General features: G+C 71.5%; 45 protein-coding genes, 1 tRNA gene, 2 pseudogenes and 1 riboswitch (1 of these 49 running past the window's edge). Of the genes and pseudogenes, 21 read left to right on the top strand and 27 right to left on the bottom strand.

Annotation, left to right across the window (positions count from 1 at the left end; all coding sequences use genetic code 11):
• Positions 1–92 precede the first annotated feature (92 nt).
• The 14 genes from ACFRFC_RS08480 to ACFRFC_RS08545 form a co-directional block, all read right to left on the bottom strand.
• The gene (locus ACFRFC_RS08480; RefSeq protein WP_382689588.1) at positions 93–1,385 is read right to left on the bottom strand and encodes a class I SAM-dependent methyltransferase; all 1,293 of its coding nucleotides are present in this window, start codon (positions 1,383–1,385) and stop codon (positions 93–95) included.
• Between the two features lie 266 nt (positions 1,386–1,651).
• On the bottom strand, positions 1,652–3,031 hold the full coding sequence (locus ACFRFC_RS08485; protein WP_382689590.1) for an NAD(P)/FAD-dependent oxidoreductase: 1,380 nt from the start codon (positions 3,029–3,031) through the stop codon (positions 1,652–1,654).
• 489 nt (positions 3,032–3,520) lie between these two features.
• Positions 3,521–4,507, bottom strand: coding sequence for an exopolyphosphatase (locus ACFRFC_RS08490; protein WP_382689592.1), 987 nt, complete (start codon positions 4,505–4,507; stop codon positions 3,521–3,523).
• A 95-nt stretch (positions 4,508–4,602) separates the two neighbouring features.
• Positions 4,603–5,127 carry a DUF501 domain-containing protein gene (locus tag ACFRFC_RS08495; RefSeq protein WP_382689594.1) on the bottom strand — a complete coding sequence of 175 codons (525 nt, stop codon included), beginning with the start codon at positions 5,125–5,127 and terminating at the stop codon, positions 4,603–4,605.
• 21 nt (positions 5,128–5,148) lie between these two features.
• Positions 5,149–5,634: a septum formation initiator family protein gene (locus tag ACFRFC_RS08500; RefSeq protein WP_382689596.1), complete on the bottom strand. Its 486-nt coding sequence runs from the start codon at positions 5,632–5,634 to the stop codon at positions 5,149–5,151.
• Between the two features lie 96 nt (positions 5,635–5,730).
• Complete coding sequence (gene eno, locus ACFRFC_RS08505) at positions 5,731–7,017, bottom strand: phosphopyruvate hydratase (protein WP_382689598.1); 1,287 nt, start codon at positions 7,015–7,017, stop codon at positions 5,731–5,733.
• A 647-nt stretch (positions 7,018–7,664) separates the two neighbouring features.
• Positions 7,665–8,396 (bottom strand): transglycosylase family protein, encoded by a 732-nt coding sequence (locus ACFRFC_RS08510; RefSeq protein WP_382689600.1) that lies wholly within the window; start codon positions 8,394–8,396, stop codon positions 7,665–7,667.
• 3 nt (positions 8,397–8,399) lie between these two features.
• A riboswitch (cyclic di-AMP (ydaO/yuaA leader) is annotated at positions 8,400–8,596 on the bottom strand.
• A 259-nt stretch (positions 8,597–8,855) separates the two neighbouring features.
• Positions 8,856–10,199 (bottom strand): transglycosylase family protein, encoded by a 1,344-nt coding sequence (locus ACFRFC_RS08515; RefSeq protein ID WP_382689602.1) that lies wholly within the window; start codon positions 10,197–10,199, stop codon positions 8,856–8,858.
• A 1,100-nt stretch (positions 10,200–11,299) separates the two neighbouring features.
• Entirely contained in the window at positions 11,300–12,580 is a 1,281-nt protein-coding gene (locus ACFRFC_RS08520; RefSeq protein ID WP_382689860.1) for a cytochrome P450, read from the bottom strand.
• 41 nt (positions 12,581–12,621) lie between these two features.
• Complete coding sequence (locus ACFRFC_RS08525; protein WP_382689603.1) at positions 12,622–13,731, bottom strand: MazG family protein; 1,110 nt, start codon at positions 13,729–13,731, stop codon at positions 12,622–12,624.
• 111 nt (positions 13,732–13,842) lie between these two features.
• Entirely contained in the window at positions 13,843–14,487 is a 645-nt protein-coding gene (locus tag ACFRFC_RS08530; RefSeq protein WP_382689605.1) for a SurA N-terminal domain-containing protein, read from the bottom strand.
• 403 nt (positions 14,488–14,890) lie between these two features.
• On the bottom strand, positions 14,891–16,378 hold the full coding sequence (locus ACFRFC_RS08535) for a serine/threonine-protein kinase (RefSeq protein ID WP_382689862.1): 1,488 nt from the start codon (positions 16,376–16,378) through the stop codon (positions 14,891–14,893).
• 38 nt (positions 16,379–16,416) lie between these two features.
• Entirely contained in the window at positions 16,417–17,058 is a 642-nt protein-coding gene (locus ACFRFC_RS08540; RefSeq protein WP_382689607.1) for a hypothetical protein, read from the bottom strand.
• A gap of 337 nt (positions 17,059–17,395) precedes the next feature.
• Positions 17,396–19,927, bottom strand: coding sequence for an N-6 DNA methylase (locus ACFRFC_RS08545; RefSeq protein WP_382689608.1), 2,532 nt, complete (start codon positions 19,925–19,927; stop codon positions 17,396–17,398).
• Between the two features lie 225 nt (positions 19,928–20,152).
• Between ACFRFC_RS08545 and ACFRFC_RS08550 the strand changes: the two genes are divergently transcribed.
• The 7 genes from ACFRFC_RS08550 to ACFRFC_RS08580 all read left to right on the top strand — a co-directional run bounded on the left by ACFRFC_RS08550 (position 20,153) and on the right by ACFRFC_RS08580 (position 24,912).
• Positions 20,153–20,839, top strand: a complete 687-nt coding sequence (locus ACFRFC_RS08550) for a hypothetical protein (RefSeq protein WP_382689610.1) — start codon at positions 20,153–20,155, stop codon at positions 20,837–20,839.
• 447 nt (positions 20,840–21,286) lie between these two features.
• Entirely contained in the window at positions 21,287–21,475 is a 189-nt protein-coding gene (locus ACFRFC_RS08555) for a hypothetical protein (protein WP_382689612.1), read from the top strand.
• Positions 21,476–21,744: 269 nt separating this feature from the next.
• A complete protein-coding gene (locus tag ACFRFC_RS08560) occupies positions 21,745–22,002 on the top strand; it encodes a hypothetical protein (RefSeq protein ID WP_382689614.1) in 258 nt (85 codons plus the stop codon).
• Between the two features lie 52 nt (positions 22,003–22,054).
• Positions 22,055–22,753, top strand: coding sequence for a VanZ family protein (locus ACFRFC_RS08565; RefSeq protein ID WP_382689616.1), 699 nt, complete (start codon positions 22,055–22,057; stop codon positions 22,751–22,753).
• A 48-nt stretch (positions 22,754–22,801) separates the two neighbouring features.
• Positions 22,802–23,518 carry a response regulator transcription factor gene (locus ACFRFC_RS08570; protein WP_382689618.1) on the top strand — a complete coding sequence of 239 codons (717 nt, stop codon included), beginning with the start codon at positions 22,802–22,804 and terminating at the stop codon, positions 23,516–23,518.
• Positions 23,511–24,590, top strand: a complete 1,080-nt coding sequence (locus tag ACFRFC_RS08575; protein WP_382689620.1) for a sensor histidine kinase — start codon at positions 23,511–23,513, stop codon at positions 24,588–24,590. Before ACFRFC_RS08570 ends, ACFRFC_RS08575 begins: the two co-directional genes overlap by 8 nt.
• A 142-nt stretch (positions 24,591–24,732) precedes the next feature.
• Positions 24,733–24,912, top strand: a complete 180-nt coding sequence (locus ACFRFC_RS08580) for an antitoxin (RefSeq protein ID WP_382689622.1) — start codon at positions 24,733–24,735, stop codon at positions 24,910–24,912.
• 295 nt (positions 24,913–25,207) lie between these two features.
• Here ACFRFC_RS08580 and mfd read toward each other — a convergent pair whose 3' ends face one another.
• The 3 genes from mfd to ACFRFC_RS08595 all read right to left on the bottom strand — a co-directional run bounded on the left by mfd (position 25,208) and on the right by ACFRFC_RS08595 (position 32,620).
• On the bottom strand, positions 25,208–28,765 hold the full coding sequence (gene mfd, locus ACFRFC_RS08585) for a transcription-repair coupling factor (protein WP_382689624.1): 3,558 nt from the start codon (positions 28,763–28,765) through the stop codon (positions 25,208–25,210).
• A 487-nt stretch (positions 28,766–29,252) separates the two neighbouring features.
• Positions 29,253–31,835 carry an ABC transporter permease gene (locus ACFRFC_RS08590; RefSeq protein ID WP_382689626.1) on the bottom strand — a complete coding sequence of 861 codons (2,583 nt, stop codon included), beginning with the start codon at positions 31,833–31,835 and terminating at the stop codon, positions 29,253–29,255.
• Positions 31,832–32,620: an ABC transporter ATP-binding protein gene (locus ACFRFC_RS08595; protein ID WP_382689628.1), complete on the bottom strand. Its 789-nt coding sequence runs from the start codon at positions 32,618–32,620 to the stop codon at positions 31,832–31,834. The genes ACFRFC_RS08590 and ACFRFC_RS08595 overlap by 4 nt, the downstream gene beginning before the upstream one ends.
• Positions 32,621–33,123: 503 nt before the next feature.
• On the opposite strand from ACFRFC_RS08595, the gene ACFRFC_RS08600 reads away from it, so the two are divergent.
• The gene (locus tag ACFRFC_RS08600) at positions 33,124–33,321 is read left to right on the top strand and encodes a hypothetical protein (protein ID WP_382689630.1); all 198 of its coding nucleotides are present in this window, start codon (positions 33,124–33,126) and stop codon (positions 33,319–33,321) included.
• Positions 33,322–33,478: 157 nt separating this feature from the next.
• Here ACFRFC_RS08600 and ACFRFC_RS08605 read toward each other — a convergent pair whose 3' ends face one another.
• From ACFRFC_RS08605 to ACFRFC_RS08615, 3 genes are all read right to left on the bottom strand, one after another.
• Positions 33,479–34,369, bottom strand: a complete 891-nt coding sequence (locus ACFRFC_RS08605; RefSeq protein ID WP_382689632.1) for a DivIVA domain-containing protein — start codon at positions 34,367–34,369, stop codon at positions 33,479–33,481.
• A gap of 419 nt (positions 34,370–34,788) precedes the next feature.
• The gene (locus tag ACFRFC_RS08610) at positions 34,789–37,356 is read right to left on the bottom strand and encodes an SUKH-4 family immunity protein (RefSeq protein ID WP_382689634.1); all 2,568 of its coding nucleotides are present in this window, start codon (positions 37,354–37,356) and stop codon (positions 34,789–34,791) included.
• Between the two features lie 43 nt (positions 37,357–37,399).
• Positions 37,400–38,440: an SMI1/KNR4 family protein gene (locus tag ACFRFC_RS08615; RefSeq protein WP_382689636.1), complete on the bottom strand. Its 1,041-nt coding sequence runs from the start codon at positions 38,438–38,440 to the stop codon at positions 37,400–37,402.
• 450 nt (positions 38,441–38,890) lie between these two features.
• Between ACFRFC_RS08615 and ACFRFC_RS08620 the strand changes: the two genes are divergently transcribed.
• Both ACFRFC_RS08620 and ACFRFC_RS08625 read left to right on the top strand, forming a co-directional pair.
• Complete coding sequence (locus ACFRFC_RS08620) at positions 38,891–39,409, top strand: YwqJ-related putative deaminase (RefSeq protein WP_382689638.1); 519 nt, start codon at positions 38,891–38,893, stop codon at positions 39,407–39,409.
• 101 nt (positions 39,410–39,510) lie between these two features.
• Positions 39,511–40,005, top strand: coding sequence for an SUKH-3 domain-containing protein (locus ACFRFC_RS08625; protein WP_382689640.1), 495 nt, complete (start codon positions 39,511–39,513; stop codon positions 40,003–40,005).
• A gap of 34 nt (positions 40,006–40,039) precedes the next feature.
• Here ACFRFC_RS08625 and ACFRFC_RS08630 read toward each other — a convergent pair whose 3' ends face one another.
• Complete coding sequence (locus tag ACFRFC_RS08630) at positions 40,040–41,404, bottom strand: sensor histidine kinase (protein ID WP_382689642.1); 1,365 nt, start codon at positions 41,402–41,404, stop codon at positions 40,040–40,042.
• A gap of 169 nt (positions 41,405–41,573) precedes the next feature.
• On the opposite strand from ACFRFC_RS08630, the gene ACFRFC_RS08635 reads away from it, so the two are divergent.
• The 6 genes from ACFRFC_RS08635 to ACFRFC_RS08660 all read left to right on the top strand — a co-directional run bounded on the left by ACFRFC_RS08635 (position 41,574) and on the right by ACFRFC_RS08660 (position 46,408).
• Positions 41,574–41,646 (top strand) — tRNA-Gln (locus tag ACFRFC_RS08635).
• Between the two features lie 110 nt (positions 41,647–41,756).
• Positions 41,757–43,205 carry a bifunctional UDP-N-acetylglucosamine diphosphorylase/glucosamine-1-phosphate N-acetyltransferase GlmU gene (glmU, locus tag ACFRFC_RS08640; RefSeq protein ID WP_382689644.1) on the top strand — a complete coding sequence of 483 codons (1,449 nt, stop codon included), beginning with the start codon at positions 41,757–41,759 and terminating at the stop codon, positions 43,203–43,205.
• A 135-nt stretch (positions 43,206–43,340) separates the two neighbouring features.
• Positions 43,341–44,315: a ribose-phosphate diphosphokinase gene (locus ACFRFC_RS08645; protein ID WP_382689646.1), complete on the top strand. Its 975-nt coding sequence runs from the start codon at positions 43,341–43,343 to the stop codon at positions 44,313–44,315.
• A 248-nt stretch (positions 44,316–44,563) separates the two neighbouring features.
• Positions 44,564–45,157, top strand: a complete 594-nt coding sequence (locus ACFRFC_RS08650) for a 50S ribosomal protein L25/general stress protein Ctc (protein WP_382689648.1) — start codon at positions 44,564–44,566, stop codon at positions 45,155–45,157.
• Positions 45,158–45,262: 105 nt separating this feature from the next.
• On the top strand, positions 45,263–45,865 hold the full coding sequence (gene pth, locus ACFRFC_RS08655; protein ID WP_382689650.1) for an aminoacyl-tRNA hydrolase: 603 nt from the start codon (positions 45,263–45,265) through the stop codon (positions 45,863–45,865).
• Between the two features lie 54 nt (positions 45,866–45,919).
• A complete protein-coding gene (locus ACFRFC_RS08660; RefSeq protein ID WP_382689652.1) occupies positions 45,920–46,408 on the top strand; it encodes a hypothetical protein in 489 nt (162 codons plus the stop codon).
• Positions 46,409–46,434: 26 nt separating this feature from the next.
• Here the strand turns inward: ACFRFC_RS08660 and ppc are convergent, their stop codons facing one another.
• On the bottom strand, positions 46,435–49,167 hold the full coding sequence (ppc, locus tag ACFRFC_RS08665) for a phosphoenolpyruvate carboxylase (RefSeq protein ID WP_382689654.1): 2,733 nt from the start codon (positions 49,165–49,167) through the stop codon (positions 46,435–46,437).
• Between the two features lie 321 nt (positions 49,168–49,488).
• Here ppc and ACFRFC_RS08670 point away from each other — a divergent pair, with 321 nt between their 5' ends.
• The 3 genes and pseudogenes from ACFRFC_RS08670 to ACFRFC_RS08680 form a co-directional block, all read left to right on the top strand.
• Positions 49,489–50,505: an acyl-CoA desaturase gene (locus ACFRFC_RS08670; protein WP_382689656.1), complete on the top strand. Its 1,017-nt coding sequence runs from the start codon at positions 49,489–49,491 to the stop codon at positions 50,503–50,505.
• Entirely contained in the window at positions 50,502–51,176 is a 675-nt protein-coding gene (locus tag ACFRFC_RS08675) for a TetR family transcriptional regulator (protein WP_382689658.1), read from the top strand. Before ACFRFC_RS08670 ends, ACFRFC_RS08675 begins: the two co-directional genes overlap by 4 nt.
• Before the next feature lie 48 nt (positions 51,177–51,224).
• Positions 51,225–51,332, top strand: a pseudogene (locus tag ACFRFC_RS08680) (type II toxin-antitoxin system prevent-host-death family antitoxin); the annotation flags it as partial.
• 70 nt (positions 51,333–51,402) lie between these two features.
• Here the strand turns inward: ACFRFC_RS08680 and ACFRFC_RS08685 are convergent.
• Positions 51,403–52,203, bottom strand: coding sequence for a trans-aconitate 2-methyltransferase (locus ACFRFC_RS08685; RefSeq protein ID WP_382689660.1), 801 nt, complete (start codon positions 52,201–52,203; stop codon positions 51,403–51,405).
• A gap of 200 nt (positions 52,204–52,403) precedes the next feature.
• Here ACFRFC_RS08685 and tamR point away from each other — a divergent pair, with 200 nt between their 5' ends.
• Positions 52,404–52,901, top strand: a complete 498-nt coding sequence (gene tamR, locus ACFRFC_RS08690) for a MarR family transcriptional regulator TamR (RefSeq protein WP_382689662.1) — start codon at positions 52,404–52,406, stop codon at positions 52,899–52,901.
• Here the strand turns inward: tamR and ACFRFC_RS08695 are convergent.
• Positions 52,860–53,627 carry a LuxR C-terminal-related transcriptional regulator gene (locus ACFRFC_RS08695; RefSeq protein WP_382689664.1) on the bottom strand — a complete coding sequence of 256 codons (768 nt, stop codon included), beginning with the start codon at positions 53,625–53,627 and terminating at the stop codon, positions 52,860–52,862. The two genes, tamR and ACFRFC_RS08695, sit on opposite strands and share 42 nt — an antisense overlap.
• A 245-nt stretch (positions 53,628–53,872) precedes the next feature.
• On the opposite strand from ACFRFC_RS08695, the gene ACFRFC_RS08700 reads away from it, so the two are divergent.
• Positions 53,873–54,313, top strand: coding sequence for a GNAT family N-acetyltransferase (locus ACFRFC_RS08700; RefSeq protein WP_382689666.1), 441 nt, complete (start codon positions 53,873–53,875; stop codon positions 54,311–54,313).
• Positions 54,314–54,484: 171 nt separating this feature from the next.
• Here the strand turns inward: ACFRFC_RS08700 and galK are convergent, their stop codons facing one another.
• The 3 genes and pseudogenes from galK to galT form a co-directional block, all read right to left on the bottom strand.
• Entirely contained in the window at positions 54,485–55,690 is a 1,206-nt protein-coding gene (gene galK / locus ACFRFC_RS08705) for a galactokinase (RefSeq protein WP_382689668.1), read from the bottom strand.
• Between the two features lie 69 nt (positions 55,691–55,759).
• A pseudogene (gene galE / locus ACFRFC_RS08710) lies at positions 55,760–56,725 on the bottom strand (UDP-glucose 4-epimerase GalE); the annotation flags it as partial.
• A protein-coding gene (galT, locus tag ACFRFC_RS08715) for a galactose-1-phosphate uridylyltransferase (protein WP_382689670.1) crosses the window boundary here: on the bottom strand, positions 56,722–57,671 show its 3' portion. 112 nt of this gene lie beyond the right edge of the window; the window shows 950 of its 1,062 coding nt (coding positions 113–1,062); its start codon lies beyond the right edge, outside the window; it ends in the stop codon at positions 56,722–56,724. The pseudogene galE and the gene galT, both read right to left, overlap by 4 nt.

Consider the following 57,671-nt stretch of genomic DNA (forward strand, 5'->3'; position numbering starts at 1 on the left):
CCCCGCCGCATAGCGACGGGGCGAAGCAACCAGGCCCGAATTAACCAACAGCATCCCGGTCAGGAGGCGGGGCCCTTTCGTACCGGCCGTCGTCAGCCGTTCCACACCCGGGGGCGCAGCGGCAGGCCCGCGATGCCCGGGGTCGGGGTGCGGACCGCGAGGACCTGGTTGACGCCGATCCGGTTGCGCTCGAAGGCGAGTGCGGAGGCGGCCATGTACAGGCGCCAGACCCGGGCGCGGCCGGGGCTGGTCAGGCGGATGGCATGGTCCCAGCCGGCCTCCAGGTTGGTGACCCAGCGGCGCAGGGTGAGCGCGTAGTGCTCGCGCAGCGACTCGACGTCGCGCACCTCGAAGCCGGCCCGCTCCAGCTGGGTGACGGTCGTGCCGACCGGGGCCAGTTCGCCGTCCGGGAAGACATAGGCGTCGATGAACTGGTCCACGTGGTAGTCGGACTCCTCGTACTGCGGGCGGCGGGCGATCTGGTGGTTGAGCAGCCGCCCGCCGGGGCGCAGCAGCTCGTACAGGTCGCGCGCGTACTCCCGGTAGCGCTCGGCACCCACATGCTCGGCCATGCCGATGGAGGAGATCGCGTCGTACGGGCCGTCCTGGACGTCGCGGTAGTCCTGGACGCGGATCTCCACCTTGTCGGTGAGGCCCTCGTCGGCGACGCGCTTGCGGGCGTAGGCGGCCTGCTCCTGGGAGAGGGTGACGCCGACCGCTTCCACCCCGTGCTCGCGGGCCGCGTGCAGCACCAGCGAGCCCCAGCCGCAGCCGACGTCCAGGAGCCGCTGACCGGGCTTCAGATCGAGCTTCTGGCAGATGAGTTCGAGCTTGTCGCGCTGGGCGTCCTCCAGCGTGCCGCCGTCCTCCCAGTAGGCGCAGGAGTACACCATCGACGGGCCGAGGACGATCTCGTAGAAGTCGTTGCCCACGTCGTAGTGGTGGCTGATGGCCTGCCGGTCGGAGCGTTTGGTGTGCAGATGGCGGCGTGGTCTGCGGATCTCCTCGCCGGGTGGCGGCGGTGGCAGCGCGGGTCCGCCGAGGCGCAGCAGGCCGCGCACTCCCGAGCGGAACTGGGGGTCGCGCAGGGCCTGGGCGAGCGTACGGGCGTCGTCGCCGCGCTGCCAGATCAGGCCGGACATCAGGTCCAGCGCCTGGTACAGATCGCCTTCGATCGTCAGTTCCCCGGCGACCCAGGCGCGGGCCAGGCCCACCTCCCCCGGTTTCCACAGCAGCCGGCGCAGCGCCCGGCGGTCGCGGACGACCAGTATCGGGGCCCCCGGCGGTCCCGCCTCCGAGCCGTCCCAGGCGCGGATCCGCACCGGGAGCGGTGCTGCGAGCACCTGTTCGAGCAGTCCCTTCAGCCGCGGGGCGGCGTGGGCCATGGGGCACCTCCGTGATGAGTGATCCCGGATGACTCTTCCTCACGTAAACACCTCAGGGGCGCTCGTGCAGTCCCCAACGCGCGTTACGAGTGTGCAAAATGCATATACGGCTCACAGGCACGCACGCCGAAGGGGCCGTCCGCACCACGGATGGCGGACGGCCCCTCGGGGACGTGCGGGGGGTGACCGGCGTGACCCACATCAAGCCGGTCGAGCCGGTCGAGCCGGTCGAGCCGATCGAGCCGGATCAAGAACGGTCGGCCGGGTCAGGAAGCCTTGGCCGTTTCCTCGGTCTTGGTGACCGGGGCGGGGGCGGGCTTGGCGGCCTCGTAGAACTCCTCGCGCGGGTTCTCCATGGCGCCGAGGGAGACCACCTCGCGCTTGAGGAACATGCCGAGGGTCCAGTCGGCGAAGACCCGGATCTTGCGGTTCCAGGTCGGCATGGCCAGACCGTGGTAGCCGCGGTGCATGTACCAGGCGAGACGGCCCTTGAGCTTGATCTTCATCTTGCCCATGACGATCATCGCGACGCCCTTGTGCAGGCCGAGGCCCGCGACCGCGCCCTTGTTGGCGTGGCTGTACTCCTTCTGCGGGAAGCCCCGCATGCCGGAGATCACGTTGTCGCCGAGCACCCTGGCCTGGCGCAGCGCGTGCTGGGCGTTGGGCGGGGTCCAGGCGTTCTCCACCCCGGCCTTGCGGGCGGCGAGGTCGGGGACCTGGGCGTTGTCACCGGCCGCCCAGATGTAGTCGGTGCCCTGCACCTGGAGGGTGGGGGCGGTGTCCACATGGCCGCGCGGGCCGAGCGGCAGGCCGAAGCGGGCGAGCGCCGGGTTGGGCTTGACGCCGGCCGTCCACACGATCGTGCCGGCGTCGACCTCCAGGCCGTTCTTGAGCACCACATGGCCGTCGACGCAGGAGTCGAGGGAGGTGGAGAGGTAGATCTCCACGCCCCGGCTCTCCAGGTGCTCCTTGCCGTACGCGCCGAGCTTCGGCCCGACCTCGGGAAGGATCTTGTCGGCGGCGTCGACGAGGATGAAGCGCATGTCCTCGCGGGACACGCTGGTGTAGTACTTGGCCGCGTCCCGGGCCATGTCCTCGACCTCGCCGATGGTCTCCGCGCCCGCGAAACCGCCCCCGACGAAGACGAAGGTGAGCGCCTTGCGGCGGATCTCCTCGTCCGTGGTGGAGTCGGCCTTGTCCAGCTGCTCCAGGACGTGGTTGCGCAGGCCGATGGCCTCCTCGATGCCCTTCATGCCGATGCCCTGCTCGGCGAGGCCGGGGATCGGGAAGGTGCGGGAGACCGCGCCGAGCGCGATCACGAGGTAGTCGAAGGGCAGCTCGTAGGACTCGCCGACCAGCGGGGCGATGGTGGCGACCTTGCGGTCCTGGTCGATGGTGGTGACCCGGCCGGTGAGCACCTCCGCCTTCGGCAGCACGCGTCGCAGCGGCACGACGACATGGCGCGGGGAGATGTTGCCGGCGGCGGTTTCCGGGAGGAAGGGCTGGTACGTCATGTACGACCGGGGGTCGACGACCGTGACGGTCGCCTCGGCGTAGCGCATCTTCTTCAGGATGCGCCGAGCCGCGTACAGGCCGACGTACCCACCGCCTACTACGAGGATCCTGGGACGCTCCGTGGTGCTCATGCCATTGAGTATCCACCGGGCCCAGGGGGGTACCTCGTGCGCCCCTTCACAAGCTTCCCCGCCCTCTCTGCTACACTGCGCGGCCCGCGTGATCCACATCATGGCGCGGAAAGGGAACCGCGGCGCTGCCCGGCCCGTTGTCAATGCCGCGTGAGCTGCCGGTCCGCCCCTTCGGAATCCGTTGGACCACCCCCCTGCGCCGGGCCCGGAAACCCACCGGAAACACTCCTCGGAGCACCCTCGCACCCCAGGTGAGGCCCCGGAAAGGCGCATCAGGGCCGGTTGGTCCCCCGACAGGACCGATTTCCTTGTGAAGAACTTCACGAAGTTTCCCGGCGGGGTGTCGCCCGGCCCCCCGAAAACGCCCTGGAACTGCGCTCATACGGTCGGCGGGGCTGCTCAGGAGAGACTTCGGGGGTGGTTTTCCGGGGGCCGGTTTGGCGGGCTGGTCCCTGCGGGCCGGCTCTGGGGGCTGGTCCTGCCGGCCTGTCAGGTGAGGGACCAGGCGATGCCGTCGAGGATGTCGTGCTCGCTCACCACGACCTCCTCCGCGCCGGTTCGGTCCATGATCGAAAGCAGTACGAGCGCCCCCGCGGCGATGACGTCGACCCGCCCCGGATGCATCGACGGTACGGCGGCCCGCTCGGCGTGGGTGGAGCGCAGCAGCCAGTCGGTGATCTCGCGGACCCTGGCGTGGGAGACGCGGGAGTGGTGGATGGCCACGGAGTCGTAGGCGGGCAGATCCTGGGCGATGGCCGAGACCGTCGTCACCGATCCGGCCAGGCCGACCAGGGTCCGGGCCTCGCGCAGCGGCACGGTCCGCTCGGCGAGGTCGAGGGCGGCCTCGATGTCGGCCCGCATGGCGGCGATCTGCGCCTCGGTCGGCGGGTCGGTCACCTCGCCGTCGACCACGAGATGCCGTTCCGTCATCCGGACACAGCCGACGTCGACCGAGCGGGCGGCACGGACACGGTCCTCGCCGACGACGAACTCGGTGGAGCCGCCGCCGATGTCCACGACGAGGAAGGGACGGGCGAGCCCGTCATCGGCGGCGGTCGGGTCATTGGTGGTGCCGGCCGGCTCTTGGGTGGTGCCGGTCAGTTCCTTGGTGGCGCCGGTGAAGGAGAACTCCGCCTCCTGCTCGCCGGAGATCACCTCCGGCTCCACACCGAGGATGTCCAGCACCCCGCGCACGAAGTCGTCCCGGTTCTCGGCGTCGCGGGACGCGGAGGTGGCGACGAACCGGACGCGTTCGGCGCCGTGCTCCTTGATGACGGCGGCGTAGGCGCGGCAGGCCGCGAAGGTCCGCTCCAGCGCCTCGGGCGCCAGCCGCCCGGTGCGGTCGACGCCCTGTCCGAGCCGCACGATCGTCATACGGCGGTCCAGGTCCGTCAGTTCACCGGTCGCGGGGTCGGCGTCGGCGACGAGCAGACGGATGGAGTTCGTACCGCAGTCGATGGCGGCGACGCGGGTCATGGCACTTCCTCGGATCGTGGGTCGGGATCGGGATCGGGGCCGGAGGTGGAGGCGGAGGCGGAGGCTGCGGCGGCCTTCGCCTCGGGGGCGTCCGGTCAGCCGGAGCCGTCGGGTGTCACGCAGGTCCCCTTGCGCCACCACTGGGGCAGCATCTGAAGGGCCTCGTCGCCGAGCGGGTTCACGCCGGGCCCGGCGGCCAGGCTGTGGGCCACCAGGACGTGCAGGCACTTCACCCGGTCCGGCATGCCGCCCGCGCTGGGGAACCCGGTCAGCTCCTCGATCTCGTCCCGGCGCCGGAGGTAGTCCTCATGGGCGGCGCGGTACGCGGCGGCCAGCTCCGGGTCGCTCTCCAGGCGGGCCGTCATGTCCTTCATGACCCCGCCCGCCTCCAGCGTGCCGATGGCGGAGGCGGCCTTGGGGCAGGTCAGGTAGTACAGGGTCGGGAAGGGCGTGCCGTCGGGCAGCCGGGGCGCGGTCTCCACGACATCGGGCTGCCCGCACGGGCACCGGTGCGCGATGGCGCGCAGTCCACGGGGCGGGCGGCCGAGCTGCTGCTCGAAGGCGGCCACGTCGGCGGCGGTGGGCTCGGTGCGCGGGGTGGGCGGCGGGGGCGTCTGCATGGCTGCTTTCTGTCGTTCAGGTCACTCGGGCCGGGGGCTCGCGGCGTCGGACTTGTCGACGCCCTCCCAGACATTGGTGTACCAGGGCCGGTCGGCGGCCCCGGTGTCCGCGCGGGACTGCTGGACGGCGTCCGGGTCGATCACGATGTACCCGGTCTCCCCCGGCATCACATAATGCAGCCGCTCGCGGATCTGCTGCTCGGCGTAGGCGTCGTCCTGCCAACGCGCTTTCTCGTCGCGCAGTTCCTCGACCCGCTCCTGGGCCTGCTCCTGCTGCCGCTCCAGGTCGGCGATCTCGGCGCGCTGGGCGACGTACTGCCTTATCGGGTAGGCGAGGGCGACGACCAGGGAGCACAGGACCAGGGCGAGCAGGGCCGCGCGGCCGGTCAGCCGGGAGCGGCGGGCCTGGCGGCGGGTCTGCGAGCGGTAGACCCGCTCGGCGGTCTGCTCGCCGAGCAGCCGCAGCCTGGTGGCCGTGGAGAACCGGTCCCGCTCCTTCAGGGCCATGTCCCCGCCTCCCGTTCACACGTGCGTACGTCCCCGCACACGGTACGGGACCGGGTACGGGGACGTACGTACGACGCTTCCTCGTGCTGCTCGGGTTCAGCCCTTGAAGCGGGGGAAGGCGCTGCGGCCGGCGTAGACGGCGGCGTCGTCGAGGATCTCCTCGATGCGCAGCAGCTGGTTGTACTTGGCGACGCGGTCCGAGCGGGCCGGGGCGCCGGTCTTGATCTGGCCGCAGTTCACCGCGACGGCGAGGTCGGCGATGGTGACGTCCTCGGTCTCGCCGGAGCGGTGGGACATCATGCACTTGAAGCCGTTGCGCTGGGCCAGCTCGACGGCGTCCAGGGTCTCGGTCAGCGAGCCGATCTGGTTGACCTTGACCAGCAGTGCGTTCGCGGAGCCCTCCTCGATGCCGCGGGCCAGGCGCTCCGGGTTGGTGACGAAGAGGTCGTCGCCGACGATCTGGACCTGCTCGCCCAGCTTCTCGGTGATGACGTTCCAGCCGGCCCAGTCGTCCTCGTACAGCGGGTCCTCGATGGAGACGAGCGGGTACGCGGAGACCAGCTCCTCGTAGTACTCGGTCATCTCGGCGGCCGAGCGGGACTTGCCCTCGAACTCGTACTTGCCGTCCTTGTAGAACTCGGAGGCGGCGACGTCGAGCGCGAGCGCGATCTGCTCGCCGGGGATGTAGCCGGCCTGCTTGATGGCTTCGAGGATGAGGTCGAGCGCGGCGCGGTTGGACTCCAGGTTCGGGGCGAAGCCGCCCTCGTCGCCGAGGCCGGTGGACAGGCCCTTGGTCTTCAGCACCTTCTTGAGGGTGTGGTAGACCTCGGCGCCCCAGCGCAGGGCCTCGGAGAAGGACTCCGCGCCGATCGGGGCGATCATGAACTCCTGGATGTCCACGTTGGAGTCGGCGTGCGAGCCGCCGTTCAGGATGTTCATCATCGGCACCGGCAGCAGGTGCGCGTTCGGACCGCCCAGGTAGCGGAACAGGGGCAGGTCGGACGCCTCGGAGGCGGCGTGCGCGACGGCCAGGGAGACGCCGAGGATGGCGTTGGCGCCCAGCGAGCCCTTGTTGTCGGTGGCGTCCAGGTCGAACATCGCCTGGTCGATCAGGCGCTGCTCGGTGGCGTCGTAGCCGACCAGCTCCGGGCCGATCTGCTCGATGACGGCGAGGACCGCCTTCTCGACGCCCTTGCCCTGGTAGCGGTTGGGGTCACCGTCGCGCAGCTCGATGGCTTCGAAGGCACCCGTGGAGGCGCCGGACGGTACGGCGGCACGACCCGTGCTGCCGTCGTCGAGGCCGACCTCGACCTCGACCGTGGGGTTGCCTCGGGAGTCCAGGATTTCCCGGGCTACGACGACGTCGATGGACGGCACGAGCATCTCCTTCGTGGATGTGACGCGGTGGGGCGGGACCGCCGTGCGGCGAGGCCGCGGGCGGCTCCGCGAGACGAGCCTAGCCGTCCCGGGGGGATCGGCCATCCGGTCTCCCACCCCTCGGACGGAACCGATCGTAAAATGTTTCCGAACGAAACAAAGAGGGGGTGGTGTGGCGGGGGGTGAAGGGGTGGTGTGGCGGGGGGGCGGGGGGGGTGAAGGGGTGGCTGGAGTGGGGCGTCGGGGTGGGCCGGGAGTGGGGGTGGGCCCTGGTGCGGAGAGCGGGGCCGCACCTCCCTGGTCCAGAGCGCGGGGTCGCGGTCCCTGTGCGCTCTGTGCGCTCTGTGCTCCCTGGGTGCTCTGCGCTCCCTGTGCCCCCCTGTGCTCCGTGTGCGGAGAGTGGGACCGCCCCCGTGTCCGGGCGGGGGCGCGGCATGGGAAAGCCCCGCCTCGGCGCGTACGGGGGAATCACGCGCCGGGGCGGGGCGCCCGTGGGGACGGGGGGACCCGCACGGGGCCTCAATGAGGGGTTTCTCCGGGGGGAGACCCCTCAGGGTGAGGACGTATCTCCAGGGTGGAGGGCCCGCCTGTGGTGAGGCTGAGCATCAGCCATGAACCAGCCATGGCCTGAAGTCACCTCGGCGGGCCATGGGTCACTTCAGGTGCAGCTGCTGGCCCGGGTAGATCAGGTCGGCGTCGTCGACGATGTCGCCGTTCAGCTCGAACAGCTTCTGCCAGCCGCCCGCGACCTCGTGCTCGGCGGCGATGGCGCTGAGGGTGTCGCCGGTGACGACCTCGTACTCGCCGTCGCCCTTCTCCACCTGGTCACCGGCCGGCGTGGTGACGGTCTCCTGCGTCGCGGCCGGGCGCTCCTGCGAGCGGGTGGTGCTGGGCTGCTCGGTGGTGCGGTCGCTGCCGCTGCTCTCGCTGCCGCTGTTGTCGCCGCTGCCGGTGCTCGGCTGCTCGGCGGGGGCCGGGGCGGGGTCGGTGGAGGCCGAGCCGCCGTCGTACGAGGCGCTGGACAGGCCCACGCCGCAGCTCGGCCAGGCACCCTTGCCCTGGCCCGCGAGAACCTTCTCGGCGATCTCGATCTGCTGCGACTTGGTGGCCTGGTCGGCGGTGGCCGCGTACTGCGTGCCGCCGAACCCGGCCCAGGTCGAGGCGGAGAACTGGAGGCCGCCGTAGTAGCCATTGCCGGTGTTGATGGACCAGTTGCCGCCGGACTCGCACTGGGCGACGGCGTCCCACTCGGACGCGGTGGCGGCGGAGGCGTTGCTCGCCACCACCAACGGGGCGGCGACGGCCGCGCCGGTGACACCGGCGAGCGCGATGACACGGGTGGCCTTGGACGGACGGCGGTGCTTGCCCTTGCCGGAGAACAGCATGAGAGATCCCCTCACCGACGCCTACGAGGTGAGCTGTCGGGTTCGGGCCGGTTGAGTTGCCCGGCCATGTCCCGTACGGGGCTTTCATCCCGTACGTCATGGCTTCACCCCAAGCCGGTCCCGTCCCGTCGAGTCGCCTCAACTTCTGGTGCCGGCACTTACCTTGGGTCCCCCGCTCCTGCCTACGGCGCTTGACGCGACGACTGTTCCCGGCGGCCGTCGGCAGGATTCGGCGTGACGGCCATCGGAGCCCGCTGCTGCGAGCGGTCCTGACCGTAGTCACGCGATTCCCGGAATTTCAAAGACGATCAGGGCTTCTGAGACTCATCCCACACTTTCGCCAAACCTGGACATTCAGCGCGAAGTATGACGTGAACTCCCGTCACTTCTGGCTCACTTCTTGCCCACTTCTGACCTGAATCGTGGCTGATTCCGATCGCTTCACACCCTGCCCGCGTCTCAGTCCTCGACCGGCTCGGCGCCGATGTCGAGCGTCTGACCGGGGACGATGTAGTTCGGGTCGCTGCCGAGCGCCGTTTCGTTCTGCTGGAAGATCTGGCGCCATCCACCGTCGACCCAAAGGGAGTCGGCGATGGAAGTGAGGGTGTCGCCGGGACGCACGGTGTAGGAGCGGACGAGCGCGTCCTGCGCGCCGTCGTCACCGCGCGCGGCGTGACGTCCGGAGGAAGAGGAAGTTCCGGAGGTATCGGGGGTACCGGATGAATCCGGGGAATCCGAGGAATCCGGGGCATTCAGGGGGGCGGGGGTGTTCAGGGGGGCGGAGGCGTCCGGGGAGGCCGAGGAGGTTGACGGGTCACCCGCGCGTCCCGTCGGCGCCTTCACATCACTCTCGTCGGCGCTGCTGCCGCGATGCCGGCCGCTACCGGGGAGGGGATCGGCCTCGGGCAGGGCGCCGGTGTCCACGAGATACGAAGAGCCGAGGCTCTGCTGGAAGTTGTCCGATTCGCCACCGGTGGGCCCGGAGGGGGACTCACTGGGCGGTTCGACGGGAGAATTCGAGGGAAGCGAACCGCCGGAGGCGTCGCCCGCGCCGCCGGACGCGCCCGGCGTACCCGTGTCGCCCGACGGGGCGGACGAGGGGTCGGAGGGGTCAGCGGGGCCGGTGAGGTCGGTGGGGCTGCCAGTGGCGCCGCCGGTGGGGCTGTCGGCTTGACCGTCGGCTTGACTGTCGGTGGGGCTCCCGGTGGGCGAGGAGCCCGGCTCGCCGGAGTTCCCGGGGGCGGTGGGGTCGTCGGTGCTCCCGGACGAATCCGACCCAGTGGACGAATCACCCGAACCATCGGACGACTTGGATGAGTCGGTCAATCCGCCCGTACCGCCGGAAGCGTCGTCGGAGCCGCTCGCGCTCTCCGAGGCGTCCGGCGTCGGGTCGCCCGCCACGCCCGTGTCGACCCCGGCCGGCGCCGCGTCCTGCGCGAGACCGTACAGCGGCCCGCAGACGGGCCAGACGCCGACTCCCTGGTCGGCCAGGATCCGCTCGGCCACCGCGATCTGCTGCGAACGGCTCGCCCGGTCCGGACTCGACGCGTAGTCCAGCCCGCCGTACGCCTCCCATTCGTCCTGGGTCAGCTGAAGGCCGCCGTAGTGTCCGCCGCCGTCGTCCGCGCTCCACGCGCCGCCGCTCTCGCACTCGGCGACCTTGTCCCACGTGGTGCCGCTGGCCGCGCTCGCGCCACCGGCGGTGAGGAGGGGGATGGCGATGGCCGACCCGGTCACTCCGGCCGCGACGAGAAGAGCCGGAGCCTGACGGGGGCGACGGTGACGACCGTTCCCGGAGAGCATGCGGGGACCTTTCGCGAGACAGCGGTGACCCGCGCGGCGCGTGGTGCTCGGCGCCGCGCTGATGGGTGAACGTAGCGGCACCGGTTGACTTGTCACAAGTTAATGCCGTGCAGATCACATGAAGATCACAAAGGTGAATGCCCGTCACCTTTTGAGTAACCGTCTCCGCCTGGGCGGGGGCTGTGGGGTGACTGTCTGTTGGGGGTGGGGTGGGGAGGGGTGAGGAGAGGGCAGCGCGAGGGGAGGGGGAGGAGGGGAATGGGGTGGTTGAGGTGGCCTGGGGGGTGGGCCGGGTTGGCTGGGGTCGCTGGAGCAGTTGGAGTGGGCAGGGCGGGGCGGCCGGGTTGCTGGGGCGGTGGGGGCGTGTCCAGGTGGCCGGGGGCGCCCCCGGGGACCCCGGAACAGTCAGGGCACGCTCACGTGACCGGCGGGGCCAGGCCCCGGGCGGTCGGGGTGGCCGGCCGAAGCCGCCCGGATGACCCGGGTGACTGGGACGGCCGACACCCGCTCGATCCGCCGAATCCGCCAACCCACCGGATCTACCGGACCCTCCGGATCTACCGGACTCGCCGGACCTGCCAGACCTGCCGGACCTGCCAGACCTGCCGGACCTGCCAGACCTGCCGGAAGCGCCAAACTCGCCGGTCCCACAGGACCCGCAAGACGCAGCGAACCCGTCAGGGTGGCCGGGTGACCGGGTGGCCATGTAGCCGGGTTGGCCGGGAGGCCGGACCGGCGGGTCCCACCGGGCGGGCTGGTCGCACTGGAATCACCAGACCCGCCGGAGTCACAAGCCTCACTGGTCCCACCGGACCCGCCAGGCTGGCCAGGCAGCCGGGTTGGCCAGCTGACCGGGTGGGCCGGACTGGCCGGTCCCACCAGGCCGGCTGGTCCCACCGGAATCACCAGACTCACCGGAGTCACAAGGCTCACCGAACCCGCCAGACTCAGCGGACCCACCGGGCTGGCCGGGCCGGCCGGGCTCGCCGGACCGCCGGACTGGCCAGGTGGCCGGGCCCACCGAGCTGGCCAATCCCACCGGGCCAGCCGGACCCACCGGTCCCGCCGCACTGGCCGCACTGGCCGCACCGGCCCGACCATCAACCGCGCGGCGTGAACTCCACCGGCAGTGTCCGTAGGCCCCGCATGATGAGCCCGCCCCGCCAGCGCAGTTCGGCTGGGTCGCCTGCTAGGTGGAGGTCCGGGAGGCGGGTGAACAGGGTGGACAGTGCCGTCTGTCCCTCCAGCCGGGCGAGCGGGGCGCCGAGGCAGTAGTGGATACCGTGCCCGTACCCCAGGTGCTGGTTGTCCCGGCGGGCGAGGTCGAGGGTGTCCGGGTCGGCGAACCGCTCCGGGTCCCGGTCCGCCGCCGCGAGCACCACCAGCACCGGATCGCCGGGCGCGATGCTCTGCCCGCCGATGCTCAACGGCTCGGTGGCGAACCGCCAGGTGGCCATCTCGACCGGCCCGTCGTACCGCAGCAGCTCCTCGACCCCGGTTTCGAGCAGCCCGGTGTCCCCTCTCTCCAGGGCGTGCTGGAACCGGCCGCGCTGATCGTGATCGGTCAGCAGGGCATAGGTGCCGTTGCCGATCAGATTGACCGTGGTCTCGAAGCCGGCGAACAGCAGGATGAACGCCATCGCCGCCGCCTCGTTCTCCGTCAGGTGCTCCCCCTGGTCGGAGGCGCGGATCAGGCCGGAGATGAGGTCCTCACCGGGTGTCGCGGTGTCGGGGAGGGCCTCGCGCTTGCGGTGGATGAGGTCGGCGAGGTAGCCCCGCATCTTCTTCACCGACCGCGCGACCCCGCCGCGCGGGCCCCCGCCGTGCCGGATCATCATGCCCGCCCAGTCCCGGAAGTCGTCCTGGTCCTCGCGCGGGACGCCGAGCAGGTCGCAGATGGCGTAGATGGGCAGCGGGAAGGCGAAGTCATGGATCAGATCTGCGGCTCCTTTCTCCGCGAAGCGGTCGATCAGGTCGTCGGTCAGCTCCTGCACTCTCGGCGCGAACTCGGCCACCCTGCGCGGGGTGAACGCCTTCGACACCAGCCGCCGCAGCCGGGTGTGGTCGGGCGGGTCGATATTGAGCAGATGGGTCATCAACTCGGCCTTGCGCTCACCGGGGATTCCGGTCTTCCCCTTGGCGTGTGCCGGCTCGTCGTGATGCGCCGGGTTCTTCGACAGCCGTGGATCGGCCAGCGCCTGGCGGGCGTCGGCGTACCGCGTGACCAGCCAGGCCGACACACCGCTGGGCAACTCGGTGCGGTGCACGGGCGCGTGCTCTCTCAGCCACGCGTAGGCGGGGTAGGGGTCGGTGGCGAAGGACCAGGTGAAGAGGTCGGGCGCGGAGGAATCGGAGGCGCCGGGGGCCGGGGCGCCGCCCATGGGGCAGCCCTGGGGTGAGGTCGGTCGGTCGTGCTGGTCGGTCACTGTTCGACGGTATCCCGCCCCTCCTTGTCTCTGATCGCGTCCCGGTAGACCCGCGCCGCCGCCCGCAGGGCCGCCTCCGGGTCGACGCCGTCGGCCTCGGCACGGGCGGCCAGCGCCAGCAGCTCGTAGCCGATGCCCTCGCCCTGGGGCAGCGGGACGTCCAGACCGGCCGTGCGGGCACGGGAGACCAGCTTGGCCGCGAGGGCGAGGCCGGGCTGGTGCAGCGGGACGCCCTCCGTCACCGATGTACGCAGCTTCTCCTGCGCCTTGGTGCGCAGCCAGTGCTCCTTGACCTCCTCGGGGGTCGTCGCCGTCGCGTCGCCGAAGACATGCGGGTGACGGTGGATGAGCTTGGCGACGATGCCGGCGGCCACGTCGTCGATGGAAAAGGGGGCGCCGCCCGAGACCTCCGGGTCGACGCCGACGGTCTCCCCGTCGTCTGTCACGATCTCCCCGACCTCTCCGGCGGTCTCCTCGTCTTCCGTGGTGGCCTCCCCTCTTATGTGGTCCGCCACCGCCCCCTCCTCCGCGATCCGGGCGTGGAAGACCACTTGGAGGAGGACATCGCCCAGTTCTTCGCGCAGTTCGTCCCGGTCGCCGTCCTCGATGGCCTCCACCAGTTCGTACGCCTCCTCCACGGCGTACTTGGCCAAGCCTTCGTGGGTCTGCCGCGAGGACCAGGGGCATTGCCTGCGGATGCGGTCCATGACCTGGACGAGGTCGAGCAGCCGGGCGCCCGGGAGGTCGTAGGAGGCGGGCAGCAGCTCCAGCTCGGGCATCCGCACCCGGCCGGAACCGGCGAGGCGGGCCAGTCCGTCCGTCAGCGCGGGCTCGCCCTCGCCCGTGGCGACGACGACCACCGTCCGGCCGCCACCACAGGCGCCGACCAGGTCCTCGGCGGTCGGCGCGGACTCGGCGATCCGTATCCCCGCGTCCCGGAGATAGGGGAGCTGCGGGTGCGCCCCGTCCGCGCACAGCACCGAGTCGGCGGCGTGCAGCGCCTGCCAGGCGGGCCAGGACAGCAGGCCGGGCGCGACACGGTGGCTGGTGGTGAGCAGGACGATACGGCCGGGGTCGGGAGTGCCTTCGGGGCTGATTGCGTTCACGATCCGAACGTAACGCACACCGCGGACACCACCGGAAAAGTTATCCACAGCCTGACGGGATCGTCTGATTATCCGCCCGCACGGGCCGTCTCACAGCCTCCGACGGATCCGCTACGCCGGCTGCTCCCCCGCCGCCGTGACCTCGCGTACCCACGGTGTCTCCGCGTCCACCCGGCCGACCGTCTCCACGTCCCACGAGCCGTAGCGCGGGTTGAGGTCGACGCCGAGGTTCTTGGACGCCTCGGACAGGGCCGCCCAGAACGCGGGCTGGCTGGTGTCGGTGCCGAGCCGGGCGGCGAGCTTCTGGGCCTCGATCTGGACCCGCAGGTTGGCGTCGAGCCGCTCGGGCGCCACGCCGTACTGCTGGAGCCAGGCCGCCTCCAGCGCCTGGGCACCGCCCGCCTGGGCCTCCAGCTCCCCGCGGAAGGTCTGGACCTCATTGCGGGTCACGGTGACACCGGCGTCCTTGGCGGCACGGTTCAGCACCTGGTCCAGGACCATGCCGTGCAGGGTGTCCCGGGTGAGGCTGCCGGTCTCGGCGATGGTCTGCGCGTACTGCGCCTCGTCGGTCACCGCGGCCCGCTGCGCGTCGCGTACCTCACCGACCCGGCTCTCCAGTTGCGACACGGTGATCCGCTGATCGCCCACGACGGCTGCCGCACCCGGGTGCGCATCGTTTCCGCACGCGGTGAGAAGCGGGGCCGCGGCGGCGAACACGGCGGACAGGACGAGCGCGGTGCGACGACGGCGGTGCAAGGGAACCTCCCGAGGAGATTGTGCGGCGGTGCACAAAGTCTTGCGGTGATCGATGGTAGGCAGCGAGCAAGCTCTGGCCAACCCATTCGACCAACGATTCACCACGACTTCGGGCACCGCCGCGCTCCACGGCCCCCGCCCGCCCCCGGCCACCAACACACCCGGCCGCCGCGCACAGCGCCCGCGCATCGTCCCGGCAGCGCCCTATAGGCGCATTTTTCCACCGCGCGCCCGCGCGGGCGACGGCGTGTCGGCCACCCTCGGAACCACAGGCCGACAGGCCGACACACCTACGGACCGACTCGCCGACACGCCGACAGACGGGCAGGCCGACAGGCCGGGAGACCGGGAGACCGACCAGATCGACCAGATCGACCAGATCGACACGTCGGGTCGACCAGGCTCAGCCCCGTACCTGCCCCAGCCACTGCAACGTCCGCCGTACCTCCAGCGCCAGCGGATGCGCGAGGCCGCCCAGCCGCTCCACGTCGTGCAGGAGCCGCATCAGCGTCTCGTGGGCGGCGCTGCGGTCGCCGAGGGCGAGCAGCAGGTGCCCGATCCGCCGCCGTACCTCGTGGGCGAGGCCGGGGTCGCCGGAGACGTACTGGTTCTCGTAGTACGGCAGCAGCGCGCGGTAGGCCGCGAGGGCCGCCGCCGGTTCGCCGAGCTGTTCCAGGCACTGGGCGGCGTCGTAGCGGAACCGCAGGGCCTGCGGGTCGGCCTGGCCGGCCTCGGCGGCCCGTTCGTCGGCGAGGCGGCGCAGTTCGGGCAGGGCGCGCCGGTACTGGCCGTCGTCCATGAGCGTGGCGGCGTACTGCTTGCGCAGGGTGCGGACCACCGGGGAGTGCTCGCCGTGCTGCTCGGCGGCGGTGGGCAGGATCGCGCCGAGGATGTCGACGGCCTGGGTGATGCGGCCCTCGCCGAGCAGCCGCTTGACCTCGTCGACGGCCTTGGCGACGTCCGGCTTCTCGTCGGGCGGCGGGGTGGCGGGGGCGGGCTGGGGCGCGGGCGTGCGCGCGCGGTCCGGCCAGGGGGCGTGCGGGCGCAGAAAGGGCCGCAAGGGGTCGAGGGGCGCCCCGGTGGGCATCCCGCGCGCGGGCAGCAGCAGCGCCAGGTCCTCGTACACCTCCTGGGCGGAACCCGGACGGTGCTGCGGGTCCTTCGAGAGCAGGCGCAGGACGAGGGTCTCCAGTGCCTCGGGGACCTCGGGGCGGATGCGGCGCACGGGCAGCGGGGGCTCGTACAGGTGCCGGTGCAGGACGCCCAGCGCGGTGGAGCCCGCGAACGGTACGTCGCCGCTGAGCAGTTCGTGCATCAGCACCCCGAGCGCGTACAGGTCGGTGTACGGGCCGACCGCGCCGCCCATGGCCTGCTCGGGTGCCATGTAGGCGGGCGAGCCGATGGGGGAGCCGGTGTGGGTGAGGCGGGTGGTGTCGCTGTCCATGACGGACGCCACGCCGAGGTCGAGGACGGTGACGGTGCCGTCCTGCTTGACCATCACGTTGCGGGGCTTGAGGTCGCGGTGGACGATCGGCACGGCGTGCACGGCGCTCAGGACGGCGCACAGCTGCGCGGCGACCGCCACCGCCCACTGCCAGGGGTACGGGTCGTGCTCGGCGAGGTGGTCGGAGAGGTCGGCGCCGTCCACGTACTGCATGACGAGGAAGAGTTCCTCGCCCTCGCTGCCCGCGTCGTGGACGGTGACCAGGCCGGGGTGGTCGACCTGGGCGGTCACCCGGCACTCGCGCACGAAGCGGCGGCGCAGTTCGTCGGCCTCCTGCCCGGCGACCTTGTCGGGGCGCAGCAGCTTCACCGCGACCCGCCGGTCCAGGCGCCGGTCGTAGGCGGTCCAGACCTGGCCCATGCCGCCCTGTCCGATCAGTGTGGCCAGTTCGTACCGGTCGGCGACGACCCGTCCTGCCGTCACGGTCACCTGCCGCCCTCGGGCCGGCCGTCCTGGTTGCGCAGGTAGTCGCTCAGCTCGTCCAGCTCCGCGCGCACCTCGTCGATCCGCGCGGGTCGCTGGGGCGGCGGCGTCGGTGTCGCCGGGCGGGCCGTCGGGGGCGGTGTGTGCGGGGCGTGCGGCGCGGGCGTGCCGTGCGGGGCGCTCGGGGGGGCCGGGGTGTGCGGCGGGCGCTGGACGGGCGGCATCTGGGAGACCGTGGTCGCGGTGTACGGGGGCTGCGGCTGCGGCTGCGGGTAGCCGTACGCGGGCGCCGGGGCGGGCGCGGGCGGGTACGGGCCGTAGCGGAGCCGGCGGTCGTGGTAGTGGCGGATCTCGGCGGTGAGGTAGTACACGACGACGGCGGCGACGGTGACCAGCAGCAGGGTGAGGCCGGTGTAGCCGATGGCCGTGTCGATCTCGTCGCCCGGGTCTTTGCCGATCAGCACCATGGCGAGGACGTCAATGGCCACGACGGCCACGAACAGCGCCCAGTCCAGGGCCTTGCGCGTGACGAGCGCCAGGCGCAGCATCATCGACGCGGTCAGGAAGCCGAGGCTACAGACCGAGATCACCACGAACAGCACCCGGAGGAACACCAGCACCCCTGTGGAAGGTGGCCGCTTCACCGGCTGCGTATAGCCGTGGCCATGCATGGCTGCTCCTGAAACCTGGGACGGGAAACCTGGACGGGCGCGCGCGGCCGGCCCCGTGCGCTGCCGGTCGTGCGATGGTCACTTCGAGCGTATAGGCCGACACGGACAACCGGTCCCGGGTTGTACCGAACCGTTGTCGACCTGATCACTCCCCGCGTCCCGCACGTCGCAGCGGCGCCGCCGCTTCGGCTGCTACGACGCCGGACACGGCGCTCCGGTTGCCGTTCTCCCGCCGTTCTCCCGCCGCTGTCGCCGCCCTTGGCGGTGCCGCCCGTGCCGGTGCCTCGCGCGCGGGCGGGTGCCGCGCGGTTCAGTCGGGGGCCACCGTGCCGTCGGTCAGGCCGTCGTACATCCCGCGTACGAGTTGCTCCCCGGTGCGGTTCGCGCGCCGGAGCGCCCGTTCGAACTCGTCCAGGGCGCGGAAGCGCGCGCCGTAGCGGCGTTGTTCGTTCAGGGCGAGGCGGGGCAGTTGCAGGCGGCGCACGTCGAGCCGGGTGGCGGTGGAGGCGTAGCTGCTGGCCTGGCGGTTGTTGGCGGTGCCGCGCAGGAAGCCGGCGAGGAACCACGCGTCGAGCGCGGCGGGGTCGGGGCGCAGCAGGACGAGATTGCGGCCCAGGGCGGCGCCCCCGGTCGCGTCGTCGATCACGCGCGCCATGGCGCCGCCGCCGAGCACCGGTACGACGACGTCGCCGGGCTCGGTGAGCACGGTCTCCTCGTCGCCCTCCGGCAGGGCGCCGGTGGGGGCGGCGCCGGACAGGACGTCGTGGTCGGTCAGGACCGGCACGCGCGCGGGGGTGCCGTCGGTGGCCGGAGCGCCCTGCACGCGCGCGTAGGCGGTGTTCGTGCTGGAGCGCATCACGAGCGCGCCCCCGCGGGCGAGTTCGCCGATGGTGGTGAGGGGCCAGCGCGCGGTGTGGGCGGGGGTGACCGGAGGGGGCGTGAGGTCGGCGGTGAGGCGCAGGGTCTCGCCCAGGCGCTCCCTGACCGCGGCGAGCGCCTCCGCGCCGTCGGCCGCCGCCGGGGGCGGGAGGTGGCGGGCGGGGGCGAGGTCCACGTCGTCGTCGAGGAGGTCGATGACCGGCATCGAACGTGCCAGCCCCGGCCGCTCCCGTAGCGTGCCCGCGCGGTCGAACGCGCTCCACGCCTCGGCCACCGCGTCCCTGACGGCCCGCCAGTCGGGCCCACCGCGGCCCTCCCCGGCGTACCGCCCGGTGTCGACCAGCAGCACCTCCGGCGCCGCGGGCGCGTGGCCGGGCCGGCGCAGCACCCACAGGTGGAGCGGGATGCTGTGCGGCGGGGCCGCCCCGACGGGCAGCGCGATCACGGCGCGCAGGGCGCCGCGCCGCAGCAGGTCGGCGCGGATCCGGCGGCCGGAGCGGCGGGAGGCGGTGGCGGGCGGCATCAGCAGGACGGCGGTGCCGCCCTCCTTGAGCCGGGCCAGCGCGTGCTGCACCCATGCCAGCTCGGACTCGGTGCGCGCCGGGAAGCCGTACTCCCAGCGGGGGTCGTACGCCAGTTCGTCATGGCCCCAGTTGCGCTCGTTGAACGGCGGATGGCACAGCACGGCGTCGGCGCGCAGCCCGGGGTGGGCGTCGGCGCGCAGGGTGTCACCGACGGCGGCGCGTACGGCGGCGCCCGAGTGCAGCGCGAGCCTCAGCGCGGTGAACGCCGCCAGCTCCGGCGCACCGTCCTGGAGGTGGAACTCCTGGTCGGGGCGCGGGTCGACGGCCCTGGGCAGGGCGCCGGTGCCGCAGGCGGGGTCGAGGACGATCCGGGCGGGTCCGGCGAGACGAGCCATGAGGTCGGCCAGTTCGGCGGGCGTGAGGGTGTATTGGCGCGGGTTGGCGTCCAGATGCCGGCCGAGCAGGAACTCGAAGGTCTGCCGGGCGCCCATCTCGGCGGCGAGTTCGGCGGCGCCGCGGAGGAGGGGGGCGGAGGGGAGGAGTTCGGGGCCGGTGGGGGTGTGAACAGCCGGGGCGGTGTTCACAGCGGGGGGTGAGTTCACTGTGGAGGGTGAGTTCACGGCGGCCTGGGTGTGTACGGGGGCCGGGGTGTTCACGGCGGCCGGGGTGTTCACGGCGGCCGGGGTGTTCACAGGGACCCGGGCGTGTACGGGTGCCGAGTTGTGAACGGGGGCCGAGCTGTTCACAGCCGTGGGGGTGTTGACGGGATTCGGGCCGTTGACGGGATTCGGGCCGTTCACGGCGGCGGGGGTATCGCTCGCGGCGGGGCGGTCACCGGCGGCGGAGCTGTTGACCGCCCGAGGCCCGTTCACACCCCACGGCGGGTTCACACTCGCCGCCCGGCCGGCCCCGGCCCCACCTACGCCACTTCCACCACTTCCACCACTCCCGCCACTTCCACCACTCCCGCCACCAACACCACCCACGCCGCCCCTCCCGCTCGCCCCGCTTACCCCACTCGCCCCGCCCCGCCGCCGCCCGGCGCCGCCGAACCGGGCGACGATCACCGGCTCCAGTTCCCCCGGCAGCATGGCCGCGAGCCGCTCGTCCGAGCCGGCGGAGACGTCCAGCCACACCGTCGGCCGGTCCTGGATCAGCAGCAGTACGCACCCGGCGTGGATCAGCGCGGCCGCCGGGCCCTCGGGGTGTCCGGCGAGCTGTTGCCAGACGCGTTCGCGGAGCGGGACCTCGGCGAGCTTGCCCTGGTGGCGCAGCCAGCGTTCGACCTCGGCGAGGGCGAAGGAAGGGCTGGTCTCGGTGCCGCCGACGGGTTTGGGGAAGTCGGCGTGGCGACGGCGCCAGTTGCTGACGGCGGCACGTCCCACGCCCGCGAGCCGTGCGATCCCCGCGGCGGTCACCTCTGTCGCGTTGTCCTGCACTCGCCCCGCTCCCCCCTCGTCCTATGTGTGACCCCGAGCATACGACGTATGCACGATCCACCCATTCACGGGCAGTACGCAAGATCCGGGAGTTCACGGCCGTGTACAGACTTGAATCCGTGAATCGTGTTGACTCGGTTCACAGTCGATGTTCTTATTGACCCAGCGAACGAGCGACTGCCCGACGGGGGCGGTCAACGCTTTGGGGAGGGAACTGCCATGGGCATGAAGGGCAAGATCGCGCTGGGCGCAGTCGTGGGGATCGTCGTCATCGGCGCGGTGTCGGTGAGCGGTGGGGGCGACGACGGTTCCAGCGGCGACAGCGGCTCTTCGGCGTCGGCGGAGGGCGCGTCCGGCGACCAGAAGGAGTCGGGCTCGGGGGACGCGGCCGAGGAGACCGAGGAGAAGGAGTCGGCGTTCGGCGGGGACGGCGAGTATCAGATCGGCACGGATGTGACGGCCGGCACCTATCGGACCAGCGGCAATACCGACGCGATGTGTTATTGGGAGCGCGCCAAGGACGCCAAGGGCGAGATCGAGTCGATCCTGGCGAACGACAATGTCACGGGCACGAGTTACGTCACCATCCCGGCGTCCGACAAGATCTTCAAGTCCAGCGGCTGCTCGGACTGGGAGGCCGTCGACCCGGACGCCGAGGGCGGTACGCCGGCGACGGAGATGGCCGGTGACGGGGGGATGTTCAAGGTCGGTGTCGACATCGCGCCCGGGACCTACACGTCGTCCGGGAACACCGACGACATGTGCTACTGGGAGCGCAACAAGGACGCCGAGCACGGCCTGGAGTCGATCATCGCGAACAACAACGTCAGCGGTTCGGCGGTCGTGACGATCACCGCGTCCGACGCCTACTTCAAGACGTCCGGCTGCCAGGACTGGAAGAAGACGGCCTGACCCCGGGCCGACGGGCCGACCCGACCCGGCCCGATCCGGGCCTGTGCGGGCCTGTGCGGGGCGTGAACCACTCAGACACGCCCCGCGCCCCGAGCCGCACCGAGCGCCCACCGCACACCGCACACCGCACACCGCACACCGCACACCCGCGAGCCAAGCGCCCTGCCGCGCACCCCGAACAAGCGGCCCGCCACACCCCCACGCCAAGCGCCCCGCCGCGCACCCCATCTCACCGGGCACGGTTGACCGTACCTCCGAGGATTCCCCCTGCGTCGTACGACACTTGCCGGCGGCTGCACCGAGCCGAGCAACGTCAAGGCCGGCGGCGGGCACTGCCGCATCCGCTTCCAGTGCGCAGGATGCGACTTCCACCGACCCGATCCCTCCTACCGAGCGCGATCGGCTCCGCAACCGGGTCAGGCCGTCTCTCGGCGTCGAATTGGAAGCGTGAAACAGCACGAGCTGATCGAGCGGGTACAGCAGATCGAGCAGCGGAACACCGCGCTGGAGCAAGCGTTGTCAGAGGCCAGGGATCCGATCGCCGCCCTGGAGGGCCAACGGCGTGAGGCGGAGGACGACCTCACCGCGGCACGAGCCGGTCTCCGCCGCGCCATGCGGGCTGTCCCGGCCCCGTAGCCCGTGCCGCACGGCCACACCCATGCTCAGCCCTACCGGGCGTCACGCCGGCCTCTCCGGCCAGCACGTTCGAAGACGGCGAAGGCCGGGGCAACGCGACTGGTCGTGCCGCCTCGTCGTACCCGGATCGCGGCTGGGGATTCCGTGTATCGCGGGCGTATCGAAAATCGCATACGCCGACGCAACAACCTTGCGTCTTCAGTGGAGGCATGAACCACAGCGCAGCACAGTCAACGCCCAGATTTGTTCGCCGGGAAAGGCCCGTGATCATGGATTCGGATTCGGATTCGGTACAGGGCGTCGGCCGCCGGCGGCTCTTCAGATGGGGCGGGCTGGCTGCCGCCGGCGTGGCGGCGGGCGTGCCGCTGGTGGGCGCCGGTGTCGGCGCCAACTGGAGCGTCTACCCGTACACCGGCTGGGTCGCCGTCACCCTCATCAACCGCGACTCCGACAGCCTGGTGGACATCATCGAGCGGCAGACGCAGGCCGTCACCGGCGTTGCGCCCTCCGGCGGGGCGGGCGGCTGAGGTGGGGAACCTGAACCACAGCCCGTCCCCGTCAGCACCGCTCCGCCGGATCGTGCTTGCCGGCCTGGCGATCCTCGGCCTGTCGGGCGTGCTGTTCGCCGTGGGGCGGCCGCTCATGATGGCCGCTCCGGTCTGCATGGCCGGGCGGTGGCACGGCTGCTTCGACACGTTCAACGGTGTGCTGCTCATGATGCTGGTCGGGCTGCCGTTGGCCGCTCTGGTGGTGCGGGCTCTGGCGAGCCTGCGGCGCGCCGGCGGTGTCACGTCGGCGTGGCGGATGTCACTGGCCGAGGTGGGCATGGTCTACGGGACGGTGCCGATGCTGTGGCTGACCCTGCAACCGGGCCCGGGGGCCGGCGTCGTCCCCGGCCGGGTGAGTGCGATCCCGTTGCGGGACCTGGTCACGATGGGGCCGGTCGGGATCGGCGGCAACCTGCTGATCTTCGCGGCGCTGGGGTTCTTCGCTCCGATGCGGTTCGCGGCGCTGGCGTCCGTGCGGCGGATCCTGGTGCTCGGGGCGAGCTGCTCGGTCCTGGTCGAGACAGCACAGTACGTCCTGCGGCTGGACAGGGTGTCGTCGGTGGATGACGTACTGGTCAACGCCGCCGGCGCAGTGCTGTTCGGGCTGGCGTCGCGCCGCTGGTGGCGCGCTGCGGCGCAGGTGCCGTCGGAGCGGCCTCGCCCCGCGCCGGGCACCGACAGGGAGCGTGGCGTGTCCGGTGAGCACCACCCGTCGGCGCCGATTCCGTGATGACCATAGGCTTCACGCATGCGTACTGGATGACCATAGGCTTCACGCATGCGCGTACTGATCGTGGAGGACGAGCCCTACCTGGCCGAGGCGGTCCGTGACGGTCTGCGGCTGGAGGCGATTGCCGCCGACATCGCCGGCGACGGCAACTCCGCCCTGGAATCGCTCAGCCTCAACTCGTACGACATCGCGGTCCTCGACCGGGACATCCCCGGACCCTGCGGCGACGAGGTCGCCCGGCGCATCGTCGCTTCCGGCAGCGGCATCCCGATCCTCATGCTCACCGCTGCCGACCGGATCGACGACAAGGCGTCCGGTTTCGAGCTCGGCGCCGACGACTATCTCACCAAGCCGTTCGAGCTGCGGGAACTCGTCCTGCGGCTGAGGGCGCTCGACCGCAGACGCGGGCATGCCCGGCCTCCGGTGCGCGAGATCGCGGGCCTGCGGCTCGACCCGTTCCGGCGGGAGGTCTTCCGCGACGAACGCTACGTCGCGCTCACCCGCAAGCAGTTCGCGGTGCTGGAAGTCCTCGTCTCCGCCGAGGGCGGGGTCGTCAGGGCCGAGGAGCTGCTGGAACGGGCCTGGGACGAGTACGCCAATCCCTTCACCAACGCCGTGCGCATCACCGTCTCCGCGCTGCGCAAACGGCTCGGCGCACCCTGGATCATCGCCACGGTGCCCGGCGTCGGCTACCGGATCGACACCGGTATGAAGACCGTGGCCCCGGACCGGGACGTCGCCGCCCCCGGCAGTCCGTATGCATAGACCCCCGGGGCTCAGCACCCGACTGAAACTCACCCTCAGCTACGCCGGATTCGTTCTGCTCGCCGGCGTTCTCCTGCTGGCCGTGGTGTGGGGGTTCCTCCTGCGCTACGTACCGGACAGCGATGTGGGTCTTCTCTGGGTCGCACCCAACCGCTACGTCCTCCTGCAAGTCTTCGGCCCCGCCGCAGCCGCGGCGATGGTCTTCCTGCTCGTGTTCGGGCTGGTCGGGGGATGGCTCCTGGCCGGCCGGATGCTCGCACCACTCACTCAGATCAAGGATGCGGTCCGGACAGCCGAGAACGGATCGCTGTCCCACCGGATCGGCATGAAGGGCCGCCGGGACGAATTCCGTGAACTCTCCGACGCGGTCGACTCGATGTTCGAACAACTCGAATCCCACGTCGCCGAGCAGCAGCGATTCGCCGCGAACGCCTCCCACGAACTGCGCACCCCGCTGGCGATCTCGCGGACGCTCCTCGACGTCGCCCGCAAGGATCCGACGCGGGAACGGGACGACCTCATCGAACGGCTGCACGCGGTCAACCAGCGGGCGACCGGCCTCACCGAGGCCCTCCTGCTGCTCAGCCGCGGCGACCGCGGAAACTTCACCCGCGAGAGCGTCGATCTGTCCCTCCTCGCCGAAGAAGCCGCCGAAACGCTGCTTCCCCTCGCCGAACAGCGCCGGATCACGCTGGATGTCACCGGCGGACCGGCTCAGACCAGCGGCTCCGCGGAGCTCCTGTTGCGGACGGTGACGAACCTCGTCCAGAACGCCATCGTCCACAACCTCCCCGCCGATGGCACCGTAACGATCCACACCGAGGCCCACGGCGACACGAGCGTGCTGCGAGTCGAGAACACGGGTCGCCGGCTCCCACCGGAACTGGTACCGATCCTCATCGAACCCTTCCAGCGTGGAACAGAACGCGTACGCACCGACGAACACGCCGGCGCCGGCCTCGGCCTGGCCATCGTGCACAGCATCGTCCGTGCCCACGAAGGGACCCTCGACCTCGTCCCCAGCCCCGCCGGCGGCCTCCTCGCCACGGTCCGGCTTCCCGGCACGCCGTAGGCAGCGTTCCCCGAGCGGGCCGCGAGAACGCCCACCGCGAACCGCAACGCCCGAGAGGTTCAGACCACACCACACCTAACCGCGCAAATTGCGCAACTCGGGCGTATCGTCGGACTTGAGTCACCTCCGGAAGGAGCTCTGGATGGGCATCTTCGACAGGTTCAGGAGCCACGGTCAGGACAAGGCCAAGCCCATGTCCGACGCGGCCGAACAGAAGGCCAACGAGAAGACGGGCAACAAGTACGAGAGCCAGGTCGACGACGCGCAGCACAAGGCTGAGGGCGCGCTCGGCGTGGACCGCGAAAGGCCCGAGCAGCCGTAGGCCGGAGACCCCACGGAGGACACCCCGAACCACCCGGAAATATCCTGAATCACCGAAAAACGCCAAGAACACGCCAAGAACACGCCGAGAACACGCCGAGAACTACCTAGAACCGAAGCCGTCCGCGGCACCTCACCTCCCGCGGGCGGCTTCACCCGTACCGAGCCCGGCGGTCACCCGTACCGGACCCGGCCGTCACCCGTACCGGACACGACCGTCACCCGCACCGGACCCGACCCCACCCCCACCGGACCCGGCGGTCACACATACCGGCCCCAGCCAGGACGGCTCGCGCCTACGACCCCAGCACCGACGCCAAGAACTCCCCCACCCACCCCAGCAGATCCCGCCCGACCAGCGGCTTCCCGCCCACCTTCGTGGTCTTAGGCCGGGGCACCAGCACCTGGTGCGCGGCGGGCTTGATGACGCTGCCGGGGTACAGCCGCTTCAGGCGCAGTTCCTGCGACTCGCGCAGCTCGACGGGCGCGAAGCGGATGTTGGTGCCCTGGAGGACCACCTCGCCCACCCCGCACGCGCGCGCCAGCATCCGCAGGCCGGCCACCAGGAGCAGGTTCTCGACGGGCTCGGGCAGCTTGCCGTAGCGGTCGGTGAGTTCCTCGCGGACCGCCCTGATGTCGTCCTCGGTGTTGGCGGAGGCGATCGACCGGTACGCCTGGAGCCGCAGCCGCTCGCCGGGCGCGTAGTCGTGCGGGACGTGCGCGTCGACCGGCAGCTCGATCTTGACCTCCAGCGGCGGGGGCTCCTCGATCGCGCCGGTCTCCAGCTGCCGCCGGTAGTCCGCGACGGCCTCGCCGACCATCCGCACGTACAGGTCGAAGCCGACGCCCGCGATATGGCCGGACTGCTCGCCGCCCAGGAGGTTGCCGGCGCCGCGGATCTCCAGGTCCTTCATGGCGACGTACATGCCCGCGCCCATCTCGGTGTGCTGGGCGATGGTCGCGAGCCGTTCGTGCGCGGTCTCGGTCAGCGGCTTCTCCGGCGGGTACAGGAAGTACGCGTACCCGCGCTCCCGGCCGCGCCCGACGCGCCCGCGCAGCTGGTGCAGCTGGGAGAGGCCGAAGGTGTCGCCGCGCTCCACGATGAGGGTGTTGGCGTTGGAGATGTCGATGCCGGACTCCACGATCGTGGTCGACACCAGTACGTCGAACTTCTTCTCCCAGAAGTCGACCACGACCTGTTCCAGCGCGGACTCCGACATCTGCCCGTGCGCGGTGGCGATCCGCGCCTCGGGGACGATCTCGCGCAGCCGGGCCGCCGCGCGGTCGATGGACTCGACCCGGTTGTGGATGTAGAAGACCTGGCCCTCGCGCAGCAGCTCGCGGCGGATCGCGGCGCCGATCTGCCTCTCCTCGTACGGGCCGACGAAGGTGAGCACCGGGTGGCGCTCCTCGGGCGGGGTGGTGATGGTCGACATCTCGCGGATGCCGGTGACCGCCATCTCCAGGGTGCGCGGGATGGGGGTCGCGGACATCGTCAGTACGTCGACATTGGCGCGCAGCTTCTTCAGCTGCTCCTTGTGCTCGACACCGAAGCGCTGCTCCTCGTCGACGATGACCAGGCCGAGGTCCTTGAACTTGGTCTCGGCGGAGAACAGCCGGTGGGTGCCGATGACGATGTCCACCGAGCCCTCGCGCAGCCCCTCCAGGGCCGCCTTGGCGTCGGTGTCGCTCTGGAACCGGGACAGCGCCCGCACATTCACCGGGAACTGCGCGTACCGCTCGCTGAACGTCCCGAAGTGCTGCTGCACCAGCAGCGTCGTCGGCACCAGCACCGCGACCTGCTTGCCGTCCTGTACGGCCTTGAAGGCGGCCCGCACCGCGATCTCGGTCTTGCCGTATCCGACGTCGCCGCAGATCAGGCGGTCCATGGGGACCGACTTCTCCATGTCCTCCTTGACCTCGGCGATGGTGGTGAGCTGGTCGGGCGTCTCCGCGTAGGGGAAGGCGTCCTCCAGCTCGCGCTGCCACGGCGTGTCGGGCCCGAAAACATGGCCGGGGGCGGCCATGCGCGCGCTGTAGAGCTTGATCAGGTCGGCGGCGATCTCCTTGACGGCCTTCTTGGCGCGGGCCTTGGTCTTGGTCCAGTCGGCGCCGCCGAGCCGGTGCAGGGTGGGCGCCTCGCCACCGACGTACTTGGTGATCTGCTCCAGCTGGTCGGTGGGGATGTACAGACGGTCGCCGGGCTGGCCGCGCTTGGCGGGCGCGTACTCCACGACCAGGTACTCGCGGGTGGCGCCCTGCACCGTGCGCTGCACCATCTCGATGTATCGGCCCACGCCGTGCTGCTCGTGGACGATGTAGTCGCCCGCCTCCAGGGTGAGCGGGTCGATGGTCTTCCTGCGCCGCGCGGGCATGCGCGCGCCGTCGCGTCCGGCGGCCTTCTGGCCGGACAGGTCGGTCTCGGTGAGCACGGCGAGCTTGAGCGCCGGGTCCACGAAGCCGTAGTCGATCGAGCCGCAGGCCACCTGCACCAGGGACGGGCTCAGTTCGCCCAGGTCGGTGTCCAGCCGGGCGGCGATGCCCTCGCCGCCGAGCACCTCGACCGTACGGGCGGCGGGGCCGTGGGCCTCGGTGACGTACACCGTGCGCCAGCCGTCGGCGAGCCAGCCCTTGGTGTCGGCGAGCGCCCGCGCGGTGTCGCCCCGGTAGGTCTCGGGCGCGTGCATGCCGAGCTTGAGGGTGTCGCCGGCGGCGTCGCTCTCGTAGGCCGCCGTCAGTTCCTCGTCGGCGGCGAACGGCGACACCGTCCACCACAGCATCTCCAGCTCCCGCGCGCGTGCCCGTACGTCCGCGATGGGCCACAGGGAGGCCGCGCCGACGTCGATGGGCGCCTCGCCGCCGCCCGCGGTGGCCGCCCAGGACGCCAGGAGGAACTCCTGTGACGTCGCCACCAGATCCGCCGCACGCGTGCGCACCCGCTCCGGGTCGCATACGACGGCCATCGCGCCCTCGGGCAGCACGTCCAGCAGCAGTTCCATGTCGTCGACCAGGACCGGGGCGAGGGACTCCATGCCCTCGACCGCGATGCCCTCGGCGATCTTGCCGAGCAGCTCGCCCAGCTCCGGGTGGGCCTCGGCGAGCGCACGCGCGCGTGCCCGCACGTCGTCGGTGAGCAGCAGCTCACGGCAGGGCGGCGCCCACACGCCGTGCTCGGCGACCTCCAGGGAGCGCTGGTCGGCGACCTTGAAGTAGCGGATCTCCTCGACGTCGTCGCCCCAGAACTCGATGCGCAGAGGGTGTTCCTCGGTGGGCGGGAAGACGTCCAGGATGCCGCCGCGCACGGCGAACTCGCCCCGCTTCTCGACCAGCTCCACGCGCGTGTAGGCGGCGCCCGCGAGGGCCTCCACGATCTGGTTGAGGTCCGCCGTCTGCCCGGTGCGCAACGCCACCGGTTCCAGGTCGCCCAGGCCCTTGACCTGCGGCTGGAGCACGGACCGTACGGGCGCCACGACCACCGAGACCGGGCCCGTCTCCGGGTCGTCGGCGCGCGGGTGGGCGAGCCGCCGCAGCACGGCGAGGCGGCGGCCCATGGTGTCGCTGCGGGGGCTGAGGCGCTCGTGCGGCAGCGTCTCCCAGGAGGGGTACTCCACGACGCCGTCCGGCGGCAGCAGCGAGCGCAGGGCCGCCGCCAGGTCCTCCGCCTCACGCCCGGTGGCCGTGACCGCGAGCACGGTACGGGTGGACTCGCGGGCCAGCGCCGCCACCGCGAAGGGGCGCGCGGCGGGCGGGCCGACCAGGTCGATGTGCATGCGGTTGCCGTCGGCAGCCGCCTTGATCGCTTCCGCGAGGGCGGCGTCCTTGACGACGGCGTCGAGCAGACCGTGCAGGCTCATGGAGGGGCTTTCCTTGTCCGGGGGTGGGTCGGGTCGGGTCGGGGCGGGCCGGGTCGGGCCGGGAGGGGAGGGGGCTGGGGGCGGGATCGGCGCTGAGGCCGACACCTGACCTCGGGACACCGAAACTCGGGACACCGAAATTTCGGGGGCGGGCAACACGAAGGGCCCGACACGCGTCACGGGCCGGGGTGTGTCCAGCCTACGACGCCCCACCGACAGTCGCCGGAGCGGTGAGAAACCACCCCGGCGCGCACGCCCCCGGCCCGCGCCCGTGCCCGCGCTCCGCGCCCCCTCCCCGCCAGGCGGCGAACCGGTCCCCCCAGGCGGCGAACCGGCCCACACCGGCCCTCACCGGCCCCCGGAAACGCCGACGGCCCCGGCAGACGCGTAGTGCGCCCGCCGGGGCCGTCGTCCCCCGCAACCCCCGTATGCGGTGGTCGTGGACCCTCCCGGACCGTCCCAGCCCCCATCCCCCATCCCCCAGGGATCAGTCCGTCGCGATCGCGTTCAGGACGTTCATACGTCCCGCCCGGAAGGCCGGTATGAGCGCGGCGAACAGTCCGACGAAGGCGGATCCGATGAAGACGCCGATGATCGTCGGCCAGGGGATCTCCAGGACCTTCAGCCCCTCCAGGGCGAGCAGTTGCTGGGCGGTCGCGCCCCAGCCCATGCCGAGGCCCAGGCCGAGCAGCGCGCCGAACAGGGCGATCACCACCGACTCCAGGCGGATCATCCGCCGCATCTGCCTGCGGGACAGGCCGATCGCCCGCATCAGGCCGATCTCGCGGGTGCGCTCCACCACCGACAGGGCGAGGGTGTTCACGACCCCGAGGACGGCGACGATGATCGCGAGGGCGAGCAGGCCGTAGATCATGTTCAGCATCTGGCCGACCTGGTCCTGGATGGCTTCCTTGTAGTCGCTCTGGTCCCGGACCGTGTACTGCGGATAGTCGTCCAGGGAGGTCTCCAGCGCCTTGTACACCGCCGCAGCCTGGCCGTCCTCCGCCGCCGAGGCGAAGAGGATCGAGTCCAGCGGCATCTTGTCGGCGGGAATGTACGTGGCCATCGTGTCGATGGACGTGTACATCGCGCCCGCGTCGATGACCGCTTCGCTGCTGGTGATGGCGCGGACGGTCAGCTGGGCCGTGGAGCCGTCCTTGAAGTCGACGCCGATCGTGGAGCCGAGGCTGATGCCGTGGTCCTTGGCGAACTGCTCGTGGACGGACATGGAGTCCGGCTGGTAGGCGTCGGCGAGGTCGCCCTGGACGGTCTCGACCCGGAGGTCGGTGGCGTACGTCGGGTCGGCGGCCGTGATCGCGGTGCTCTTGAGCGTCTCGCCGTCGGGGGTGCTGAAGTCGGCCTGCGTCCACTTGTACTCGGTGACATGGCCCACGCCCTCGGTGTCCCGTACCGTCTGCACGGCCTGCGGGGTGATGAGCTGGCCGCTGTCGCTCTGGATGATGAAGTCCGTGCCGACGCTCTGGTCGAGTTCCTCGGTGGCCGAGGCGACCATCGAGGAGCCGACGACCGACAGACAGGCGACCAGGGCGAGGCCGATCATCAGGGCCGCGCCGGTGGCGCCGGTGCGGCGCGGGTTGCGCAGGGCGTTGCGCTCGGCGAGGCGGCCGACGGGGCCGAAGGCCCGTAGCAGGACCGCACTGAGGACCCGGACCACGGCGCCCGCGAGCAGCGGGCCGATGGCGACGAAGCCGATCAGGGACAGCAGTACGCCGCCGCCGAGCCACAGGGCGCCCTCGCTCGCCTTGTCGGCGCCCGCCGCGAGGTAGAGGCCGAAGACGCCGCCGCCGGTGAGCAGCGCTCCGATGGCGGCGCGGATCCGGCCGGCCCGGGCGTCGGGCGGGGCTCCGGCGTCGCGCAGGGCGGCCATGGGCGAGACCTTGCCCGCGCGGCGGGCCGGGAGGTAGGCGGCCAGGACGGTGACGACGATGCCGAGGACCATGCCGACCACGGGGGTCGTCCAGGCCACGGTCAGGTCGTCGGTGGACAGGTTCATGCCCGCGGCGCCCATGAGCTTCATCAGGCCGACCGCCAGGCCGACCCCGCCGAGCACGCCGAGCACCGAGCCGACCAGGCCCAGCAGCAGCGCCTCGACCAGCACGGACCGGTTGACCTGCTTGCGGGAGGAGCCGATGGCCCGCATCAGGCCGATCTCCCGGGTGCGCTGGGCGACCAGCATGGAGAAGGTGTTGATGATCAGGAAGACGCCGACGAGGAAGGCGATCCCGGCGAAGCCGAGCATGGCGTACTTGATGACGCCCATGAACTCCTCGACGTCCGCCGCGCCCGCGTCCGCGACCTCCTTGGCGGTCTGCACCTTGTAGCCGCCGTCGAGCGCCGCGGTGACGTTCTTCTTGACCTGGGCGTCGGTGAAGCCGGGTGCCGCGGTGACATGGACGCTGGTGAAGACGTCGCTCTCGCCGGTCAGGATCCGCTGGGCGGTCGGGACATCGAGGTAGAAGACCGCGGCGCCGGGGTTGGTGACCGTGAAGTCGGCGATGCCGGAGATCTTCGCCCGGTGGGTGCCCAGGGCGGTGATGATCCCGATCTGGTCACCGAGCTCGAGGTCGTGCTTGTCGGCGGTGTCGCTGTCGACCATGACCTGGTCGGCGCCCTGGGGCGCGGCACCGGAGGTGATCTCCATGGTGCGGGCGTCGTTGCTGTTCCAGCTGCCCACGATGGTCGGGGCGCCGCCGGACGCCGAGAGGCTGTCCTTGTCGGCGTCGATCACGGTCACGGAGGTCGAGGCGACGGCCCCCTCCACCGACTGGACGCCCTCGGCGTCCTTCGCCCGGTCGGCCACGGACGCCGGCATCACCGGCGGCCTGCCGTTGTCGGCGGTGGTCTCGCCGGTGTCGGAGGCTTCCTCGGTGCTGATGGTGACATCGGCGGAGGTGGCCTGGAAGAGCTTGTCGAACGTCGTGTTCATGGTGTCCGTGAACACCAGCGTGCCGCAGACGAAGGCGACCGACAGCAGCACCGCCACCGCCGACAGGGCCATGCGCCCCTTGTGCGCGAGGAAGTTGCGCCGGGAGGTCTTCCACACGGTCATGACGTGCGCCCCCGCGCGTCGAAGTCCTTCATGCGGTCCAGGACCTGATCGGCGGTCGGGTTGTACATCTCGTCGACGATCCGGCCGTCGGCGAGGTACAGCACCCGGTCCGAGTAGGACGCGGCGACCGGGTCGTGGGTGACGATCACGATGGTCTGGCCGAGATCGTCCACCGAGCGGCGCAGAAAGCCCAGTACCTCGGCGCCCGCGCGGGAATCAAGATTGCCAGTGGGCTCGTCGCCGAAGATGATCTCGGGCCGGGCGGCGAGGGCGCGGGCCACGGCGACGCGCTGCTGCTGGCCGCCGGAGAGCTGGGTCGGCCGGTGCTTGAGCCGCCCGGCGAGCCCGACGGTCTCCACGACCTGCTCCAGCCAGGCACGGTCCGGCTTGCGGCCGGCGATGTCCATGGGCAGCGTGATGTTCTCTATCGCGTTCAGCGTCGGCAGCAGGTTGAACGCCTGGAAGATGAAGCCGATCCGGTCGCGGCGCAGCTGGGTGAGCTTCTTGTCCTTCAGACCGGTGATCTCGGTGTCATCGAGATAGATCTTCCCGCTGGAGACGGTGTCGAGACCGGCGAGGCAGTGCATCAGGGTCGACTTGCCCGAGCCCGAGGGGCCCATGATCGCGGTGAACTGACCGCGGGCGATGTCCACGTCCACATGGTCGAGCGCGACGACCCGGGTCTCCCCGGCCCCGTACGCCTTGACGACCTGCCGCGCCCGCGCGGCAACGGCCGTACGCCCTCCAGTGCCCCCGTGCCTGGGAATGGTTACATCCGATGTCACGGTATTTCTCCTATGTCGGTCGGTGCTGGATCGTGCGGCGACCAGGTCGCGGACAACGTGGTGGGTCTGGCGCGGACAACGTGGTGGGTCGAGCGGTCGTACGCCCAGGTGGTGCCGCCGTACGCGGTGCGGCCCCGCCTCGACGAGTCTCCCGTCCGGGAGGGGTCCCGCACCCTGGTGCCCAGCGCAGTCTTTTACTGAGGAAAACCCCACCCCCGAAGGTGCGGTGAACCGTCTCCTCAGCGCCCCCCATCGGCGTAAAGCCAGGTTAAGGAAGCCCCGCCGGGCCTCTCGTCCTCCGCGGGTACGAACCCTCCCCCACCCCTGCGACCGAGGTACCCCTAGGGGCAGTCCACCGCCGGGTGGAGTCCTTCTCAGGGTCGGCTCCACCGTTCGATGCGGTGAGCCTCCACCCTCCTGCGACGTGAGGGTCAAGCCCTCCGCCGCGCGAAGGCCGGGCCTCCCGCCCCGGCGGCCGGCGATGGGAAGCTGTCGCACGGCAGATGCCTGCAAGGGGAAACCAGTTGGGGACGGGCGCCACCACCACGGAGGCGACCCGCCGGGCCGTCGCCGACGCGGTCTACCTGGGCGCGGCCTGCGCCGCCACCCTCGCCATGCTGATCGTCCTCACCCTGGCCCCGAGACGCTTTCCCGTCCTCCCGGAGAACGCGCCTCCTATGGAGGGGGCTTCGAGCGACTGACCGGCGTGTCGGAGTGCCGAAAAATCGGCATCCGGGCGTGTCGCCATCTCGGCGTGTCGGTATCTCGGCGTGTCGGCGCACCGAGAGTCAGGCCCCAGGGCCCACGTCAGCCCAGACCCCCAGCCCCCAGCCCCCCAGCCCCCCAGCCCGCCCCGGCTCACTCCGCCGGAGCCCGACCCCCCGTCAACGCGGCCAGGCTGCTGCGGACGTTGTCCATCTGCGCGCGTACGTCGTCCCAGCGCTCCCCGTGTTCACACAGCACCCGTTCCGTCTCGCGGGCGATGCCGTCCTCCCGCAGACGGGCGTCGGCGAGAAGTTCGGCGGCGCGGGCGCGGGCCTCCTCCTGGAGGCGCCCGGCGGACTCCTGCGCCCCGGCGAACGCCTCCTCGGCGGCGGCGAGAGCGGCCTCCGCGCGGGCGGCCCGCTCGGCGTGTTCGGCGTCCAGGGCGGCGCCCGACCCCACGACCTCGCTCTCGGCGGCGGCCCAGCGCTCGGCGTGCTCCTTGTGCTGCTCGGCGAGCATGCCGGTGGTGCGCTGCCGCACCTCGCGCAGCGCGGACAGGGCCTCGCCACGCCCCTCCTTGATGTCCCGCCGGGCGCCGACACGCAGGTCGTCGGCCTCCGCGCGGGCGGCGAGCAGCAACTGGCGGGCGCGTTCCTCGACCTCCGCGCGGAGCGTGTCCGCCTCCTCCTGCGCCTCCCGGCGCACCCCGAGGGCGTACGACTCGGCCTCGGCGACCCGCTCCTGCCCCGCCCGCCGCACACCGTCCCGTACGGCGTCCGCCTCTTCCTGCGCCAGCCGCAGGACCCGCTGCGCGCGCTCGCCCAGGCACTCGTACGTCTGCGGCGGCAGCCCGGCGACCCGCTCGCGCAGCTGCCCGGCCTCCGCCTCCATGTTCTTGGCGAGGACGGTGAGACGCGCGGCGCGTTCCCAGGCGGCGTCACGGTCCTGGGAGAGGGCCTCGGTGAACGCGTCGACCTGATCGGGGCGGTAGCCGCGCCCCCGGACGGTCACGAACCCCTGTGGCGACACCCATGTGCCGTTCATCTGGAACCCCTCTCCGCCGGACCGGACATAGACATGCATGAAGTTCGATTTGCCGCATATCTTGGTAGACCGGACGGAGGTGTTCATAACGCGACACTCCGCAGCCGGGTTACGGAGACTTCAACAAGCCGTCCCGTACGCCCATATGCCGGTACATCGGCACCCCGATTCACCCGGCACGCACGCGGGCCCCGGACGCACGCACGCAAAAGGGCCGCCCCCGCCACAACGGCCGGGAACGGCCCACCACGCGCGCGTGCGCCCGCTCATCAAGTCGCAGCCGCAGCCGGACTCGCAGTCAGAGTCGGACTCGCAGTCAGAGTCGGACTCGGAGTCGGAGTCGGAGTCGATCAAGTCAGCGGCGCTGCGCCCCACCCTTCACAGGACAGCGACAGCGCCACCCCGTACCGGACAACACCTCACAACAACCCGTCCCACATCTGCTCCAGCAGCACCGACCACCAGCTCTCCGGCGAACCGAGCGCCGCCGGATCGAGCGCGGCCAACTGGGCCTGGAAATCGACGGTCCACCGCCCCGCCTGCTCCTGGTTCAGCCCGAACCGCAGCCGCCACATCCGCCCGAGCAGCGCCAGACACCGTACGAACTCCGGCAGCCCGGTGTTCACGAACTGTGGCGGCACCGCAGCCCCGCCCGGACCCGGCTCCACCGGCACGGCCACGATGTTCGCCGTGCCGTACTGCACACAGATCGCCTTGCCGAAGTCGCTGCCCATGACGAGATACGAACCGGCGTCCGCCGCCGGCCGCACCCCGCGCTCCTGCGCCAGCTCCGCCAGCGTCGGCACCGGCCGCCCCGGCTGGGCCTGCGCCCAGAAGAACGGGCCCATGTCCACCGGCAGTCCGGCCACCACCAGCGTGTGCGCCACGACCGGCGGCACCCCCTGCCGGGACACCGCGGCCTGCTCGAACCGGAACACCCCCGGCCCGAACGCCCCCGCCAGCTCCTGCGCCACCGCCTCCGGCGGGACCGGCGGCGCGGGCGGCACCGGCGGCAGCGGCGCCCGTACCGGCCCCGGGCGCGCGGGACCGTCGGCGACCTGGTGCAACTCACCCTGATGCGCCAGCAGTTGCCGCATCCCCTGCTGCCGGCTCGGGTGATCCGTGCCGTACGGGGCGATGCTCGTGATCCGCGCCTGCGGCCACTGCTCCCGGATCATCCGCGCGCAGTAGGCGCCCGGCAGCTCACAGGACTCCAGCTCGGTGTGGAGTTCGAGCACCTGGTCCGGCGGTACGTTCATCGCGCGCAGCTCGTGGAAGATCTGCCACTCCGGATGCGGAGTGCCCGGCGCGGAACGCCGGATCACCTGCTGCTCCGAACCGTCCTGCGCCCGGTACCGCAACACGGCCTGATAGCCGGGCCCGACCGTCGGCTGCCCCTGCTGCGGATATCCGTACGCGGGCGGCTGCCCCGGCATCTGCATCGGCGGCGGCATCGGCACCTGCTGCCCGGGCACCGGCTGGGGAGCCCCCGGCCGCACACCAGGAGCGCCGGGCGCCCCGGGCGCCTGCGGCGGCGGAGGAACGCCGGGACCGCGCACCGGGGGCCCGGACAGGACGGTCTCCTCGTAGTGCACGGCACCTTGCGAGGCACCCGGAGCGCCAGGGGCTCCCGGAGCAGCCGGACCCCCCGGCGGAACACTCGGCGGCGGCCACGCACCCGCCCCGGACGGCACACCAGGCACACCCGCCCCGTGGGACGGCACCATCTGCGTCGGCACATACCCACCGGACGACCCGCCGGACGACCCACCAGGCACCCCCGGCACCCCAGGAGGCGGCGGAGCACCCCCCGCACCCGGCCGGGCACCCGGCATCCCGGGCGCACCCGGGGGCGGCGGTGGAGGCGGCGGAGTCAGCCCCCGGCCGCCGCGCCGCGGCGGCGGCCCCGCCTTGCTGGTGGCGGCGTCGGCGATGTCACCGGCATGCGTCCCGGCCGGGGGCGCCCCCGGCGGCCGACCGTAGGAGGCACCGCCCGGCCCAGGAGTGCCCGGCGCGGGAGTACCCGAAGCGGGCGTCCCGGGAACACCCGGCCCCTGCGGACCGGACACCCCCTGCGGATAGCCATACGTGGGCGCGGGCGGCGGCGTACCACCCGGCGGAACCGCCCCTGGCGGAACAGCACTCGGCGAAGCCGCCCCCGGCGCGACAACACCCGGAGGCACCGCACCCGGAGGCACCACGCTCCCCCCGTCCGAGTCGTCGAGCGCCGGAGCCGAGACCGTCGGCGGCAGCTGGCTGCCGCCGGACATCAGCGCGGTCGCCGCCTCCGGCGCCACCGGAAGCGGCGTGTCCTCGTCGTCGGCACCGCTCAGCGGAGGCGCGAAAACGGTCACGGGCAGCGGTACGGAACGATCCTCGCCACCATCGGCGTTCGTGTCCGTCCCCGCCCAAGGGGTCGCCCCGGCGGGCGCACCCGGCACCCCGGACCCGACAGGCACCCCGGCCTGCGTCGGAGCCAACGCCCCACCCGGCGACCCACTCCCGGAAGAACCCCCCGCACCCCCGGAACCGGAACCGGAAGCCCGGGCACCGGCGCCGGAACCCGCACCGGCACCGGAATCGGCACCCCCACCCCCCGTCCGCCGATCCCCGATCCCCAGCTTGTCCGCCGCCTCCTGCAACCACTCCGGCGGAGTCAGCAGGAACGACGTCTGATTCAGATCCACCCGAACCGCACCCGGCGCCGCCGCCGGCACCGCGTCGGCGACGCCGCCGTACTCCTCCTCGTACCGGCGGATCACCTCACCCACCGGCAGCGACGGCCACAGCGTGGCCTCCCCGCTGTCACGGGCGATGACCAGCCGCTGGGCGCCACCGTCCGACCGCGGACCGTCCGGACGATCCTCCGCCCACACCACGAACCCGAGATCGAACTCCCGCACCCGCACCTCCCGGTGCTGGTACGAGGGCAGCTCCCCGTTGACCCACTCCTCGGCCCGCTCCTGCGCCTGCGCGAACGTCACCATCGCCAGCTCACTCCCCGCACCCGCACCCGCATCCGCACCGCGCTCACTCCCCGGCCCCGGAACCAGAACCGGCCCCACCGCTCACCGGCACCACCCGCGCGAACCCGCCGTCCACCATCAGATTCGCCACGGTCTCCAACTCCGGCGGCGAACCCGCCAGCCGCGCCAGAAACACATCGAAATCCTCGCCGCACGGCAGCAGCAGCCGCGCCACCCGATCCGCCGGCGGCACCGAGGGATCCACGTCCCGCGCGTCGTCGTACGCGCAGAACCACACCGAACCGATCCGGTCGCCCTTCACCTTCACCGCGAGCAGACCACCCTGCACGAACCCCACCCCCAGATAGTCCTTGGTCAGGTGATCACGCAGGCACTTGTTCACATACACCAGGTCATTGACCGCCGCCTCATCACGCACCGTGAAGAACGGCTGATCGACCAGCAGCCCCAACTCCGCGTCCAGCGCCGTCCCCACCGGCGCACACCCGCCCGCCGCCTTCAGGAACGACCGGTACGCGCCCGGCAGCCGGTACCCGAGATCCTCCTCGACCCCCAGCACCTGCTGCTCGGTCACCGCGACCCCCGACTTCGGCAGCCGGAAATGCGCGGGCCGCGTCTCCTGCAACGGCCGCGTCCCCCGCTTGCCCTGATCCACGGCCGCCGTCGCTATCCCGCCGTGATGCCGCAGCAACGCCTTCACCTCGACCGGCACCAGCTCCAGCCGCCGACTGCCCACCGCGTGATGCCAGGTCCAGCCGTGCGGCGTCGCCACCGGCGCCACCGTGGCCCACAGATCGTGCCCCGACGCCGACAGCGCCGCGTTCGCCGACACATAGTCCGTCAACCGCAGCTCGTCCACGCCGAAACCCTCCGGCGGCTCCGCGATCTCCGCCACCGCACGCGCGTACGGCGAGAAATCGGGGTAACCGTGCTCATCCACCCGTACCCCTCTGGGATGACGAGCGGCCCGGACCGGGTCCGGGAAATGCACGATCTGCCCGGCATAGGCCGCGTTCGGCGGCGCGGCCTGCCCCCCGGCCTGGCGGCTGGGCGGCGCCCCCAGCCCGAGCCGACCTGATGTCATGGCGGTTGCCCCCTGCGGCACTCTGGACGGACAGCGGTGACCCCCTTCGGCCCACCACACCCCGTATCCGACTGTCTCTCGCTGTCTGTCGCTGTCTGTCCGCGATCACCGGCCCGGCGACCGCGCCTGCCGACGATCACCGGCGTGCTGACCGCGCGCATCGCGTGCCGACAGCCTATGCGGAACGCGAACACCGGTCACCGGCACCGGCCGCGGCGCCCGTCACACCTCCCGCACACCCCCGCACACCCCAGCGCACCCCCGGCGCCCGCCACCGTCCCCACCCCGGCACCACACCCCGGCGCACCCCCACCCCACCGTGACCACCCGTCACGCCCCGGTGACAGCCAGCCCGACCTGGGCGTGTCGCACCGCCCCAGCTACCGCACCAGCCACGCCATTTGGCACCCTGGATCGGCCGGGGGGATGCACGGGAGGGGAAATACGATCATGAACGCCACGCAAACAGGAGCACACCAAGCCTCCTCAGGCGACCCACGCGTCGGCTGGAGCAGCACAGAAACCCCACACGCCCCGGCCCTGCGCCACCGCCGCGACGGCATACTCCCGACCATCGCCGCCGCACTCTCCGTACGCGGCGCCACCCTCACCGGCACCGCCGCCCGCGGCGACCAGCCACCCGCCCTGCACCCCCTCGTCCAGGACTTCCTCGACTCCCTGCCCAGCGCCCAACGGGACCGCTTCACCGGCCGCTGCGCCGAGACCATCCTCATCTCCCGGCACATCACCACCGCCGACGCCGCCCGCAGCAAACGCGCCGCCCGAAAACCCATGACCAACGGCGAAGCCCGCAAAGCCCTCAAACACGCCAAACTCACCGCCCGCCGCATCCGCGAGGACGGCGACCCCCTGCACGGCAACTTCGCCGACCCCTGCCGCGCCTGCACCGCCCTCAGCGCCCACTTCGGCGTCCGCGTCATCGACCCCACCGACCAGCACACCACCTGACCGGCACCGACCGGAACACCACCGGACCCAGCTCCGAAGACACCCCGGCCGACACCCCCGCCCCCGCCCCCCGCCCCCCGCCCCCCGACGAACAAGGGCAGATGCACACCGACCGCACCTCCACCACCCGCTTCGCCGTCCCCGTCGACGCCGCCCTGCGCACCGCGGGCTGGACACCCGGACGCTGGGACATCAAACAGGCCGAGATCTGGGCCGACACCCTGCGCGACCACACCTCACCCGCCGGTCACCGGCACGCCGTCTTCCCCGCCGCCGTCGAGGCATGGGCCGAATTCGGCGGCCTCCACATCCACCCCACCGGCCCCGGCCGCCGCATCGCCCCCGTCGACCTCCACATCGACCCCCTGCACGGCCTCCACCTCGCCCGCACCCTCGCCGACCTCGGCCGCGCCCTCGACACCGAGGTCAGCCCCCTCGGCACCGAACCCCACACCCGCTCCCTGCTCGCCATCGACACCGAAGGCCGCGTCTACGCCCTCGACCACACCGGCGACTGGTACCTCGGCCCCGACATCGACCGCGCCCTCACCACCCTGGTCACAGGCACCGAACCGGAACGCCTCACCACCGCCTGACCAGAACCAACGGCCCGACCAGGCAGACGCCGCCTCACACCGCCGGGACAGCCGCCGGAATCACCGCCGACACCCGAAAACCCCCCGCGTCCGTCGGCCCCGACACAAACACCCCACCCAGCCCGACGACCCGCTCCCGCATCCCCACCAGACCATTGCCCCCCGACGGCAACCGCACCAACGACACCGCGGGCATCTCCGGCGGCGGCTCGTTCTCCACCTGCATCGCGATCTCCGACACCCGATGCGCCAGCCGCACGTACGTCTTCGCCCCCGCCGCATGCTTGTGGACGTTGGTCAGCGCCTCCTGCACCACCCGGAACGCCGTCTGCTCGATCTCCCGCGCATACGCCCGCACATCCCCCTCCACCGACAGCGCCACCACCATCCCGGCCGCCGCCGACTGCCCGATCAGCTCATCCAGCTCCGACAGGTACGGCCCCTCGGCCACCCCCTCCCGAGCCGCCCGCGAGGCCGCCGCGGCAGCCGCCACCCCCACCGCCGCCAAAGGCACGGCCACACCCCCACCGACCACACGGGCCACACCCCCACCGGCCCGCGCCACACCCCCATCGCCACTGCGCAGCACCCCGAGCATCTCCCGCAACTCGGTCAGCGCCTGCCGCCCCATGTCCCCCACCAGCGCGGCATTCTTCACCGCCTTCTCGGGATCCTTGCGCGCCACCGCCTGAAGCGCCGCGGCATGCACCACCATCAGGCTCACCCGGTGCGCCACCACGTCATGCATCTCCCGCGCGATCCGCGTCCGCTCCTCGCCCCGCGCCCACTCGGCCCGCTCCTCGGCCCGCTCCGCCAGCAGCTGCAACTCCCGCTCCAGGCTGTCCGCCCGCTCCCGCAGGCTCTCCATCAGCCGCCGCCGCGCACCCGAATACAGCCCCAGCAGCACCGGCGGCAACGTCAGCCCCACCGCCGTGGCGATCGACGCGAACGGCACGAACCAGTCACCCAGGTCCATCGCCCCACTGTTCGCGTCCTGCCGCACCCGCACGAACGTCACGATCGCCGTCCCCACCAGCGTCATGCCCGCCAGCGACCCGATGATCCGGCGCGGCAGCTCGGAGGCGGCCAGCGTGTACAGCCCGACCAGGCCCATCAGAAAGCCCATCTGGGCGGGCGTGATCGCGATCGACACCAGCACCACCGCGATCGGCCACCGCCGCCGCAGCAACAGCACCGACCCCGCCACCACACCGAACAGCACCCCGGCGGCCGGCGGAATCCCGGCATCACGCGCGAACGGAATCCCTTCCAGACCGCACTCCATCGCGGAGACAAAGGCGAGCGTCCCGTCGAACACCGCACTGCGCCGCCGCGTCCACCACCACATCCCGGCCGGCCCGGCCGGGGCCGCGGCGTGGATTTCCCCCGTCGTGGTCATGCCCTCCAGCCTACGGGCGCCGACGCCCCGTTTTCCGGCGAGTTTTCCCGACCACCTCACACCACACTCCGTAGCCGAACCACCACGAAATCCGGGCGGGAAGGGTGACGGGAATGGTGAATGGCCCCTCCGGGGCCAAGGCGCCCTCGGGTAAGGTCTGAGGCAGCGATCCGCCGTAGTGTAATTGGCAGCACGGCACCCTTTGGAGGTGTTCGGTCTAGGTTCGAGTCCTAGCGGCGGAGCTGCTTGAGCGGGCCCTGACCACGGCGTCAGGGCCCGCTCTCATGTCCCCCTCCGACCACCCCGGTATCCTGCGGATGTCCACACCCTCTCCACAGCCGAAGGGCATCCCGTGAGCGCCATTCGCCCGGCAGCCGTCGTCGTCCTCGCAGCGGGTGAGGGCACCCGTATGAAGTCGGCCACACCCAAGGTCATGCATGAGATCTGCGGTCGCAGTCTGGTCGGCCATGTGCTGGCCGCGGCCGGTGAGTTGGGGCCGGAGCAGCTGGTCGTGGTGGTGGGCCATGCGCGGGAGCAGGTGGCCGCGCATCTCGGCGAGATCGCGCCCGGGGTCCGTACGGCGGTGCAGGCGGAGCAGAACGGGACCGGGCACGCGGTGCGGATGGGTCTGGAGGCGCTGGGCGGGGTCGTGGGCGGGACGGTGGTCGTGGTGTGCGGGGACACGCCGCTGCTGACCGGCGCGACGCTGGGCGCGCTGGCGCGGACGCACGCGCAGGACGGCAACGCGGTGACCGTGCTGACGGCCGAGGTGCCGGACGCGACGGGGTACGGGCGGATCGTGCGGGAGGCGGCGTCGGGGGCGGTGACGGCGATCGTCGAGCACAAGGACGCGTCGGAGTCGCAGCGGGCGATCCGGGAGATCAATTCGGGGGTGTTCGCCTTCGACGGGCGGCTGCTGGCGGACGCGCTGGGGAAGGTCCGTACGGACAACAGTCAGGGTGAGGAGTACCTGACGGATGTGCTGGGGATTCTGCGGGAGGCCGGGCACCGGGTGGGGGCGTCGGTGGCGGCGGATCACCGGGAGATCGCGGGGATCAACAACCGGGTGCAGCTGGCGCAGGCGCGGCGGATCCTGAACGACCGGCTGCTGACCGAGGCGATGCTGGCGGGGGTGTCGGTGGTCGATCCGGCGTCCACGTGGGTCGATGTGACGGTGACGTTCGAGCAGGACGTGGTGGTGCATCCGAACACGCTGCTGTACGGGTCGACGCATCTGGGCGCGGGTGCCGAGGTGGGGCCGAACAGCCGGCTGAGGGACACCCGGGTGGGGGCGGGTGCGCGGCTGGATCACACGGTGTCGGACGGCGCGGAGGTCGGGGAGGCGGCGAGTGTGGGGCCGTTCGCGTATCTGCGGCCGGGGACGCGGCTGGGGACGCGGGCGAAGGTCGGGACGTATGTGGAGACGAAGAACGCGTCGGTGGGTGAGGGGACGAAGATTCCTCATCTGTCGTATGTGGGGGATGCGACGATCGGTGATCATACGAACATCGGTGCGGCGAGTGTGTTCGTGAATTACGACGGGCAGCACAAGCACCCGACGACGATCGGGTCTCATTGCCGTACGGGTGCGGACAATATGTTTGTGGCGCCTGTCACGGTGGGGGATGGGGCGTACACCGCTGCGGGGTCGGTGATCACGAAGGAAGTGCCGCCGGGTTCGCTGGCCGTGGCCCGTGGTCAGCAGCGGAATATCGAGGGCTGGGTGGCTCGTAAGCGTCCGGGGAGTGCGTCGGCGAAGGCGGCCGAGGCGGCCTCTGGCGAGGTGGCCGGGGAAGGCTGACCGGAATTCGATGGTTCGAACACGGCGTACGGTGATAAGTGCCCACCCGCACCCCTACCAGCTGAGACGACGTCTCATGTCCAGCCGAGACGTTGTGTCGACTTCCAGCTGTGACACTTCTGAGGAGACTGTGCTGTGACCGGGATCAAGACGACCGGCGAGAAGAAGTTGATGTTCTTCTCCGGCCGCGCCCACCCCGAGCTTGCCGAGGAGATCGCCCAGCAGTTGGGTGTCGGGGTCGTCCCTACGAAGGCGTTCGATTTCGCGAATGGCGAGATCTATGTGCGGTATCAGGAGTCGGCCCGCGGTGCGGACTGTTTTCTGATCCAGAGCCACACGGCGCCGATCAATAAGTGGATCATGGAGCAGTTGATCATGATCGATGCGCTGAAGCGCGCGTCGGCCCGCTCCATCACGGTGATCGTGCCGTTCTACGGTTATGCGCGTCAGGACAAGAAGCACCGGGGCCGTGAGCCGATCTCGGCGCGGCTGATCGCCGACATGATGAAGACGGCGGGGGCGCACCGGATCCTGACCGTGGATCTGCACACGGACCAGATCCAGGGCTTCTTCGACGGTCCGGTGGATCATCTGTTCGCGCTGCCGCTGCTGGCGGACTACGTGGGCACGAAGGTGGATCGCAGCAAGCTGACGGTGGTGTCGCCGGATGCCGGGCGGGTGCGGGTCGCGGACCGCTGGTGTGACCGGTTGGGGGCGCCGCTGGCGATCGTCCACAAGCGCCGGGACAAGGATGTGGCGAATCAGGTGACCGTCCACGAGGTCGTGGGTGAGGTCAATGGCCGGGTCTGTGTGCTGGTGGACGACATGATCGACACGGGTGGGACGATCTGCGCGGCCGCGGACGCGTTGTTCGCGCATGGCGCGGAGGATGTGATCGTGACGGCGACGCACGGGGTGCTGTCGGGTCCGGCCGGGGACCGGCTGAAGAATTCGAGGGTGAGTGAGTTCGTGTTCACGAATTCGCTGCCGACTCCGGGTGAGCTGGCGCTGGACAAGATCACGGTGTTGTCGATCGCGCCGACGATCGCGCGTGCGGTGCGTGAGGTGTTCGAGGATGGTTCGGTGACGAGTCTGTTCGACGAGCAGTGAGCGGCCTGTCCGGGTGGTGCTCGCTCGGGCGGTGCTCGCTCGGGCGGTTGTGACTGATCCGGGCGGTTGTGACTGATCGATTTTTCCGCGGCCTCTCTTGCCGAGTACTCTGGTGCAGTTGCTCGGCGAGGGAGGCCGTTCCGCTTCTGGTGAGGCGGTGGGCTGTCCGTTATCGACGCGCTCTTCGTAGCAGGCCGTTCGTGGCCGGGTGACCGTGTCCGTTCCTACCTGTTCGAGGAGTGATCGTCATGTCCGAGGTGAAGCTGGCCGCCGAGGCGCGCAATGAGTTCGGCAAGGGTGCCGCGCGCCGTATCCGCCGTGACAGCAAGGTTCCGGTGGTGCTGTACGGGCACGGTGTGGACCCCGTGCACCTGACGCTGCCGGGTCATGAGCTGCTGCTGGCCCTGCGTACGCCGAACGTGCTGATCGCGCTGGACATCGACGGCGGCAAGCGCAGTGAGCTGGCGATCCCGAAGTCGGTGCAGCGTGACCCGATCAGGGGTTACCTGGAGCACGTGGACCTGCTGCTGGTCAAGCGGGGCGAGAAGGTCACGGTCGAGATCCCGGTGCAGGCCGAGGGTGAGCTGGCGGCGGGTGGCAATCTGCTGGAGCACGTGCTGAACACGCTGTCGGTCGAGACCGAGGCGACGCACATCCCGGAGGCCGTGACGGTGTCGGTGGAGGGTCTGGAGGCGGGCGCGTCGGTGCTGGCGAAGGACATCGCGCTGCCGGCCGGTACGACGCTGGCGATCGACGGTGACACGGTCGTTCTCCAGGTGCTGTCCGCGCAGGCCGAGGAGGCCCCGGAGGGCGAGAACGGCGAGGCGGTCGCCGAGGTCTGATCGGCCTGGCTCGTGTGAGCGGTACCTTTCCAGCCGTTGCTCCCGTTCGGGGGCAGCGGCTGGTCCCGTATGCCCGGAGGCCGGTGGGCCCGGTACGAAGGAGTGATGGACGTGACGAGCGACGCGGGTGCGCCCTGGCTGGTCGTGGGGCTGGGGAATCCCGGGCCCGAGTACGCGATGAACCGGCACAACGTGGGGTTCATGGTGGTGGAGCTGCTCGCGGGGCGGACCGGGGGGAAGTTCAAGCGGGCGGGCCGGGCGCAGGCGCAGGTGGTGGAGGGGCGGATCGGGTCGCCGGGGCCGGGGAGCCGGCGGGTGGTGCTGGTGAAGCCGATGTCGTTCATGAATCTGTCGGGTGGGCCGGTGAACGCGCTGCGGGAGTTCTACAAGGTGCCGTTGGAGCGGGTGGTGGCGGTGCATGACGAGCTGGACATCGATTACGGGACGCTGCGGCTGAAGCTGGGCGGTGGGGACAACGGGCACAACGGGCTGAAGTCGATGACGAGGGCGATGGGTCCGGAGTATCACCGGGTGCGGTTCGGGATCGGCCGGCCGCCGGGGCGGATGCAGGTCGCCGATTTTGTGCTGAAGGACTTTTCGTCGGTGGAGCGCAAGGAGCTGGACTACTGCGTGGACCGGGCGGCGGACGCGGTGGAGTGCCTGGTGGCGGAGGGGCTGGAGCGGGCGCAGGGTGCGTACAACTCGTGAGGTGTCCCCCGGCTGAGTTGACCGGGTGTGTGGTCATGGCCAAGGATCGCGGCCATGCCTTCTGCCGTCGTCTCCAGTCAGGGTGCGGGCGCCGCGCTGCGGTTCGGGCGGTTCGCGGCGATGGGGGTGGTGGCCGCGCTGATTCTGATCGCCGGGGTGTGGGCGTCGTGGGGGTCGGCGCAGTACGTGATGCTCACCAAGGGGCGGGAGCGGGGCACGGTCGAGGTCGCGCGGTGTGCGGACGGGGTGTGCACGGGGGCGTACGCGCCGGTGTCGGCGGGGTCGCGGGCGCGGGAGAGCGTCGTACTCGATGACACGGTGGCGGTGGTCGAGGGGGAGACGTACGCCGTGGTGATGAAGCCGGGTGGGGCCGAGGCGGTGCGGTCGGGGCCGGGTGGGGTGTTGTACGCGTGGGTGCCGTTGGGGGGCGCGCTGGTGCTGGCGTCGGTGGTGGTGGCCGGTGGGCTGCTGCGTACGCGGGTGGCGTGGGTGATGGCTGGGGCCGGTGCGGGGTTGCTGACGGCGGCGTTTCTCGCCGTCTGACCGCGCCGGCCCCGGTTCCGTAGGGGTCAGCCGGTGTTGCGCAGGCCCGCCGCGACTCCGTTGACGGTGAGGAGCAGGGCGCGGCCGAGGACGGGGTCGGCTTCGGTGCCCGCGGTCACGGCGTCGCGCTGGCGCTTGAGGAGGGCGACCTGGAGGTAGGAGATCGGGTCGAGGTAGGCGTCGCGGATGGTGAAGGTCTGCTTGAGGACGGGCTGGGCGTCCAGCAGGTCGTTCTCGCCGGTGATCTTGAGGATTTCGGCGACGGTGTGTTCGTGTTCGGTGCGGATGGTGGCGAAGACGTGCTTGAGGTGGTCGGGGACGAGGGTGTCGACGTAGTGGCCGGCGATCCGCAGGTCGGTCTTGGCGAGGGTCATCTCGACGTTGGAGATGAAGTTGCGGAAGAAGTGCCACTGTCCGTACATCTCGGCCAGGACGGTGTCGAGGCCCGCGTCGCGCAGGGCTTTGAGGCCGGAGCCGACGCCGAACCAGCCGGGGACGATCTGGCGGGACTGGGTCCAGCCGAACACCCAGGGGATGGCACGCAGTCCGTCCAGGCCCGCGCCGGAGTCGGGGCGCCGGGAGGGCCGGGAGCCCAGGTGCAGGTCGGCTAGCTGGTCGACGGGTGTGGAGGCGAAGAAGTAGGCGGGCAGGTCGGGGTCGTCGACGAGGCGCCGGTAGGTGGCCTCGGCGGCGTCGCTGACCAGGTCCATCGCGGCGTCCCAGCGGGCCAGGGCTTCGACGGACTGGCGGGGGGCGGTGTGCAGGGCGGATGCCTGGAGGGTGGCGGCGACGGTGAGTTCCAGGTTCTCCCTGGCGAGGGAGGGGATGAGGTACTTGTCGGAGATGACCTCGCCCTGTTCGGTGACCTTGATCTCGCCTTCGAGGGTGCCCCAGGGCTGGGCGAGGATGGCGTCATGGGTGGGGCCGCCGCCGCGGCCGACGGTGCCGCCGCGGCCGTGGAAGAGGCGCAGGCGTACGCCGTAGCGGTGGGCGACGTCGCGCAGCCGGCGCTGGGCGCGGTGGATCTCCCACTGGCTGGTGGTGATGCCGCCGAACTTGGAGGAGTCGGAGTAGCCGAGCATGACCTCCTGGACGTCGCCGCGCAGGGCGACGAGGCGTCGGTAGGAGGGGTCGGAGAGCATGTCCTCCAGGATGGAGTCGGCGGCCTTCAGTTCGTCGGTGGTCTCCAGCAGCGGGACGATGCCGATCTTGGCCCAGCCGGCGTGCAGGTCGATGAGGCCGGCCTCGCGGGCGAGGACGGCGGCGGCGAAGACGTCGTCGGCGCCCTGGCACATGGAGATGATGTACGACTCGACGACCTCGGGTCCGAAGACTTCGAGGGCGCGCTTGACGGTCTGGAACACGCCGAGCGTCTTGGCGCCTGCTTCGTCGACCGGGGCGGGGCTGGGGCCCAGCGGGCGGCGTGAGCGCAGTTCCTTGGCCAGCAGCTTGGTGCGGTAGTCGCGGGGCATGTCGGTGTAGCGCCAGGATTCCTCGCCGAGGCGGTCGAAGAGCTGGCCGAGGGCGTGGTGGTGGGCGTCGGCGTGTTCGCGGACGTCCATGGTGGCGAGCTGGAGGCCGAAGGCGGCCAGGGTGCGCAGGGTGCGGTTCATCCGGCCGTCGGCGATGAGGGCGCCGCGGTGTTCCCTGAGGGAGGTCTGGATCAGGGTGAGGTCGTGCAGCAGCTCGGTGGTGCCGAGGTAGTCGCGGCCACTCTCGTGGGGGATGCCCTGGGCGAGGCGGCGCTTGGTGTTGACGAGCTTCTGGCGGATGCAGGTGGCCTTGAGGCGGTAGGGCTCTTCGGCGTTGAGGCGCTTGTAGCGGGGGCTGATCTCCGGCAGTCGCTCCAGGTCGGCCTGGAGGGAGGTGAGGAGGTCCTCGGTGGCGCCGGTGTAGCGGATGGAGTTGGAGAGGAAGCCGCGCAGTTCGTCGATGGTCTCCAGGGCGTCGTTGATGCCGTGTTCGTGCTGGAGGATCAGGACGTCCCAGGTGACCTGGGGGGTGACGTTGGGGTTGCCGTCGCGGTCGCCGCCGATCCAGGTGCCGAAGGTGAGGGGGCGGACGTCGTGGGGCAGGTCGACGCCGACGCGTTCGAGTTCGGCGGTGAGGTCTTCGAGGACGTCGCCTACTGCATTCGCGTGGAGTTCGTCGAGGTAATAGATGGCGTTGCGGGCCTCGTCGGCGGGCTCGGGGCGGACGACGCGCAGTTCGTCGGTCTGCCAGACGAGGTCGATGTTCTCGGCGAGCCGGGTGTCGTGGCGGCGGCGGTCGGATTCGATGACGGGGGTGTCGAGGAGGGCCGCGATCCGGCGGAGCTTGTTGAGGACGGAGCGGCGGGCGGCCTCGGTGGGGTGGGCGGTGAAGACGGGGCGGACGCTGAGGTGGCGGACGGTCTGGCGCAGGTGCTCGGGGTCGGCGTCCTTGAGCCGGTCGGCCGTACGGGCGAGAAGTCCGCCCTCCGCGGCGCGCTTGGCGCGCAGTTCCCGGCCGCGGTGCACCTGTTCGGTGACATTGGCCAGGTGGAAGTAGGTGGAGAAGGCGCGGACGAGCTTGGCGGCGGTCTCCAGTTCGGTTCCGCGCAGCAGTTCGGCGGCGGCCTCGCCGTCCTCGCGGGTGAGGCGGCGTACCTTCTCGACGAGTTCCAGCAGCTCGGGGCCTTCCTGGCGGACGAGGGTCTCGCCGAGGAGGTCGCCGAGGCGGCGGATGTCGGCGCGCAGTTCGCTGCTGGTGGTCGTGGTCTGGTCGTCGGCACTGCTCACAGGTGCGGCTCCTTGCAGTGGGGAGGCTCGGCTGATGAGTTCGGGGCTCGGTTCGGGGAAGGGCCGGGCCGTGGCGCGGGAGGACCGCATGACGGGCCGGGCTTCCGGGGAAGAATTCAGAGCGGACCGCGCTGTCCGACCGGCTTCAAGGATAGGTGTCGGGCGGGACGCGCCCTCTGTCGGGCTCTTGCCGCCGGGCGACGCGCTGCCATACTTACGACGCCGTAGGTTACGGAAGCGTAGGGAAGGCTCTGAGGAGCTGTTTCCCCGCTTCCGGTATTCCGGTACTTGTCCAATCCTCGACCCCCCAGGGGACGTCCCATGACCACGAGCTCCGATGTGATCGACGAGGCCACCACGCCGGCCGGGCAGGCGGGCGGGGAGCAGCCGTCCGCCACGCTGGGCGGCGACCGCAAGGGTTCACTTGAGCAGCTCGCCCTGCTGCTGTTCATCGTCGTCCCGTTCCTCGCGCTGGTGGCGGCGGTGCCGCTGGTGTGGGGCCGGGGGGTGAGCTGGCTGGATCTGGGGCTGCTGGTCTTCTTCTACTACCTCGGCTGCCACGGCATCACGATCGGTTTCCACCGGCACTTCACGCACAGCGCGTTCAAGGCCAACCGGCCGCTGAAGATCGCGCTGGCCATCGCGGGGTCGATGGCGGTGGAGGGTCCGCTGGTCCGCTGGGTGGCGGATCACCGCAAGCATCATCAGTTCTCGGACGCGGAGGGTGATCCGCATTCGCCGTGGCGGTACGGGGAGAGTGTGCCGGCGCTGATGAAGGGCCTGTGGTGGGCCCACATCGGATGGATGTTCGATGAGGAGCGTACGCCGCAGGAGAAGTACGCGCCGGATCTGATCAAGGACCGGACGCTGCGGGCGATCTCCCGCCAGTTCATCGTGTGGACGGCCCTGTCGCTGGCGCTGCCGGCGCTGATCGGCGGGCTGGTGACGATGTCCTGGTGGGGTGCGTTCACCGGCTTCTTCTGGGGCTCTCTGGTCCGGGTCGCCCTGCTGCACCACGTCACCTGGTCGATCAACTCGATCTGTCACGCGGTGGGCAAGCGGCCGTTCCGGTCGCGGGACCGGTCGGGCAATGTGTGGTGGCTGGCGGTGCTGTCGTGCGGGGAGTCCTGGCACAACCTGCATCACGCGGATCCGACGTCGGCGCGGCACGGTGTGGAGCGCGGGCAGCTGGATTCGTCGGCCCGGCTGATCCGCTGGTTCGAGCGGGCGGGATGGGCGTACGACGTGCGCTGGCCGTCACGCTCACGTATCGATTCACGGCGTAACGACGGCCGGGACGGCTCCGGGCACCGGAAGGGGACCGCCGAGGCGGCATGATTGACGCCGTGGCGACCGACTCCAGCACTCCCAGCAATGACAAGCCGCGGCGCGTCCGCCGCACCCGCATGACCGGTGCGGAGCGCCGCCAGCAGTTGCTGGAGATCGGTCGCACGCTGTTCGCGGCGAAGGGTTTCGAGGGCACATCGGTGGAGGAGATCGCGGCGAAGGCCGGGGTGTCCAAGCCGGTGGTGTACGAGCACTTCGGTGGCAAGGAGGGCCTGTACGCGGTGGTCGTGGACCGCGAGATGCGCCGTCTGCTGGAGGGGGTGACCGGCTCCCTGACCGCCGGACACCCGCGTGAGCTGCTGGAACAGGCGGCGTTCGCGCTGCTGGACTACATCGAGGAGTACACGGACGGTTTCCGCATCCTGGTCCGTGACTCCCCCATCCCCCAGTCGACCGGCTCCTTCGCCTCCCTGATCTCCGATATCGCGACGCAGGTCGAGGACATCCTCGGCAAGGAGTTCAAGAGCCGCGGCTTCGACCCCAAACTCGCCCCGCTGTACGCGCAGGCCCTGGTCGGCATGGTCGCGCTGACCGGCCAGTGGTGGCTGGAGGTCCGCAAGCCGAAGAAGGCGGAGGTGGCGGCCCATCTGGTCAATCTGGCCTGGCACGGGCTGGACGGCCTGGAGCCGAGACCTCGGCTGATGGGGCACCGGAAGAACTGAACCGGGCCGGGCGGGGCGGGGCGGGTTCGCTGCCGGGCCGGGGGCCATGACGACGCCCTGGCCGTGGCCGAGTACCGGCGCCGCAAGGCTGAAGGCACCCTCGGGGCGGGCGTCCCCCACGAGGAGGTCGGACGCCTGCTGGGGCTGGACCGGTGAGCAGCGGCTCAGGTGTCCTCGTCCCGCCGGAGGCCGCCCGTCGCAGCCTGAGCCCTCCCATGGAGAACTCTCACCCCGGCACCGACGCCACCGCGAAGATCCTGCGGAACGGGAACGGGGTGCCGTGCGGTGTCGCCGGGTACGCCTCGCGCAGGCGGGAACCGTACGCGGTGAGGAACGCCTCGCGGGCCTCGTCGTCGTCGGCCAGCTCCGTCAGGATCGGGCGCAGGCCCGTGCCCTTCACCCAGTCCAGGACGGGGTCCTCGCCCTGGAGGAGATGGAGGTACGTCGTCTCCCACACGTCGGCCGCGCAGCCGAGGCCGGCCAGGGCGGCCAGGTAGGCGGCCGGGGTGCGGACCGCGCTGTCGTGGCGCAGGGCGGCGGTGAGGCGGGGGTCGGGGGCGGCCAGCTCGCGCATCAGACGGTGGCTGGGGGCGTCGAAGTTGCCGGGCACCTGGAAGGCGAAGGTGCCGCCGGGGGCGAGCGCGGCGATCCAGTCGGAGAAGCGGTCCAGGTGGCCGGGGACCCATTGCAGCGTGGCGTTGCTGATGATCAGGTCGTGGGTCTCGTCCGGCGTCCAGGTGCGGGCGTCGGCCACCGCGAAGTCGAGGCTGCCGCCGCCCGGCGTGGGCCCGGCGTGCCGGTGCGCGTCGGCGAGCATCTGCGGGGAGTTGTCGTAGCCGGTGATGTGCGCGCCGGGCCAGCGGGCGGCCAGCGCGGTGGTGACGGTGCCGGGGCCGCAGCCGAGGTCGGCGATCCGGGGCCGCTGGGCGGGCAGGTCCGGGACACGGGCGAGCAGATCGGCGAAGGGCCGGGCGCGGTGCCCGGCGTGCCGCAGGTACTGGGCGGGGTCCCACACGGGGGCGGTCATGTCGGCCCTCCTTGGTCGTCGGCGGGTGGTGACGCTGTGCGTACGGGGGGGGCTGATTCCCGTACGAGGAGCGGTTCCCGTACGAGAGATCCAGTTCCCGTACGAAGTCCGGGTCCCATAAGGGACGTCTTCCACCTTGCCCCCGGAAGTATCTTGACGTCAAGAGACTTCATGTCGACACAACCACTACACTGATCGTCATGGAGGACGAGGTCGATCGGCTGGTCGCAGCGTGGCGCCGGGAGCGCCCGGACCTCGACGTGGAGCCGCTGGAAGTACTCAGCCGGGTGAGCAGGCTCGCCCGGCATCTGGACCGGGCGCGGCGGCTGGCCTTCGCCGAGCACAGCCTGGAGCCGTGGGAGTTCGATGTGCTCACGGCGCTGCGCCGCGCGGGCACCCCGTATCAGCTCTCCCCGGGGCAGTTGCTCACCCAGACGCTGGTCACGTCCGGCACGATGACCAACCGGATCGACCGGCTCGCCAAGAAGGGGCTGGTCGAGCGGCTGCCGGACCCGAGCGACCGGCGGGGCGTGCTGGTGCGGCTCACCGAAGAGGGCCAGGACCGCGCCGATCAGGCGCTGGCCGGGCTGCTGGAGCAGGAGCGGGCGATCCTCGCCGAGCTGTCGCGCGCCCAGCGCGGGGAACTCGCGGCGCTGCTACGCCAGCTGACCGCCCCGTTCGACAACATCCCCGGTTAGGTCGGCCGGCCCCACCCCGGCCCGGCGGGCCAGCGCCACGGCGGCGAGCGTGGAGTGCACGCCGAGCTTGCCCAGGACGTTCTGCATATGGGTGCGGACCGTGTGCGGGGAGAGGAACAGTCGTTCGGCGACGGCCTTGCGGCCCAGGCCGGCGACCATGCAGCGCAGCACCTCCCGCTCGCGCGGGGTGAGCGACTCCACCAGCCGCTCGCTCTCGGTGCGGTGCTTGCGCGCGGCCGTCAGCTCCCGCAGCACCCCGGTCAGCAGGGCCGGCGGCAGATGCGTCTCGTCCCGCAGCACACCCCGTATCACCGTGAGCAGCCGGGACAGCGAGCAGTCCTTGGCGACCCAGCCGGACGCCCCGGCCTGGAGCGCGAGCGCCGCCCGCCGCGGGTCGTCCTTCTCGGCGAGGACGACGATCCGGACGCCGGGCTGGGTCGCGCGGACGCCCACGACCAGCGAGATCCCGTCGACCAGGCCGTCCTCACCGACCTCCTGCACCGGCACCGCCGGACGCACGCCGGGCACGCCGGTGCCGAGGTCGGCGTCCACGAGCAGCACGTCGTAACGGCGGCCCTCGGCCGCCGCGCGCTCCAGGCTGCGCAGGGCCGCCGGGCCGCTGCCGGCCGCGGACACATCGACATCGGGCTCGGCGGCGAGCGCCGCCGCGAGCGACTCGGCGAAGATTCGGTGGTCGTCGACGACCAGGACACGGATACGAACCACTGACAACCCCCACTGGTCCGGAGTACGACGCCTACGCGGGTACGACGCCCCAGGAGATGTCAGAGCCGCGTGGCCGCCGCCATGCAGAGACTGCTACCCCCCGATCGGGCGTCGTACCCGACTTCGGTCTCGCCCCCTGATCCGCGCCGGCCCCCACCGGCGCTGTTTCCTCAGGGTACGGGCGGTGGCGGGCGGCGGAAGCGTATTTGCAGAACTGGCCGTCCGCCGCGCCTATCGTGTGCCGCATGTTTCGTCTTGTTGCGGAAGTCGACGCGTCCCGGCGTGATCAGTTGCGGTCCCGGCTGCGGGCCGGGAACACGGCCGCGTCGCGCGAGCTGCGCGCGCTGCGGGGTACCCCGCACGAGAACGAGGTCCCTCTGGAGGTGTGGGCGCTGGACCGGGCGGGGGCGCTGGCGGGCGGGCTGATCGGTTACACGTGGGGGGGCTGGCTGCATGTCACCCATCTGTGGGTGGACGAGCGGGTGCGGGGCGGTGGGGTGGGGGGTGGGCTGCTCGCCGAGGCGGAGCGGGTCGCGGGGGTGCGGGGGTGCGGGGCGGCGCGGTTGGAGACGTGGGACTTTCAGGCGCCGGGGTTCTATCGGAAGCAGGGGTACGACGTGGTGTGTGTGATCCCCGACTATCCGGCGGGGATCACGGAGTACACGTTGACTAAGCGGTTGGGGTGACGTGGGGGTTTGACGGCGGGGGTGGGGGGTTCTGTTGTGGGCGGGTGCGGGTGGGTTGTGGCTGGTCGCGCCCACGCGGCGGAGCCGCATATCAATACAGCCCCGCGCCCCTAAAAAAGGCGGGCGTTCGGGCCAGCGCCTCACGCGATGCTCCCGGCGCCCCTGGAGACCCTAAAGACGACGGGCGTTGACCTTCCCCTCGTTTCTTGCTCCCGCTGAGGGGATTGCCTCGAAGGTTCTTGGTGGGGTGTAGCCGGCCGTTGTGAACGCTGTTTCCACGGACTTGGTGATGGGGGGCACGTCGGTCGCCTCGGCCAGGATGATCGCGGAGCCGCCGAAGCCGCCGCCGGTCATCCGGGCGCCGAGGGCGCCGGCCGCGAGGGCGGAGTCGACGACCGTGTCCAGTTCCGGGCAGGAGATGCGGAAGTCGTCGCGCAGGGAGGCGTGACCCTCGGTGAGGACCGGGCCGATCTCGCGGGTACGGCCCGCCTCCAGCAGCGCCACGACCCGCTCCACGCGCCGGTCCTCGGTGACGACGTGTCTGACAAGACGGCGTACCTCGTCCGCGTCGTCCGCGTCGTCCGCGTCGCCCTCGTCGCCGAGGCGGGCGAGGGCGGCGTCCAGGCCGTCGTAGGGGATGTCCCGCAGGGCGTCGACGCCCAGCAGGGCCGCGCCCTTCTCGCAGCCCGCGCGGCGCCTGCCGTACTCGCCGTCGCTGTGGGCGTGTTTGACGCGGGTGTCGACGACCAGCAGGCGCAGGCCCTCGGCGGCGAGGTCGAAGGGGATCTGCCGGACGGACAGATCGCGGGTGTCGAGGAACAGGGCGTGTCCGGCCTCGCAGCAGGCGGACGCGGTCTGGTCCATGATGCCGGTGGGGGCGCCGACGTAGACGTTCTCGGCGCGCTGGCACAGGCGGGCCAGTCGCCAGCGCGGGATGTCCAGGCCGTACAGGTCGCTCAGGGCCAGCGCGACGACGACCTCCAGGGCCGCCGACGAGGACAGGCCCGCGCCGGTGGGGACCGTCGAGGCGAGATGGATGTCGGCGCCGGTCACCGGGTGCCCGGCCTCGCGCAGCGCCCAGACGACGCCCGCGGGGTACGCCGTCCAGTCCCGGTCGGTGCCGGGGGCGAGGGCATCGAGGTCCAGGTCGATGACGCCGGTGTCCGGGATGTCCGCCGAGTGCAGGCGCAGTCGGCCGTCGGTGCGGCGGGAGACGGCAGCGCGGGTGGTGTGCGGCAGCGCGAAGGGCATCACGAAGCCGTCGTTGTAGTCGGTGTGTTCGCCGATGAGGTTGACGCGGCCGGGGGCGGCCCAGACGCCATCCGGGTCGGCGCCGTACAGGGCGCGGAAGTCGTCGGCGATGTTCTCTGCGGACACTCAGCGCTCCTCGGCGGTGATTTCTGCGGATGTCCGGTGCTCCCGCGCGGCTGCCGCGGGCAGCTGGCGTTCCGCCGCGATCCGCTGGGCGAACTGCCAGGCGTCCTCGACGATGCCGGTGAGGTCGGGGCGGGTGGGGGTCCAGCCCAGGCGCTCGTGGGCGGTGTCGGCGGAGGCGACCAGGACGGCGGGGTCGCCGGCCCGGCGCGGGGCCGTCACCTCGGGGATCGGGTGGCCGGTGACCTGGCGGACGGTCCGGACGACCTCGCGGACGGAGAAGCCGTTGCCGTTGCCGAGGTTGCAGATGAGGTGCTCGCCGGGGCGGGCGGCGGTGAGGGCGAGGAGATGGGCGTCGGCGAGGTCGGCGACATGGATGTAGTCGCGGACGCAGGTGCCGTCCGGGGTCGGGTAGTCGTCGCCGTAGACGGAGATGGCGTCGCGGCGGCCCTGGGCGACCTGGAGGACGAGGGGGATGAGGTGCGACTCGGGGTCGTGGCGTTCGCCGTAGGTGCCGTAGGCGCCCGCGACGTTGAAGTAGCGCAGGGAGACCGCGGCCAGGCCGTGGGCGGTGGCCTCGCCGGTGATCATGTGGTCGACGGCGAGTTTGGAGGCGCCGTAGGGGTTGGTGGGGCGGGTGGGGGCGGACTCGGGGATGGGGGTCCGCTCGGGCTCGCCGTAGGTGGCGGCGGTGGAGGAGAAGACGAGGGTGCGCACGCCCGCCTCGCGCATCGCGGTGAGCAGGGCCATGGTGCCGCCGACGTTGTTGTCCCAGTACTTCTCGGGTTTGATGACGGACTCGCCGACCTGGGAGAACGCGGCGAAGTGCAGCACGGCGGCGTAGGAGCCGTCCAGCCATTTGGCGGCGTCGCGGATGTCGCCCTCGATGAAGGCGGCGCCCGCGGGGACGCCCTCGCGGAAGCCGGTGGAGAGGTTGTCGAGGACGGTCACCTCGTGGCCGGCCTCCAGCAGATGCTGGGCGACCACGCTCCCGACGTACCCCGCCCCGCCCGTCACCAGGTACTTCAGGTGCTTCATGAACTCGCTACCTCTCGCAGTCGCTCGGCCGCGCGCTCCGGCGGCACGTCGTTGATGAACACGCTCATACCGGATTCGGAGCCCGCGAGGTACTTCAGCTTGCCGGACGTGCGGCGGACGGTGAAAAGTTCCAGGTGCAGCGCGAAGTCGTCACGGCTGACGCCCTCGAAGTCCGCCAGCTGCCCGAAGGGGGCCTGGTGCCAGGCCGCGATGTACGGCGTCGGGGGCTCGCCGGGTCCGAAGATCCGGTCGAAGCGTTTCAAGAGTTCCAGATAGATGTGGGGGAACTCTGTGCGGGCGGCCTCGTCGAGGGCGGGCAGGTCGGGGACCCTGCGGCGGGGGTACAGGTGGACCTCGTACGGCCAGTGCGCGGCGTACGGGACGAAGGCGGCCCAGTGTTCACCCGTGAGGACTACCCGTTCATCGGCGAGTTCACGGTCCAGGACGGCGTCGAAGAGGTTCTCGCCGCTGCCGGCCTCTCGGTGCGCGGCGAGGCGGCGGAGCGTGGACGCGGTGCGGGGGGTGATGAAGGGGTAGCCGTAGATCTGGCCGTGCGGGTGCTGGAGGGTGACGCCGATCTCGGGGCCGCGGTTCTCGAAGCAGAACACCTGCTGGACGGCGGGCAGCCGGGACAGCTCGGTGGTGCGGTCGGTCCACGCGTCGAGGACGAGCCGGGCCTGCTTCTCGCTCAGTTCGGCGAAGGAAGTGTCGTGGTCGGAGGTGAAGCAGACCACCTCGCAGCGGCCGGAGTCGCCGGCGAGGGAGGGGAAGCGGTTCTCGAAGACGGCCACGTCGTAGGAGGAGTCCGGGATCTCGCTGAGCCGGTCGCCGCGGGTCGGGCAGAGCGGGCACTGGTCGGCGGGCGGGTGGTACGTACGGCTCTGGCGGTGCGAGGCGATGGCCACGGTGTCGCCGAGCAGCGGGTCGTGGCGGATGCCGGAGGAGG

The organism is Streptomyces sp. NPDC056734, assembly GCF_042790455.1.
Taxonomy (GTDB): domain Bacteria; phylum Actinomycetota; class Actinomycetes; order Streptomycetales; family Streptomycetaceae; genus Streptomyces.

What these genes read in the sequence shown, in the direction of transcription:
- ACFRFC_RS08615 (WP_382689636.1), bottom strand. Translation starts at nt 38,440, where the DNA reads ATGACATCAGGTCGGCTCGGGCTGGGGGCGCCGCCCAGCCGCCAGGCC.
- ACFRFC_RS08520 (WP_382689860.1), bottom strand. Translation starts at nt 12,580, where the DNA reads ATGGGCGGCGCCCCGGCCCCCGGCGCCTCCGATTCCTCCGCGCCCGAC.
- ACFRFC_RS08500 (WP_382689596.1), bottom strand. Translation starts at nt 5,634, where the DNA reads ATGGCCCTGAAGGAGCGGGACCGGTTCTCCACGGCCACCAGGCTGCGG.
- ACFRFC_RS08575 (WP_382689620.1), top strand. Translation starts at nt 23,511, where the DNA reads ATGCATAGACCCCCGGGGCTCAGCACCCGACTGAAACTCACCCTCAGC.
- tamR (WP_382689662.1), top strand. Translation starts at nt 52,404, where the DNA reads ATGGAGGACGAGGTCGATCGGCTGGTCGCAGCGTGGCGCCGGGAGCGC.
- ACFRFC_RS08605 (WP_382689632.1), bottom strand. Translation starts at nt 34,369, where the DNA reads ATGAACGGCACATGGGTGTCGCCACAGGGGTTCGTGACCGTCCGGGGG.
- ACFRFC_RS08590 (WP_382689626.1), bottom strand. Translation starts at nt 31,835, where the DNA reads ATGACCGTGTGGAAGACCTCCCGGCGCAACTTCCTCGCGCACAAGGGG.
- ACFRFC_RS08630 (WP_382689642.1), bottom strand. Translation starts at nt 41,404, where the DNA reads ATGACCACGACGGGGGAAATCCACGCCGCGGCCCCGGCCGGGCCGGCC.
- ACFRFC_RS08685 (WP_382689660.1), bottom strand. Translation starts at nt 52,203, where the DNA reads ATGACCGCCCCCGTGTGGGACCCCGCCCAGTACCTGCGGCACGCCGGG.
- ACFRFC_RS08570 (WP_382689618.1), top strand. Translation starts at nt 22,802, where the DNA reads ATGCGCGTACTGATCGTGGAGGACGAGCCCTACCTGGCCGAGGCGGTC.
- ACFRFC_RS08485 (WP_382689590.1), bottom strand. Translation starts at nt 3,031, where the DNA reads ATGAGCACCACGGAGCGTCCCAGGATCCTCGTAGTAGGCGGTGGGTAC.
- ACFRFC_RS08660 (WP_382689652.1), top strand. Translation starts at nt 45,920, where the DNA reads ATGCCTTCTGCCGTCGTCTCCAGTCAGGGTGCGGGCGCCGCGCTGCGG.
- ACFRFC_RS08650 (WP_382689648.1), top strand. Translation starts at nt 44,564, where the DNA reads ATGTCCGAGGTGAAGCTGGCCGCCGAGGCGCGCAATGAGTTCGGCAAG.
- ACFRFC_RS08610 (WP_382689634.1), bottom strand. Translation starts at nt 37,356, where the DNA reads ATGGTGACGTTCGCGCAGGCGCAGGAGCGGGCCGAGGAGTGGGTCAAC.
- pth (WP_382689650.1), top strand. Translation starts at nt 45,263, where the DNA reads ATGGACGTGACGAGCGACGCGGGTGCGCCCTGGCTGGTCGTGGGGCTG.
- ACFRFC_RS08560 (WP_382689614.1), top strand. Translation starts at nt 21,745, where the DNA reads ATGGATTCGGATTCGGATTCGGTACAGGGCGTCGGCCGCCGGCGGCTC.
- ACFRFC_RS08675 (WP_382689658.1), top strand. Translation starts at nt 50,502, where the DNA reads ATGATTGACGCCGTGGCGACCGACTCCAGCACTCCCAGCAATGACAAG.
- ACFRFC_RS08515 (WP_382689602.1), bottom strand. Translation starts at nt 10,199, where the DNA reads ATGCTCTCCGGGAACGGTCGTCACCGTCGCCCCCGTCAGGCTCCGGCT.
- ACFRFC_RS08510 (WP_382689600.1), bottom strand. Translation starts at nt 8,396, where the DNA reads ATGCTGTTCTCCGGCAAGGGCAAGCACCGCCGTCCGTCCAAGGCCACC.
- ACFRFC_RS08490 (WP_382689592.1), bottom strand. Translation starts at nt 4,507, where the DNA reads ATGACCCGCGTCGCCGCCATCGACTGCGGTACGAACTCCATCCGTCTG.
- ACFRFC_RS08495 (WP_382689594.1), bottom strand. Translation starts at nt 5,127, where the DNA reads ATGCAGACGCCCCCGCCGCCCACCCCGCGCACCGAGCCCACCGCCGCC.
- ACFRFC_RS08625 (WP_382689640.1), top strand. Translation starts at nt 39,511, where the DNA reads ATGCACACCGACCGCACCTCCACCACCCGCTTCGCCGTCCCCGTCGAC.
- mfd (WP_382689624.1), bottom strand. Translation starts at nt 28,765, where the DNA reads ATGAGCCTGCACGGTCTGCTCGACGCCGTCGTCAAGGACGCCGCCCTC.
- ACFRFC_RS08550 (WP_382689610.1), top strand. Translation starts at nt 20,153, where the DNA reads ATGAAGGGCAAGATCGCGCTGGGCGCAGTCGTGGGGATCGTCGTCATC.
- ACFRFC_RS08620 (WP_382689638.1), top strand. Translation starts at nt 38,891, where the DNA reads ATGAACGCCACGCAAACAGGAGCACACCAAGCCTCCTCAGGCGACCCA.
- ACFRFC_RS08670 (WP_382689656.1), top strand. Translation starts at nt 49,489, where the DNA reads ATGACCACGAGCTCCGATGTGATCGACGAGGCCACCACGCCGGCCGGG.
- eno (WP_382689598.1), bottom strand. Translation starts at nt 7,017, where the DNA reads ATGCTCGTGCCGTCCATCGACGTCGTCGTAGCCCGGGAAATCCTGGAC.
- ACFRFC_RS08580 (WP_382689622.1), top strand. Translation starts at nt 24,733, where the DNA reads ATGGGCATCTTCGACAGGTTCAGGAGCCACGGTCAGGACAAGGCCAAG.
- ACFRFC_RS08700 (WP_382689666.1), top strand. Translation starts at nt 53,873, where the DNA reads ATGTTTCGTCTTGTTGCGGAAGTCGACGCGTCCCGGCGTGATCAGTTG.
- ACFRFC_RS08480 (WP_382689588.1), bottom strand. Translation starts at nt 1,385, where the DNA reads ATGGCCCACGCCGCCCCGCGGCTGAAGGGACTGCTCGAACAGGTGCTC.
- ACFRFC_RS08600 (WP_382689630.1), top strand. Translation starts at nt 33,124, where the DNA reads ATGCCTGCAAGGGGAAACCAGTTGGGGACGGGCGCCACCACCACGGAG.